Source organism: Elioraea thermophila (ex Habib et al. 2022), from assembly GCF_003336755.1.
GTDB lineage: Bacteria > Pseudomonadota > Alphaproteobacteria > Acetobacterales > Acetobacteraceae > Elioraea > Elioraea thermophila.
Window position 1 is genome coordinate 55,738 of the sequence record NZ_QMDI01000003.1, and the last position, 56,524, is coordinate 112,261.

The following is a 56,524-nucleotide window of genomic DNA, read 5'->3' on the forward strand; positions in this document are numbered from 1 at the left end:
CGAATCGCGCGAGCCGCACGATGGCCCAGGCGAGCAACGGCGCGCCGACCATCAGCCACACGACCAGCCACAGCACGAGTTTGGGCCGGCGCAGATAGCCGAACACGGCTGCGAAATCGACGCGCAGCAGCACGAGCGTCATCAGCCCCACCACGGTCGGCGTGATGATGAAGCGCATCGCGCGCGCCAGCGGCGGGGCGAAGAGGCCGAGGAAGATCGAGACCGCGAGCAGGGCGGAGCCGTGCCAGGCGCAGGCTTCGAGAATGCGGCGGAGAAGCAAGGCGGATCGGGCCTTTGCGGAGCGGGGGCCCTGTTCTATATGCCCCCCCATGCCCGCGCTACCCGCCCTCGTCGCGGCGCTGCTCCTCGCCGGCGCCGTGCCAGCCTTCGCGTCCTGTTCCGACCCCGCCGCCCCAGGTGTGGACTGGCGGCGCTGCCTGCTCGATCGGCGCGATTTCACGGGCGCCGACCTCACCCGGGCCATCCTGCGCGACGCCTCGCTGCAGCGGGCTGAACTCGCAGGCGCCAAGCTCGTCGAAGTGGACGGGTCGGACGCGCGTTTCGTCTCCGCCAATCTGCGTGAGGCGGATCTCTCGCGCGCGACGTTCCGCAGTGCGGATTTCACGCGCGCCGACCTGCGCGGGGCGATCCTGCGCGAGGCCGATCTGCGCCGCGCCCGTTTCTTCCGCGCCGATCTGCGCGGCGCCGACCTCACCGGGGCGAACCTCGCCGGGGTCGATCTCAACGGGGCGGAGCTCGGTGGCGCTCGCTGGATCGACGGTACCCGCACCTGTGCGGAAGGCTCGGTCGGGGTCTGTCAGTAACGCGGCCGTATCTGTCGTGCGCCGCGCCGTCGCGGCAGAGTGGAACCATGACGGCTCGAGCGGCGATCCCTGAGCCCTACGACTACCTCGCGCGGCTGAACCCGGAACAGCGCGAGGCGGTGGAGACGCTGGACGGCCCCCTGCTGGTGCTGGCGGGGGCCGGCACCGGCAAGACGCGCGTGCTCACCACGCGCTTCGCCCATCTCCTGCTCACCGGCCGCGCCGCTCCCGGCCAGGTGCTCGCCGTCACCTTCACCAACAAGGCGGCGCGCGAGATGCGCGAGCGAATCGCCGCCCTCATCGGCCGCCCTGTCGAGGGGCTCTGGCTCGGCACCTTCCACGCCCTGTGCGCGCGTCTCCTTCGTCGCCACGCCGAGCGCATCGGCCTCACCCCGTCCTTCACCATCCTCGACACCGACGATCAGCTCCGGCTGCTCAGGCAGGTGATGGAGGCCGAGAAGGCGGACACCAAGCGCTGCCCGCCTGCGCATCTGATGGCCGAGATCCAGCGCTGGAAGGATCGCGGTCTTTCGCCCGATGCCGTCTCGGCAGAGGACGATCGCGGGCTCGCCGATGGCCGTGCGCGTGCGCTCTATGCCGCCTATCAGGCCCGGCTGAAGGCGTTGAACGCGGTCGATTTCGGCGACCTGTTGCTGCACGTGGTCGACCTGTGGCGCCGCGACGGCGAGGTGCTCGCCGAGGCGCATCGCCGCTTCCGCTGGATCATGGTCGACGAGTACCAGGACACCAACCTGGTGCAGTACCTGTGGCTGAGGCTGCTCGCGCAAGCTCATCGCAACATCTGCTGTGTGGGCGACGACGACCAGTCGATCTACTCCTGGCGCGGGGCGGAGATCGAGAACATCCTCCGCTTCGAGCGCGACTTTCCGGGTGCCAAGGTGGTGCGGCTCGAGCGCAACTACCGCTCCACCGCTCCCATTCTCGCCGCCGCCTCGGCTCTGATCACCCACAACGAGGGCCGGCTCGGCAAGACGTTGCGCGCTGCCGCCAAGGGGGCCGAGGTCGGCGAGCCGGTCGAGGTGCACGCGCTGTGGGACTCGGAGGAGGAGGCGCGCCTGGTGGGGGCGCGCATCGAGGCGCTGCGCGCCGAGGGACACGCGCTGGCCGAGATCGCGATCCTGGTTCGCGCCGGGTTCCAGACGAGGTCCTTCGAGGAACGGCTGATCGTGCTCGGCATACCGTACCGCATCGTCGGCGGGATTCGTTTCTACGAGCGGCAGGAGATCCGCGACGCGCTCGCCTACATGCGCCTCCTCGTGCAACCCGCCGACGATCTCGCCTTCGAGCGGATCGTCAACGTGCCGAAACGGGGCTTGGGCGAGGCTGCGCTGCGGGCGATGCACGAGCGGGCGCGCGCCGATCGCGTCCCCCTTTCGCGTGCCGCCGCCGACCTCGCGCGTTCCGATCTCCTCAAGGGCAAACCGCGCGCCGCGCTGGTGCAGTTCCTCAACGATCTCGATCGCTGGCGCGCCATGCTCTCGCGCGAAGGCCATGCCGTGACGGTCGCGGCCATGCTCGACGAATCGGGCTACACCGAGATGTGGCGCAAGGACAGCTCGCCCGATGCGCCCGGGCGTCTCGAGAACCTGCGCGAGCTCGTCCGGGCGCTCGCGGAGTTCGAAACCCTCGAGGGCTTCCTCGAGCATGTGGCACTCGTCACCGAGAACGACGAGGCCGCCGAAGGCGACCGGGTGAACCTGATGACGCTGCACGCGGCGAAGGGGCTGGAGTTCGACACCGTGTTCCTGCCCGGCTGGGAGGAGGGGCTGTTCCCCAACCAGCGCGCGCTCGACGACGGCGGGGCCAAGGCTTTGGAGGAGGAACGGCGCCTCGCCTATGTTGGGCTCACGCGCGCGCGCCGTCGCGCCATCATCTCCTGGGCGGCGAACCGGCGCATCTACAACGCGTGGCAGTCCGCCATCCCGTCGCGCTTCCTCGACGAACTGCCCGAAGCACACTTGCGACGCGCGACGACGCCGCTCGTCGCGCAACGACGTTTCGACGCCGCGTCGTCCGTCTTTCCGGCCGTCGCCTACGGCGGAGCGGGGCGGGGGCGGGTGTTCGAGGTGGGCGCGTGGGAGGTGGCGGAACGGCCGCCGTCGTCGGAGCGGTACGCGCCCGGCGATCGCGTCTTCCACGACAAGTTCGGCTACGGAACGGTGCGCGCGGTGGAGGAGGATCGTCTCGACATCGAGTTCGGCACGGGGGTGAAGCGCGTGCTCGATCGCTTCGTTCGCCGCGCATGAGACGGTTCGCGCGCCTTTCCGTCAGCGTGCCGGAGGCGGCGGTTCCCGCCTTTGTCGCCGCCTTCGAGAGCGTGTGCGACAGCGTTGAGTTCGTGCGCGAGGACGAGAGCTGCGCGCGCTGGGCCGTCTCGGGGCTGTTGCGCGAGGCGTCGCGGCGTGCCGAGCTCGACGCCGCACTGGCGCTCGCCGCCGCCGCCGCCGGCGTCGCGGTGCCCGAGGTCGCCGAGGGCGAGGTGGAGGCAGACGGCTGGCTCGCGCGCAGTCTTGCCTCCTTTCCGCCGTTGCCGATCGGGCGGCGTTTCCTCATCCGCGGCACGCACGACGCGCACGTCACCAGCCCCGGCCGCCTCGCGCTCACCATCGACGCCGGCCTCGCCTTCGGCTCCGGCGAACACGCGACCACGCGCGGCTGCCTGATCGCGCTCGAGCGGCTGCGTCGCCCCCAAGGGCCCGTCGCCGACATCGGCACTGGCTCTGGCGTGCTCGCGCTCGCGGCCGCCGGGCTTTGGCGGGTGCCTGTGGTCGGCGTCGAGCTCGAGCCGTGGGCGGCGCACACCGCAGCACAAAACGCGAAGGCGAACGGGCTTGCCCGCTTCGTGCGCGTGGTGCGGGGCGACGGTTGGCATGCGCCGGCGATCCGCCGTCGTGCGCCCTACGCCGTGGCCTTCGCCAACATCCTTGCCCGGCCGCTTTGCGCCATGGCGCGCCACGCCGCGCGACGGGTTGCCCGCTGCGGGCGACTGATCCTGTCAGGGTTTCATCCCGCACAGGCGCGGATGGTCGTCGCCGCGCATCGACGGGTCGGGTTCGTGCTCGTCCGCCGTTACGAGGTCGAGACGTGGACGACTCTCGTGCTTGCCAAACGCTGAGGGCGGCGCCGGTGTCGACGCCGCCCTCGTGCTTCTTGCGGGAGAAGGCCGCTCCGTCAGGCCGCGCGCGCGGCCGCGACGTTGCTGTTCGCCGGTTCCGGTGTGGCCATCCGCTCGCCGCTCGCGGTGCCGAGTTGCGGGGTGGCGAAATCGGGGTCGAACACCCGGGCCAAGTCGCCGCGGGTCAGCCCGATGTCGCGCAACTCGCGATCGGACATCGCGTTCAGCTGGTCATACAGGGCGCGGCGGCGGGGATAGGTGGCGAGGAACGTCACCGTCCCCCGCACCGCGTTCCACAGCCAGCGCGCGGCGGCGGCGATGGCCCGGCCGATCGCCTCGTCGCGGGCACGGATGGCGGCCAGCCGGATCTCCTCGATTTCCATCGCGCGTCGCGATGGCGTGAGGGTCGGGAAGAGATCGGCCTCATCCCTGGGCGTGCGGGCATCCATCGTTCAGCATCCTTGCTCGTCGGGCGGGGCACTCTCGGCCGCCGGCCTCTGCCGGAAGGCTGCGCCCCGCCTTTTCGCACCCGCAAAATAGGCTTTCATCGGTTGTGGGAAATGCGAGAACATTCCCGGTCCGCCATGCAATGAACGCATGACTAAGCAGGGAGGTATGTCATCGTCTTGACTCAAAGGAACCACCTCGGCGCCCTGCGCGCCGCCCTTGCCGAACGGGGCCTCGACGGCTTCCTGATCCCCCGCGCCGACGAGCATCTCGGCGAATACATCCCCGCCAGCGCGGAACGCCTGCGCTGGCTCACGGGTTTCACGGGGTCGGCGGGGCTGGCCGTCGTGCTGCGCGACCGCGCCGCCTTCTTCACCGACGGCCGCTACCAGACCCAAGCGCGCGCCGAGGTCGACCTCGGCGCCTTCGAACTCCGCCACCTGATCGACGAGCCGCCCGAGACGTGGCTCGCCGCCTCGGTGCGGGCGGGAGCAGCGATCGGCTACGACCCCTGGCTTCATTCGGCCGAGGCGGTGGATCGCCTTCGGCGCGCGGTCGAGCGGGCGGGCGGGCGGTTCGTCGCGGTCGAGCCGAACCCGATCGACGCCCTGTGGACCGATCGCCCGCCGCCGCCCGCCTCACCGGTGAAGCCCCACTCGGCCCAGTTCGCGGGCGAGGAGGCGGCGGCGAAGCGGGCTCGCATCGGTGCCGCAATCGCCGCCGCAGGTGCCAAAGCCGCCGTGTTGACCGCGCCGGACAGCATCGCCTGGCTCTTCAACATCCGCGCCGACGACGTGCCCTTCACGCCGGTGGCGCTGGCTTACGCCCTGCTGGAGGCGGACGGGCGCGCCACCTTGTTCCTGGACCCCGCCCGCGTCGATCCCGCAGCGCGCGCGCATCTCGGCAACGAGGTCGCCGTCGAACCCCGCTCCGCCTTTCCGCTCGCGCTGGCGCGGCTCGGCGCCGAACGGGCGACGGTGCTCGTCGACCCGCGTACGACCCCGGCCCGCGTGGCGCAGCGTCTCGAGGAGGCGGGGGCGACGATCCTCGCCGAGCCCGATCCGGTCGCACTGCCGAAGGCATGCAAGAACAGCGTCGAACAGGTGGGCGCGCGCGCCGCACACCGGCGCGATGCGGTCGCCCTGATCCGCTTCCTTGCCTGGCTCGACCGCACCGCGCCGGTCGAACCGGTCAGCGAACTCGCGGCGGCCAAGCGCCTGCTCGCCCTGCGTGCCGAGGGCGACCGCTTCCGCGGCGAGAGCTTCCCCGCCATCAGCGCGGCCGGGCCGAACGGCGCCATCATCCACTACCGCGTGAGCGAGGCCACCAACCGCATGCTGGCCTCGGGCGATCTCTACCTGATCGACAGCGGCGGGCAGTACCTCGACGGGACGACGGACGTCACGCGCACGGTGCTGATCGGCGAGCCGAGCGAGGAGATCGCCGAACAGCGCGACCGTTACACGCGCGTGCTGAAGGGCCTGATCGCGATCGCCACACTGCGCTGGCCGAAGGGGGTCGCGGGGCCGCATCTCGAGGCCTTCGCCCGCCGTGCGCTGTGGCAGCAGGGGCTCGATTACGACCACGGCACCGGCCACGGGGTCGGCTCTTATCTCGGTGTGCATGAAGGGCCGACGGGGCTGTCGCGCGCCGCTCGCCCGATCCCGCTCGCCCCGGGCATGATCCTTTCCGACGAACCGGGCTTCTACCTGCCCGGCCGTTGGGGAATCAGGCTCGAGAACCTGGTGATGGTGCGCGAGGAGCCGATCGAGGGTGCGATCAAACCCTTCCTCGGTTTCGAGACGCTGACCCTCGCCCCGTTCGATCGCCGCCTCATCGAACCGGCTTTGCTCTCGGAGTGGGAACGATCCTGGCTCGATTCCTACCATGCGCGCGTCGCAGCCGAGATCGGGCCTCTGCTCGATCGGTTGGATCGCGCCTGGCTCGAGCAGGCCTGCGCCCCACTTTGAGCCTCAGGCCCGGGGCACGCCGGCGGCGGCGAGCACGCGGGCGAGCAGGCGCTGCGTCATCGGGACCTTCGGGTTGAGCGCCTGGCGGAGCGCGAGCATGCGCTGCGCCTGGGCCAGCCGGCCCGTGCGCAGCAGGGAGGCGATCAGGATCTGCTCGAACAGGTCGCGCTGGGCGTGGCTGCCGCCGATCTCGTGCAGGCGCGGCAGCACGGGCGAGAGGTCGCGCACGCACGCTTCGTGATCGCCGCGCCCGAAGCCCGCGAGCGCGCGGGCGGCCGGCAACGCCACCTCGGCCCAGGCGGCGCGCGTCGCCTCATGCGCGGTCGCGGTACGGTCGGCGATGCCGGCGAGCACGGTCTCCGCTTCCGGGTGCCCGGCGCGGGCGAGACCGAGCACGAGGTGAAGGTCGATGAAGGGCTCGACATGGCGCTGGTCAGGCGTCGCGAGTCGGGGGGCGAGACGCTGCCAGCGGTCGCCGACATCCACCCCGTGCAGCTCGAGCCGGATCAGCAACGACACCGCCCCGGCCTGGATCTGCCCCCAGGAGGGTTCGAGCGCGAAGACGCGCGTGTCGTAGAGGGCGAGCGCTTCGTCGGTTCGGTCGCGATCGAGCAGGAACAGCGTCTGATGCCACCAGTTGTGCGTGACGACGAAGGGGTTGCGCCCCTCCCAGGTGTCGGCGACCGTGGCGAGAAAGTCGATGCCTTCCTCGGCCCGATCCTGCGTGAGCAGGACGTGGGCGAGCGCATGGTGCGCCCAAGGCTCGTCGCGACGGAGCTCGATGGCGTGCCGGGCCTCGTGCTCCGCCTCCTCGAGCAGGTGGCACTCCTCGTAGCCGAAGGCGAGCATGCCGTGCACCCAGGGCACGTGCTCGTTCGCAGCCGCCGCCAGCAAGGGAAGGCGAAGCAAGGAGGGTGCGTCGCCGCGGTTGAGCGCGTGGTATTGGCCGAGCTTCACCGCGACGAGGTCGCGCGGAAACCGCACCGCACTCTCGGCGCAGAGGGCGAGCGCCGTCGCCGTGTCGCCCGCGTGCCAGGCCCGGATCGAGGCAACGGCGAGACGCTCCCGCTCGGTCGCCGCGGCGGCCGAGGCGCGATCGAGGAAGCGTGCGGCACGGGCGTGGCCCTTGCGCGTCTCGGTGAGCAGCCAGAGGGCCGCCGCCCAGGCATTGGCGAGCGCGCAGGACGGGTCGGCCTCGGCGGCCTTGACGATGCGGCCGATTTCGGCGCGGTAGCCGAGAAGATCCTCGGCGAAGGCATCGAGTGCGGCCATCGATGCCACCTCGCCGCTCGCCGCGTAGCCGGTCGCGTCACGGTTCATGGCCGCCTCTCCCCCTCTACGCCAGGCCGGCGAGCCTGCGCCATTCCTCTTCCGTCAGCATGCGCACGCCGAGCGCCTTCGCCTTCTCCGCCTTCGAACCCGCCTCCTCGCCGACGACGACGAAATCGGTCTTCTTCGACACCGTGTCCGTCACCTTCGCGCCCAGCGCCTCGGCGCGGGCCTTCGCCTCCGCGCGCGTCATGGTGGCGAGCGTGCCGGTAAAGACGATCGTCTTGCCGGCCAATGCCCCGCCCGCCTCCGGCGCGGAAGCGGGCTCGATCGTCACCTCGTGCGCGAGCGCCTCCAGCACCGCGAGGTTGTGCGGTTCGTCGAAGAAATCGGCGAGTTCCTGCGCGATCGCGGGGCCGATGCCGACGATCGCCTCGAGTTCGGCCCGCGCCTCGCTTGTCGGGTCGCGCGCGGCGAGCATCGCCCGTCGCCAGGCGTCGAACGTGCCGTAGTGGCGGGCGAGGAGGCGCGCATTGGCCTCGCCGATGCGGCGGATCCCCAAGGCGTAGATGAAGCGATCGAGCGGGATGCGGCGTCGCGCCTCGATCGCGCGGACGAGGTTGCGTGCGGAAACGGTGCCGAAGCCTTCGCGCGCGGCGATCTCCGCTTCGCGGGCGGGGAGCTTGAACAGATCGACCGGGCTCGTGAGCCACCCGTCGGCGTGGAAGGCCTCGATGGTCTTCTCGCCCAGGCCCTCGATGTCGAAGGCCGCGCGCGAGACGAAGTGCTTCAAGCGTTCCACCACCTGGGCGGGGCAGGTGAGGCCACCGGTGCAGCGTCGCACGGCCTCGCCGGGCGGGCGTACGGCGTGCGACCCACAGACGGGACAGCGGTCGGGAAAGACGAAGGGCTTGGCATCGGGCGGACGCTTCTCCGGCACCACGCCGAGGATTTGCGGGATCACGTCGCCCGCGCGCTGCACGATCACCGTATCGCCGACGCGGATGTCCTTGCGCGCGATCTCGTCCTCGTTGTGCAACGTGGCGTGGCGCACGATCACGCCGCCCACGTTCACCGGCTCCATCACCGCCCGCGGCGTGAGCGCGCCGGTTCGGCCGACCTGGATCTCGATCGCGACCAGCCTGGTGGTCGCCTTTTCGGCGGGAAATTTCCATGCCACCGCCCAGCGCGGCGCACGGCCGACGAAACCGAGCCGTTCCTGCCAGTCGAGCCGATCGACCTTGTAGACCACGCCGTCGATGTCGTAGGGCAAGGAGGAACGAGCAAGCCCGATCTCGTCCTGGAACGATTCGGCCTCGGGCCAATCCTGCAGCGGCCGCGAGAGGGGATTGACCGCGAAGCCCCAGGCGCGCAGCCGCGCGAGCAGGCCCTGGTGGGTGTCGGCGATCGGTTCCGAGCATTCGCCGATCGCGTAGGCGAACAGCGCGAGCGGGCGCGACGCGGTGACCGCCGGATCCTTCTGGCGGAGCGAGCCGGCGGCGGCGTTGCGCGGATTGGCGAAGGGTTCTTCCCCTTCGGCCTCCATGCGCTCGTTGAGCGCGAGGAAGGCCTCCTTCGCCATGTACACCTCGCCGCGGATCTCGATCAGCTCCGGACAGGGCGGCGGCAGGGAGAGCGGCAGATCCCTGAGCGTGCGCAGGTTCGCCGTCACGTCCTCGCCTTCCGTGCCGTCGCCGCGTGTGGCCCCGACCACGAAGCGGCCCCTGCGGTAGGTGAGGCTGATCGAAGCGCCGTCGATCTTCGGTTCGGCGACGAGGGCGATGCGCTCGCCGGCAGCGAGGCCGAGGAAGCGGCGCACGCGATCGATCCAGGCGGCGAACTCGGCCCGGTCGAACACGTTGTCGAGCGAGAGCATCGGCTTGAGGTGCCGGTGCTTGGCGAAACCGCGCGCCGGGGCGGCACCGACGCGGAACGAGGGGCTGTCGGGTCGGATCAGATGGGGGAAGCGGGCCTCGATCGCGGCGTTGCGGCGCTTCAGCGCATCGTATTCCGCATCGGTGATGATGGGGCGGTCGCGTTCGTAATAGGCGCGGTCGTGCTCGGCGATCTCGGCGGCAAGGGCGGCGAGTTCGGCGCGCGCCTCCTCCTCCGAGAGTTTTTCGACGGGGATGTCACGCAGACGCTTCACGACACCCCCGCGAGCAGGTCGGCGGCCGCCGCACGCGCGGCGTCGGTGATCCGTTCGCCCGCCAGCATGCGCGCGATCTCCTCTCGCCGTGCGGCCGCATCCAGCACCTCGAGCCCGGTCCGCGTCATGCCATGCTCCGCCCTCTTGCTCACCCGCCAATGCCGCGATGCCTTGGCCGCCACCTGCGGCGAGTGGGTGACGACGAGCACCTGCAGGCTCTCGGCAAGCCGCGACAGCCGCTCGCCCACCGCCGCCGCGGTCGCACCGCCGATGCCGGCATCGACCTCGTCGAACACCAAGGTGGTGACGGGCGTGCTGCGCGCGAGCACCACCTTGAGCGCCAGCATCAGGCGCGAGAGTTCGCCGCCGGAGGCGCATTTCGCGAGCGGTGCGGGGGCTTGGCCCGGGTTCATCGCGACCAGGAACTGCACGCGGTCCGCACCTTCGGGCCCCCAGGTGTCCTCCTCAAGGCGGGTGAGTTCGACGACGAAACGAGCGCGCTCGAGCTTGAGGGGCGCGAGTTCCTTCGCCACCGCCTGCGCCAGCGCCTCCGCCGCCTCTCGTCGCGCCGCCGAAAGATGTTCCGCTGCCGTCCGATAGGCCTCGCGCGCCGCACGCGCGGCATCGGCCAGAGCCGCGATCCGCTCCTCGCCGAGATCGAGCTCGCGCATCCGTTCGCACAGGTTGTCACGCAGCGCCGGCAGCTCCGCCACCGTCACCTGGTGCTTGCGCGCCACCGCCCGCAGCGCGAACAGACGCTCCTCGGCGGCTTCAAGGGCGCGCGGATCGGGTGCGGAGTCGGCGAGCAGCCGCTCAAGCAGCGTCTCGGCCTCGGCGACTGCGTCCTGTGCGGCGGAGAGGGCGGCGAGAACGGGAGCGACCGCGGCATCCTCGCCAAGGCGTTCAAGGCTGCGCGCGGCGGAGCGCAGCGCCTGCGCAACACCACGGTTGCGCGCGAGCTCGTCGCGGGCGGAGGCCAGTGCCTCCGCCCGCTTCTCCGCTCCCTGCAGGCTACGGCGAAGTCGATCGAGCCGTTCCTCCTCCTCCGCTTTGGGGGCGAGACGATCGAGTTCGGCCACCGCATGCCGAAGCCATTCCTCGTCGCGCCGCGCGGCGGCGATCGCCGCTTCCGCGTCGGCCCGCGCGCGCTCCGCCGCACGCCAGGCGGCGAAGGCACCGCGCACGCGCTCCGCTTCCCCTTCCAGCCCGCCGAAGGCATCGAGCAGAGAGGCATGGGTGCCGGCATCCGCCAGCCCGACCTGGGCGAATTGGCCTTCGATCTCCACCAGGCTCTCGCCGAGCCGTTTCAGCAGCGACACGCTCACCGGCTCGTCGTTGACGAAGGCGCGCGAGCGTCCATCCGTCTGCACGACGCGACGGAGCGTGAGCGCCGTCTCGTCCGGCAGTCCGTGCTCGGCGAGCAGGCGGCGCGCCGGATGATCGGCGGGCGGCTCGAACACGGCCGACACCACCGCTTGCGTCGCACCGGCGCGAACGAGCCCCGCTTCCGAGCGCGCACCGAGGGCGAGGCCGAGGCTGTCGAGCAGGATCGACTTGCCGGCCCCCGTCTCGCCGGTGAGCGCGGTCAGCCCTGGTCCAAGCGCGAGGTCGAGGCGGTCGATCAGGACGACGTCGCGAATGGAGAGTGCGACGAGCATCGACGCACTCGCTGCCGAGGGCTCAGAAGATGGACGACCACCAGCGGGCGAGCATGCCGGTGCGACGCGGCTCGGCAGGTTCGGCGCCGGGGACGAGCAGGGCGTAGCTGTCCTGGTACCAGGGAGAACCCGGGAAATTGTGGCCGAGCACGGCCGCGGTTCGCCGGGCCTCCTCGGTGAGGCCGAGTGCGAGATAGGACTCGGTCAATCGGTGCAGCGCCTCGGCGACATGATTCGTCGTCTGGTAGAGCTCGACCACGCGGCGGAAGCGATTGATCGCCGCCAGATGGAGGTTCTGGCGCTGGTAGTAGCGGCCGATCATCATCTCGTGGCCGGCCAGATGGTCGCGGGCGAGGTCGATCTTGAGCCGCGCGTCACGCGCATATGGCGTGTCGGGAAAGCGGTTCACCACCTCGGTCAGCGCGCCCAACGCCTGTTCCGTCACCCGCTGGTCGCGGGTCACGTCGGCGATCTGCTCGTAATAGGAGAGGGCGCGCAGATAGTAGGCATAGGCGATGTTCGGGTTGGCGGGATGCAGGCGAATGAACCGATCGAGGGCGGCAATTGCCTCCGTGTACTGGTTCCGCATGTAGTGGGCATAGGCCGCCATCAACTTCGCCGTCACCGCCCAGGACGAGTATGGATGTTGCCGTTCGACCTCGTCGAACAAGGTGGCGGCGCGCGCATACTGTCCTGCCTCGAGGGCGTCGGCCGCGTCGTTGTAGATGTCCTCCACGGGGCGTTCCCGTGTGAGCTGAGTGTCGACGTCGTCGCGGCCGCTGCAGGCGGCGAGCGCGATGACGAGCACAAACAGGGCGGCGATGCGAAGGAGAGCCATCGCGCGGCTCTATAGCACGCGGCCAGGCGCGGCGAGAGCAGGCGCGGCGGTCAGACCGGCGCGGCGGCGGCGGCGGCGAGGGGAGTGCTCACACCGTCGCGCACCGAGGTGGCGGCCAGCAGCGGGACGACGCGCCAAGCGCGCGGGTCGGCGAACAGGGCCCGCAGTGCGAGATTGTTCAGGCGATGACCGGCACGCCGCGCGACGACGCGGCCACGCAGCGGTAGCCCGGCGAGGGCAAGGTCGCCGACCAGATCGAGCAGCTTGTGGCGGACGAACTCGTCCGTGTAGCGCAGCCCGCCGGCGTTCAGCACCGTCGCCCCGCGCAGCACCACCGCGTTGTCGAGGCTGCCGCCGCGGGCGAGGCCGGCGTCGCGCAAGGCCTCGATCTCCTCGACGAAGCCGAAGGTGCGCGCGCGTGCCAGATCACGCTTGAAGGCGCCGGCAGCCAGCCGAACCACGCGATGTTGGCGACGGATCGCGCTGGAGGCGAACTCGATCTCCATTTCGTAGGTCGGCACGACGCCGGGATCGGGCAGCAGGGTCAGGCTGGCGCCACCTTCCTCAACCGTCACGGGGCGGAGGATTTCGAGCATGTGCCGCGCAGCCGTTTGCGTCGTCAGCCCCGCGCACTCGATCAGGAACACGAATGGCGCGGCAGACCCATCCATGATGGGCACCTCGGGACCGTCGAGGTCGACGATCGCATTGTCGACGCCGCTGCCGGCGAGAGCGGCGAGCAGGTGCTCGACCGTGCCCACACTGGCTTCAGGACGCCCGGGCAGGCCGAGCGTGGTGTTGCGCCGGGTGTCGATCACATGGTCCCAGCGGGCTGGGATCACCGGCTGGTCGGGGAGGTCGATGCGCCGAAAGGCGATGCCCGCGTTCTCCGCCGCCGGGCGAAGGGTGAGCGAAACCTTACGCCCGGAGTGGAGCCCAACCCCCGTGCAGCCGATCGGCGCCCGAAGCGTCCGCTGGAAGGGCTGAACGCTGCTCGCCAATTGATCGTCAGACGCCAACTGCACGTTCGACGGGTCTCCGACCGGAAGCTCCCGACGCGGCAACCGCTGCGGTTGAGCCGGGAGAGGATCGGTTCGGATGCCGCGAAAGGTTAAGGCCCCGCCCCGATCCGCCATTCTGCAATGCACCTTAGGAGCCACCGCCGCATCGCAGCAAGTCAAGCTTCTTTTCTCAATGTATCAGTTCACTGCCTTGATCTTTCCGCATTTTGGCTGAATTGGGGCAACGTCACCCGAGCCGCACAGGTGCGGCAGAAAAACGCACGCGACGACGGTCAGCGGGTGAGAAGCGTCGGCCTCAGTTACCCTGTCGGCGCAGGAAGGCCGGGATGTCGAGCCCGCTCTCCTCCAGGCCCGGCCGCGGCTGTGGCTTGGACGAAGCATGCCCGACCGGCGTGAGGATCGGTTCGGCCCGCGGCGAGACGGCGGGGCGCGACATGGGGGCGGTCGCCGGTGCCTCACCCCCGGCGATCAGACGCGTCATGCGCTGGAACAGGCTGCGCGCCGGCGAAGGGCCGGTTGCAGCCATGCCCGGAGCGGGCGCCGACGCGGCGACGGCGTCTTGGGGGACGGTCGGTTCGCGCGGCGCGAACAGCGGTGCCGGCGGCTCGCCCGCCACGATCGCCGGCTCGACCATGGTGGGCTGTCTGGCGGGCTCGGGCGGCTGCGGCTTTTCCGCCACCACCGGTTCGGCGGCGAGGGGGGCGGTCTGCAGCACGGTGTTGCCGACCACTTTGGTCGCTGTGGCCGTAACCGGGGCCGCCACGGGCGCGGTGGCCGCAGCGGCCGCGACGGGAGCGGCGGCCGGCCGGGCCACCGGCGCACCATCCACCGCCACCAGGGCGGGGCGCTGGCGTGCCTGGTTCGCCTCCATGCCGGTGGCGACCACGGACACGCGAATCCGCCCCGCCATGTCCTCGTCGATCGAGGAGCCGAAGATGATGTTCGCCTCCTCGTCGCCCACCTCCTTGCGGATCCGGTTCGCCGCCTCGTCGACCTCGAACAACGTCATGTCGGGCCCGCCGGTGATGTTGATCAGCACGCCCTTCGCCCCCTTCATCGAGGCGTCCTCGAGGAGCGGGTTGGAGATCGCGATCTCGGCCGCGCGCACCGCGCGGTCCTCCCCTTCGGCCTCGCCCGTGCCCATCATCGCCTTGCCCATCTCCGCCATCACTGCGCGGATGTCGGCGAAGTCGAGATTGACCAGACCCGGATGCACGATCAGGTCGGTCACGCCGCGCACCCCCATGTAGAGCACGTTGTCCGCCATCTTGAACGCTTCGGCGAAGGTGGTGCGATCGTTGGCTAGGCGGAACAGGTTCTGGTTCGGGATGACGATCAGCGTATCGACGTATTGCTGCAGCTCCTCGATGCCGGCCTCCGCCGCACGCTTGCGCTTCAGCCCCTCGAACTCGAACGGCTTGGTCACCACGCCGACGGTGAGGATGCCGCGTTCGCGCGCGACGCGCGCCACCACCGGTGCCGCCCCTGTGCCGGTGCCGCCGCCCATGCCGGCGGTGATGAACACCATGTGTGCGCCGGCGAGGTGGGAGGCGATCTCCTCCACCGCTTCCTCCGCCGCGCCACGCCCGACCTCGGGCCGTCCGCCCGCACCGAGCCCCTGGGTGAGGTGAGGCCCGAGCTGGATCTTGCGATCGGCCCGGCTCTTCATCAGCGACTGCGCGTCCGTGTTGGCGACGATGAACTCCACCCCGTCGAGCTGCGAGGCGATCATGTTGTTCACCGCGTTGCAGCCGCCGCCGCCGACACCGATGACGGTGATGCGCGGCTGGAAATCGTTCAGCGCCTGGGCGGGGACGGTCAGCGTGATGGCCATGGCGTGTCTCCTGAAGAGGCGTTCCGGTTCGGGGTTGGGGTGGGGGCCCGCATCGGCGTCACAGCCTTTCGCGAAGCCAGGTGAAGAGGCGGCGGAGGGGGCCGGGAATGCCGGCGAAGCCGACCGGGGCGAGGTCGCGTGCGACCTGGCCTTCCGTCGCGGCCCAGATCAGCAGCCCGACCGGCACGGCGAAGGCAGGACCCTGCGCGACGTCGGGCAAGCCGCGCAGGGCGGGCGGGCGACCCAGCCGCACCTGCTTGTCGAGCATCGCCGCCGCGAGATCACGCACGCCGATGAGTTGCGACGCCCCACCCGTCAGCACGACGCGCCGGCCGGCCGCACTGCCGAGCCCGGCCGCATCGAGACGAGCGCGCACCAGCTCGAAGGTCTCCTCGAGCCGGGGGCGGATGATGCCGATCAGCATCGACCGCGGCACCTTGGCGATCGCGTGGTCGTCCTCACCGACCAGCGGCACGGGAAGAAGGTCGCGCTCATCCCCGGGCGCCGCATCGGTCGAGCCGTGCAGCGTCTTCATCCGTTCCGCATGGGAGACGGTGGTGGAAAGCCCGCGCGCGATGTCGTTGGTGACGTGCTGGCCGCCGATCGGGATCACGTCGGTGTGCTGCAGTTGCCCGTCGGCGAACACGGCGAGGCTCGTCGTGCCGCCGCCCATGTCGATCACGACGACGCCGAGCTCGCGTTCGTCCTCGACCAGAGCGGCGAGGCCGGCGGCGAACGGCGCGGCGACCAAGGACTCGATCTCCAGGTCGCAGCGGCCGAGGCAGGCGGCGAGGTTGCGCAGCGTCCCCACCGAGGCATCGACCACGTGCAGCCGCGCGCCGAGCGACTCGCAGACCATCCCGCGCGGGTCGCGCACGCCCGATGTGCCATCCACCGCATAACCAAGAGGAATGGCGTGCACCACCTCGCGCCCCTCGGCGTAGGCGCGCATCCGGCCTTCGGCGACAATGCGGCGGAGATCGGCATCCGTCACCGCATCGCCGTGCATCGCCATGCGCACGTCGAAGTGGCGACTCTGCGGCTGGCCACAGGAGAGATTGACCACCAGCTCGCGCACCGGCTGGTCAGCCTGCTCCTCGGCCTGCGCCACGGTGGCGCGAATCGCGGCCTCCGCCTGGTCGAGATCGACGATCGAGCCCGCGCGAACGCCGCGCGAGCGCTGGTGGCCGACCGACAGCACGCGGATCGAGCCATCGCTGTCCACGCGCCCGATCAGGCAGGTCATCTTGGTCGAGCCGATGTCGAGCACCGCGATCGGGCCCGACCGGCCGCGCGGCCGACCGCGCGTTGGGGTGGAGCGCATCGCGAGGGCTTCCGGGGCCGGCGAGGGCCGGTTCGGCATCTCGTTCATCCGCGGCGCCCTCTGTCCGCCGGTGTCGCCGCCGGGGCCGGAGCCACATCCGCCGCGGGCCGCAGCACGAGGCGATCGGCGAGCCTGAGATCGACCACCTTCAGCGCGCGATCCAGCACCGCCGTGTCACGATGCAACTCCGCGAGCCGCGCCAGCGCCGCCGCCTCATGCCCCTCCGGCAGCAGGACATCCGCCCCCGAAACGAGCCGCAGGTTCCACCGCCGTTGATTGACACGCACGACGGCGGCGACACGCTGCTTCACCTCGGGGTGGCGGTCGAGCAGGTCGAGAAACGCCGCCGCCGTCTCCGCTGCTCCCTCGCCGACGACGTGCGGCAGATGGGCGAAACGCTCGACACCGTCGCGGGTGATGACGCGCCCCTCACGGTCGATGACGGCGAAGACACCGCGATTCTGCCAGACCGCGAAGGGCGTGCGCTCGACGATCGCGAGATGGACATGGCCGGGCAGGCGCCGATGCACCGAGGCCTGCTCGACCCAGGGCAGCTCCTCAAGCCGCCGGCGCACCGTTTCCGGCGAAACGGCGAGCATCGGCTGACCGAGCCGAAGCCCCGTCGCGGCCAGGATCGCGTCACGGTCCTCGTGCACGCGGCCTTCCACGGTGACGGTGGCGACGACGAGCCCGGCATCGGCGGCGGCGTCCTCGATCGCGCGCGTGGCGTCGGCGATGAGGCGCTGCGGCGTGCCGGTGACAGCGAGGCCCCCCACGAATGCGCCGAGCACGACGACGACGAGACCGACGCCCACCGCGGGCCGGACAAGGCGGCGCCAACGGCGCAAGAACAGCCGCAGGCGCCCCGGCCGTTGCGGACGGCGATCGTTGCTCACGCGCCGCATCGCGCCTCCTCCACCATCCAGGCGCAAAGGGCGGCGAACGGCATGCCGCAGTGCGAGGCCTGCTCCGGCAGGAGCGAGGTCGGCGTCATGCCCGGCTGGGTGTTGACCTCGAGCAGCACAAGGCGCCCGGGCTCGCCGTCGCTGTCGTCGTAGCGCAGGTCGGCCCGGCTCGCGCCGCGGCAGCCGAGCGCGCGATGCGCTGCCGCCGCGATGCCAAGCGCGCGGTCATACGCCTCGGGATGGATCGGCGCGGGCAGGAGGTGCCGGCTCTCGCCCGGCCGGTACTTCGCCTCGTAGTCGTAGAAGCCGTGCGTGGTGGCGATCTCGGTCACCGCGAGCGGGCGATCGCCGAGCACGCCGACGGTCAGTTCCCGACCCGGAACATAAGCCTCGGCCATGGCGAAGGGGCCGTAGGTCCATTCGCGCACGATCTGCTCGCGGCGGTTGTCGCCCTCGCGCACGATCACCACGCCGACGGAGGAGCCCTCCGCGATCGGTTTCAGCACGTAGGGCGTGGGCATGGGGTGGCCGCGCGCGACGTCCTCGCGTGTCACCAGCCGGTGCGGGGCGACCGGCAGGCCTGCGGCGGCGAAACAGGCCTTGGCGGCGGCCTTGTCCATCGCGAGCGCCGAGGCCCGCACGCCCGAGTGCGTGTAGGGGATGCCGAGCCACTCGAGAATGCCCTGGATGCAGCCGTCCTCGCCGTAGCGACCGTGCAGGGCGTTGAACGCAACGTCGGGCCGCGTGGCGGTGAGGGCGGCGATCAGCGCGCCGAGATCGCGACCGACCTCGATCGCCACCACCTCGTAGCCCGCCTCCTTGAGCGCCTCCGCCACTTTCGCCCCCGAAACGAGGCTCACCTCGCGTTCGGCCGAGATCCCGCCGTAGAGGACCGCGACGCGCTTCATCGCCCGCCTTCCTCCTTGAGCGGGCGGCCGATGCGTCGGATCTCCCACTCGAGCGCGATGCCGGTGGCGGCACGAACGCGAGCGCGCACCTCCTCGCCGAGCGCCTCGAGATCGGTGGCGGTGGCCTCGCCGAGGTTGAGCAGGAAATTGCAGTGCTTCTCGCTCACCTGCGCGTCGCTGCGACGAAGGCCGCGACAGCCGGCCGCGTCGATCAGTTCCCAGGCCTTGGCGCCGGGCGGGTTCTTGAAGGTGGAGCCGCCGGTGCGGCCGCGCACCGGTTGGGTTGCCTCGCGCGCGGCCCGGATGCGCGCCATCTCCGCAGCGATCGTTGCGCGGTCGCCGGGTCGCGCGCGCAGCCGCACGCGGGTGACGATCGCACCCGCGGGCAGCCGAGCGTGGCGATAGGAGAGGGCGAGCTCGTGCGCGCCGAGACGAAGCGCGGCGCCGTCGCGCGTGACGATCTCGGCCCAGTCGAGGATGTCGGCGATCTCGGAGCCGTAGGCGCCAGCGTTCATCGCCACCGCGCCGCCGAGGCTGCCCGGGATGCCGGAGAGGAAGGCGAGCCCCGCGAGCCCCGCCTCGGCCGCGGCCTCCGCCACGGTGCGATCGAGCGCGGCCGCGCCGGCGACGATGCCGTCGGCCTCGAGCGTGATGCTGCCGAAGCCCGACGCGGGAAGGCGGACGACGACGCCCGCCACGCCACCGTCGCGCACCAATAGATTCGACCCCGCACCGATTACGGTGACGGGAATGCCGGGATCGAGAGCACGCAGGAAGGCGGCGAGATCCTCCGCATCCGCCGGCCGGAACAGGAACTCCGCCCTGCCGCCCGCGCGGAACCAGGTGAGCGCGCCGAGGGGCGCGTCGGCGACGAGGCGGCCGCGGGCGGAGGGCAGAGGGCCAAGACCGGCCATGGCAGCGGCGACGGCGCTCACGACGCCCCCCCGCCGGCGCGGCGCGGGATGGCGGCCTGCAGGGCCGCCAGCTCACGCGGCAGCGCGTGCGCCCATTGGGTGATCGATCCGGCACCGAGACAGACGACGTAGTCGCCGGGCCTGGCGATGGCGTGCACCATCTCGGCAAGATGCGAGGGATCGGGAAGGGCGACGACCGAGCGGTGCCCCCGCGCGATCAGGCCATCGACCAGCGCGTCGCGATCGATCCCCGGGATGGGTTGTTCGCCCGCCGGATAGATGTCGGCGACGATCACCGTCGAGGCGTCGTTCATGCAGGTGCAGAACTCCTCGAACAGCGCGGCGACGCGCGTGTAGCGGTGCGGCTGCACCACGGCGATCACTTCGCGCGCCCCGGCCTGACGCGCCGCCTTCAGCACGGCGGCGATTTCCACCGGATGGTGGCCGTAGTCGTCGATGATGGTGATGCCGCCCACCTCGCCCACGCGCGTGAAGCGCCGCTTCACTCCCTTGAAGCCGAGCAGGGCGGAGCGGATGACGTCCTCCGCGATGTCCATTTCCACGCCAACCGCGATCGCGGCGAGCGCGTTCTGCACGTTGTGCGCGCCGAGCATCGGCAGGCGGAACGGCTTGAGGCGGCGAGCGCGGCCGCCGTGCCGGTCCGACACCACGACCTCGAACGTCGCGCCGAGCCGATCCATCACCAGCTTCTCGGCCCGCACGTCGGCCTGCGGGGAGAAGCCGTAGGTGACGATGCGCCGATCAGCCAGGCGCGGGATCATCGCCTGCACCTCCGGGTGGTCGAGGCAGAGCACGGCGAAGCCGTAGAAGGGGATGTTGCCGACGAACTGGGCGTAGCCGTCCTTCATCGCCTCGGCCGTGCCCCAGTGGTCGAGGTGTTCGGGATCCATGTTGGTGACCACCGCGATCAGTGCCGGCAGGCGAAGGAAGGAACCGTCCGATTCGTCGGCCTCCACCACCATCCAGTCGCCGGACCCGAGACGCGTGTTCGACCCGTAGGCGTTGACGATGCCGCCGTTGATCACCGTCGGATCGAGATGCGCGGCCTCCAGCACGGCGGCGATCAGGCTCGTCGTCGTCGTCTTGCCGTGCGTGCCGCCGACCGCGATCGACCACTTGAGCCGCATCAGTTCGGCGAGCATTTCCGCCCGCCGCACCACGGGGATCAGGTGCTGGCGCGCGGCGACGACCTCGGGGTTGTCGCGCTTCACCGCCGAGGAGACGACGACGACCTGCGCCTCGCCCAGGTTCTCCGCCGCGTGGCCGATCGTGACGGGGATACCGAGGTCGCGCAGGCGCTTCACCGTGTAGCCCTCGGCGATGTCGCTGCCCTGCACGCGATAGCCGAGATTGTGCAGCACCTCGGCGATGCCCGACATGCCGATGCCGCCGATGCCGACGAAGTGGATGGTGCCGATGGAGAGCGGGAGCGCGCGCATCAATGGGTCTCCGCCGGCGCGAGCGCCAGCACGGCCTCGGCGAGGTCGCGCGCCGCCTGCGGGCGCGCCAGCCGGCGTGCGGCCTCGGCCATCGCCTGCAGACGGGCGGGATCGGCGAGGAGGGCGGTCAGGTGTTCCGCAAGCAGGGTCGGCGTCAGCGCCGACTGGGCGAAGGCTTCCGCCGCGCCGGCAGCGACGAGCGCGTGCGCGTTCGCCCTCTGGTGGTCGTCGGTCGCGTGCGGAAAGGGCACAAGAATGGCGGGGCGTCCCGCGCAGGCGAGTTCCGCCACGGTGGAGGCGCCGGCGCGGCAGACGACGAGATGGGCCTCCGCATAGAGCCGGGCGACGTCGTCGAAGAACGGTGCTAGGCGGAAGGCCAGGCCGAGCCGGCCGAGATGATCCTCCGTGCGCCCGACATCCTCGGCTCGGCATTGCATGGTCAGAACGAGCCGCTCACGCAACGCGTGGGGCAGCAGGGTCAGCGCCGACGGAATGAGATCGGCGAACACCCGCGCCCCCTGACTGCCGCCGAGCACCAGCAGCCTGACAGGCTCTCCTGCAGCCGGCGCGACGTAGGCCCGGCCGGCCAGTTCGGCGATCTCGGGTCGGATCGGCGTGCCGATCAGGGCCGTCCGCGTTCGCGCCGGCACGCCCACCGTCTCCGCGAAGGAAAGGGCGAGCAGGTCGGCGAAGCGAGCGAGCAGGCGGTTGGCGCGTCCAAGCACGGCGTTCTGCTCATGCAGGACGACACGCGGTCGGTCTCTTCGCGCGAGCGCGCGCGATGCAAGCACGGGCGCGACGGAAGCGTAGCCGCCGAAGGCGACGATCGCCGCCGGTGAAAGGCGCTCGAGGATGCCTCGTGCCTCGATCGCGCCGAGAGCAAGCGCGGCGAACGCCCTCGGTGCCCGCGCTAAGCCTCTCCCGGCGATCCCTTCGCCCCTGATGACGTGGATTTCGGCCGGGCCGAAGGCAGCAGCGGAGCGCTCCGCCGTCCGCCGATCCGTCAGCAAAACGACGCGCTCGCCACGCTCCGCCAATGCAGCGGCGGTGGCGATGGCAGGATAGAGGTGCCCGCCCGTCCCGCCGGCGGCAATCGCGATCGGGCGCATCCTCGCCCCTCTCATGGCGCGTCGCTCCGAGTGCGCTTGCGCGTCAGCGCGAGGAGCATCCCGAGCCCGAGCGCGATCGCGAAGACCGAAGACCCGCCGTAGGAAATGAACGGCAGCGTCATCCCCTTCGTCGGGATGAGGTGCAAGGTGGAGCCCATGTTGATGAAGGCCTGCAGCCCGAACTGAAAGGCAAGCCCCGAGCCGGCGATGACGACGAACGGATCGGTCTCGCCCATCAGCCGAATGAGCGCGCGCAGCACGATGAAGGCGAACAGCGCAATGATGAACAGGCAGACCAGCATGCCGAATTCCTCGCCGAGCACGGCGAAGACGAAGTCCGCGTGCGCGTCGGGCAGGACCGACTTCACGCGCCCCTCGCCGGGGCCGCGGCCGAGCAGCCCGCCATGGGCGAAGGCCTCGAGGGCGCGGTCGATCTGATAGGTGTCGCCGGAAGAGGGATCGAGGAAGCGGGCGACCCGGCTCTGCACATGCGGGAACAACAGATACGCCGCAACCGCGACCGTAGAGACCACGCCGCCGAGCAACGCGACCCAGACGATGCGCAGCCCGGCGACGAACCATTGCGCGAGAAAGACGGCGAGCACCACCGCGGCCATGCCGATGTCCGGTTGCAGCTTGAGCGCCACCAGCACGACGCCGAGCAGCAGACAGGCGATCGCCGCCCCCGGGAAACCCCGCGTCTGCAGGCCTTCGGCCAACAGCCAGCCGGTGACGACGGCGAAGCACGGCTTGAGGAATTCCGAGGGTTGCAGGGAAAGCCCGGGCAGCGAGATCCAGCGCCGCGCCCCCTTGATCTCGGGGCCGATGATCGGGGCGGCGAAGGTGAAGGCGAGCGAGACGAGGAAACCGACGACGGCGAGCCGGCGGATGCTGCGTGGGCCGAGCAGGCTGACCGCGAGCATCAACGCGGCGGCAAGCGGAAGGAACAGCATCTGCCGGCGCACGAAGGCGAAGGCATCGAGTCCGATCCGCTCCGCCACCGCCGGGCTTGCCGCGAGCGAACTCAGCATGCCGATGACGATCAAGAGTGCGATCGTCGCCAGCATCCAGCGATCGACGGAGAACCACCATCGGCCGAGGCGCGAGCCGTCGTTGCGCGCGAGCGCCGTCATGCCGAGGCCCTTGCGCGCAACGACGCGACGAGGCGACGGAACGCCTCGCCGCGCGCCTCGAACCCCGAGAATTGGTCAAACGAGGCGCAGGCGGGGGAGAGGAGCACGATTGCCGGGGCGTCCCGCCGCGCCGCGGCGAAGGCCGCCCGCACCGCGTTCTCCAGCGTGCCGCAGACCGTGTGCGGCACACCCGCTGCGGCCAACGTATGCGCGAAGTCTTCTGCCGCCTCGCCGATCAGGTAAGCTCTTGCCACACGCGGGAACAAGGCCGCGAGCGAGGCGATGCCGCCCGCCTTGGCACGCCCGCCGGCGATCCAATGGAAGCGGTCGTAGCACGCCATGGCGCGGGCGGCCGAGTCGGCGTTGGTCGCCTTGCTGTCGTTGATGAACACCACACCGTCGATCTCGGCCACTCGTTCCTGCCGGTGCGGAAGTCCCGCGAAGGTGGCGATGGCGGAGGCGATGTCCTCGCGCGCCACACCGAGTGCCAGGGCAAGGGCGGCTGCAGCGGCGGCATTTTGCGCATTGTGCGGCCCTGGCAAAGCACGATGCCCCATGAGGCTCGCGATGCGCAGCCGCAAGGCGTCGCGATCGTCGATCAGCCGTCCGTTCTCGACATAGACGCCACCCGGAACGGCCCCCTCGCCGCTGATCCGCACGAGCCGTGCCGGACCGCGCGCGAGGTCCTCGGCCATGGCGCGCGACCAGGCGTCATCGACACCGACCACGGCGGTGCAGGCGGCATCCTGGCGGTCGAAGATCCGCCGCTTCGCCGCCGCGTAGCCAGCCATGTCGCCGTGCCGGTCGAGATGATCCGGCGAAAGGTTCAACATCGCTGCGGCATCGAAGCGGATCGCCGCGAGTCGCTCCAAGGCGTAGGACGACATCTCGAGGACGTAGACCCCGTCGTCTCCCAAGATCTTGAGGGCGAGGGCCGGCGTGCCGAAGTTGCCGCCGACCTCCACCGGAGTGCCCGCGCGGGCGAGGATGATTGCGGTGAGCGCCGTCGTCGTGCTCTTGCCGTTGGTGCCCGTGATGCCGACGAAGCGCGCGCGCGAGCCCCTTCCGCGCACCGCGCGCCACAGGAGATCCGCCTCCGCGAGGATGGGCATCCCCGCCGCCAAGGCGCGTGCGGCCACCGGGTGCGGCGCGGGCAGACGGTGCGGGATGCCGGGGGACAGCACGAGGCCGTCGAAGCCCCGGAGTTCGACCGCACCGAGGTCGGCGAGTGGAACGCCGGCTTCCGCCGCGGCGCGCCGCGACGCTTCCGAATCGTCCCAGGCGACGACGTCCGCCCCGTAGGCGAGCAGGGCGCGCGCCACCGGCAGCCCGGACCGGCCGAGGCCCATCACGGCGTAACGCTCGCCGGCGAAGGGGGTGAAGGGCGCGCTCATCTGAGCTTCAGGGTGGAAAGGCCGATGAGGGCCAGGATCATCGAAATGATCCAGAAGCGGATGACGATGGTCGGTTCCGCCCAGCCCTTCTTCTCGAAGTGGTGGTGCAACGGCGCCATGCGGAAGACCCGGCGCCCGGTGAGCTTGTACGAGACGACCTGGACGATGACGGAAACGGTCTCCAGCACGAACAGGCCGCCGATGATGATCAGCACGATCTCGTGCTTGGTCGCGACCGCGATCGCACCGAGCGCCCCGCCCAAGGCGAGGCTTCCCGTGTCGCCCATGAACACCATCGCCGGTGGTGCGTTGAACCACAGGAAGCCCATTCCGGCGCCGATCAGCGCCGAGCAGAAGACGGCGAGCTCGCCCGCTCCCGAGACGAAATGGAGCTGCAGATAGTTGGCGAACACCGCGTTGCCGACGAGGTAGGCGATGAGCGCGAAACACGCGGCGGCGATCATCACCGGCACGATGGCGAGCCCATCGAGACCGTCCGTCAGGTTCACCGCGTTCGACGTCCCCATCATCACGAGCGCGCCGAAGGGGAGGAAGAACCAGCCGAGCTCGATCAGAACGTCCTTGAAGAACGGCACGGCGAGAGCGGATTCGAGCGGCGGGCGGGCGACGATCATGATCCAGAGACTCGCCGCGAGGCCGATTCCGCCCTGCACGGCGAGCTTGACCAGGCCCGACACGCCCTTGGTGTTGCGTTTCGTCACTTTCAGGAAGTCATCGGCGAAACCGAGCAGCCCGTAGCCGAGGGTCACCATCAGCACCGCCCAGACATAGGCGTTGCGCCAATCCGCCCACAGCACGGTGGAGACGACGAGGGCGATCAGGATCAGCACGCCTCCCATGGTCGGCGTGCCGCGTTTGCCCAACAGATGCGCCTCCGTCATGTACTGCTCGCGCATCGGTTGGCCCTGCGCCTGCAGCCGCTTCAGCCGCCGGATGATCGGCCCACCCAGCAGGAAGGAGAGGAAGAGGGCGGTCATGCATGCCCCGCCCGAACGGAAGGTCAGGTAGCGGAACAGGTTGAACAGGATGAACTCGTCGGCGAGCGGGGCGAGCAGATTGAACAGCATCGCTCACCCTCCCGTCCGCGCGAGGGCGTCGACGATGCGGCCCATGCGGCTTCCGAGCGAGCCCTTGACCAGGATCACGTCGCCCGGCTGCAGCGTGCCCTGCAGGAGGGGCAGCAGCGCCTCCGAGTCGGCCGCGTGCGCGCCGCGCATGCGCATGGGCAGCGCCTCGTAGAGGTGCCTCATCAGCGGCCCGCAGCAGAAGACGAGGTCGATTCTCGCCTCGGCCGCGGCCTGGGCGAGCGCGCGGTGCTCGTCCTCCGCCCGCTCGCCGAGTTCCAGCATGTCGCCGAGCACGGCGACACGGCGTGCGGCCAGCGCGTCGGCCAGCACGGCGAAGGCGGCACGCATGGAGGGCGGCGAGGCATTGTAGGAGTCGTCGATCAGGATCGCCTCGCCGTCGCCCAGCCGGATGGCGAGCCGCTGCCCGCGCCCCGGAGCGGGCGGAAGGTCGGCGAGGTCTTCCGCGGCGCGGAACGGATCGGCTCCGGCCGCGAACACGGCGGCGAGCACGGCGAGCGCGTTGTGGGCGGCGTGCCGGCCGGGGGCGGCGAGACGGAACGCAATCTCCTGGCCGAGCAGGCTGGCGCGCGCCCGTCCGCCGAAACCTTCCGCGCGCCAATCGAGCAGGCGGACATCCGCGCGGGGATCGGCGCCGAAAGTCAGGATGCGCGCGATGCCGAGGTGTTGCGCGGCCGAAAGGAGGCGGGCGAAGTGGCGGTTGTCGCGATTCAGCACCACGGCACCGCCCTCGACCACGCCTTGCATGATCGAGGCCTTCTCGTCGGCGATCGCCTCCTCGTGTGGGAAGAACTCGATGTGCACCGCCTCGACGGTGGTGATGATCGCGACATGCGGCGCGGCAAGTCTCGCCAGCGGCGCGATCTCGCCCGGCCGGTTCATGCCGATCTCGACCGCGGCGTAGGGGATGTCGCGCGGCAGGCGGGCGAGGGTGAGGGGGACGCCGATCGCATTGTTGTGGCTCGCCGCCGCGGCGTGGCAGCCGCCCTGGCGGGCGAGCACGTGTCGCAGCGCCTCCTTCGTGCCCGTCTTGCCCACGCTGCCCGTGACCGCGATCAGCGTGGCGCGCGCGCGGCCGCGGCCCGCCCGGCCGAGAGCGGTGAGAGCGGCGAGCGTGTCCTCGACCCGAATGAGGCGCGGGTCGCCCGCGACCTCGGGCGGATCGCGCGAAACGAGAGCCCCCGTCGCTCCCTTGCGCAGCGCATCGGCGACGAAGTCGTGCCCGTCGCGCGTTCCCTTCAGGGCGACGAACAGGTCGCCGCGGGCAAGCGTGCGGGAATCGATCGACACGCCTGAGGCGACGAACGGAGCGCACGCGCGTCCGCCTACCGCGTCCGCAATCTCGGCCGAAGTCCAGAGCGCGCTCATCGCCGCCCGCCCAGCCGTTCCACCGCGTCGCGTGCGATCGCCGCATCGTCGAACGGGATGACGCGGTCGCCGACGATCTGGCCCTGCTCGTGGCCCTTGCCGGCGATCACCGCGACGTCGCCGGGGCCGAGCCCGGCGATCGCCGCCGCGATCGCGGCGGCGCGATCGCCGATCTCCTCCGACTGGGGGCAGCCCGCGCGAACTGCCGCGCGGATCGCCGCCGGGTCTTCGGAGCGCGGGTTGTCGTCGGTGACGATGATGCGATCCGCCGTACAGGCGGCCTCGCCCATCGGCGTGCGCTTGCCGGGATCGCGATCGCCGCCGGCACCGAAGACGAGCGTGAGGCGGCCCGCGCAATGCGGCCTCAGCGCGGCGAGCACGGCGGCGATCGCATCCGGCGTGTGCGCGTAGTCGACGTAGACGGCGGCACCGTTCGCCAGCGTGGCGACCCGCTCGATGCGGCCGCGCACGCCGGCAAGCCGCGGCAGAATCGCAAAGACGCGGGACGGTTCCGACCCCGTGACGATGGCGAGCGCGGCCGCGGTCAGCGCGTTCTCGGCCTGGAAGCCGACCAGTGGCAGGATGAGCTCGAACCGCTCGCCGCGGCAGTGCAGCGCAACGCGCGTGCCCTCGGCGAGGGGGACCAGGGTCTCGACCTCGATCAGCGACCCGCCCCGCCCGACCGTGTGCAGAACGAGGCCGCGCCGGGCGCAGACCTCGCGCAAAGCCGCCGTCGCCTCCGCCGCCAGCGTCGTCGGCGCCACCACCGGCCGTCCCGGCTCGAGCAGCGCCTCGAACAGACGGAGCTTGGCGGCGAGATAGGCCGCCATGGTGCCATGATAGTCGAGATGGTCGCGGGTGAAGGTGGTGAAGGCCGCCGCGGCGAGCCGCACGCCGTCGAGACGGCGCTGATCGAGCCCGTGCGAGGAGGCCTCCATCGCGGCATGCGCGATCCCCGCCCGCGCGAGCGCCGCGAGCGTCTCGTGCAGGCTCGCGGGGTCGGGCGTCGTCAGCGACGCGCCCGGGGCGAAGCCCGGCGCGATCAGTCCGAGCGTGCCGAGCGAGGCGGCCTTGCCGTCATGCAGGGCGGCGAAGATCTGGCGCAGGAAATCGACGGTCGAGGTCTTGCCGTTCGTCCCGGTCACCGCGACCACCGTGGCCGGCTGGGCACCGTGGAACGCCGCGCACATCAGCGCGAAGCGCCGCCGCGGGTCGGGATCGAGGATGAGGGGGCGGGGGGGGACGCCCGGCGGCCAAGCGGTGCCTTCGGGGGCGAGCACGGCGACCGCGCCCTTCGCCACCGCCTCGGCGATGAAGGCGCGGCCGTCGGCCTTCGTCCCCGGCAGGGCAGCGAACAGGTCGCCCGGCCTGATGCGGCGGCTGTCGGCGGTGAGTCCGGTCACCTCGAAGGCGGCCAGTCGCGCGGCCTCCAGCGCGCGGCCTTCCAGCGTGGCGGGGAGTGCCGAGCCGTGCATGAGGTCAGCGAGCCGCATCGGTCGCGGGCGCGCTACCGATCGCCTGGGCGAGCGCGGCCTGGCGAGCGGGCTGAGGGGTCGGGGCCGGCGCGGCGGGGCCGGCGCGCTGCGGTTCGGCCGGCCGCGGGGCGGGGCGGGCGGGGCGCGGCGGCTGCATCGGCATCGCCAGCGCCTCGCGGATCACCGGCGTCTCCGGCTGCGGCAGGTAGCCGAGCAGGGGGCCGATGCGCTCGATCACCTCGCGCGCGGCCGGTGCCGCCACCCACCCACCCGTGGCGAAGCCGTGCGTGTCCCGCCGGGGCTTCGGCTCGTCGATCATCACGTAGACGACGTAGCGGGGGTCGTAGGAGGGGAACATGCCGGTGAAGGAACTGATGCGCGCATTGGCGAGGTAGCGCCCGCCCGGGCCGACCTTCTGCGCGGTGCCCGTCTTGCCGCCGACGAAGTAGCCGGGAACGTCGGCGCCCTTGCCCGACCCGTCCGTCACCGTCAACCGCATCAGGCGCCTGAGCGTGGCCGAGGTCTCCGGCCTGATCACCTGCGGCGTCAGCGGTGGGGGTTCGGTCGGGTCGCGGGCGAGGATGGTGGGACGGACGAGCCTCCCGCCATTGACCATGGCCGCGGCGGACATCGCGACATGCAGCGGGGTGACCGAGATGCCGTGCCCGTAGGAGATGGTCAGGGTGTTGATCTCGCGCCAGTTCGCCCCGTGCGGGAAGAGCGGCATCGCGGTCTCGGGCAGCTCGATCGGCACCCGACGCAGCACGCCCACCCGGTCGAGGAAGGCGCGGTGGCGGGCCACACCGATGTCGAGCGCCATGCGCGCGGTGCCGATGTTGGAGGAGTAGGCGAAGATCTCCGGCACCGTGAGCCAGCGGTTCTTGCCGCGGAAGTCGTTGATGGTGAAGCGGCCGTAGGTGATCGGGCGCGAGGCGTCGTAGCCGCCCCAGATCGGCACCGTGCCCAGATCGAGGGCGGCGGCGGTGGTGAGCAGCTTGAAGGTCGAGCCCGGTTCGTAGACCCCGACGGTGATGCGGTTGAAGCGCTCGGCCTCGCTTGCGGTGGCGACGTCCGCCGGGTCGTAGTCGGGCAGCGAAGCCATCGCCAACACCTCGCCGGAGCTGACGTCGAGCACCACGCCGGCCCCCCCGATCGCGTCGAAGCGCTCGATCGCGCGCGCGAGCGCCTCGCGCAGGACGTGCTGCACGCGCACGTCGATGGAAAGCCGCAGGGGCTCGGCCGGGTTCTCGCGCAGGCGATGGTCGAAGGACTTCTCCACGCCGGCGATGCCGTTGCCGTCGACGTCGGTGCCGCCGAGCACATGCACGGCCGCGCGGCCCTGCGGGTAAACCCGGCGTTCGGCGCGTTGGAAATGCAGCCCCGGCAGACCGAGCGCGATCACCGCCTGCTGTTCGCGCGGACTGAGGTGGCGGCGGATCCAGACGAACTGGCGCTCGCCGGTGAGCCGCGGAGCGAGGGCCGCCGGGTCGAGCCCCGGCAGCACCGTGGCGAGCCGGCGCGCCGTCTCCTCAGGGTCGATGATTTCGCGCGGGTTGGCGTAGAGCCCAGCCGAGGGAAGGCTCATCGCCAGCACCACGCCGTTGCGATCGACGATCGCTGCGCGGTCGACGCGCGGTTCGGCGGCGACGAGCGCGGTCGGCGCGGCCTGAGCGCGGATCTTGCCCGGTTCGGCGGTGGCGGCGTCGATCAGCCGGGCGGCGAGCGCGACGTAGAGCAAGGCGAAAACGCCGGCGCCGAAGGCGAGGCGGGCGCGCGCGACCTCGAGCGGATGTCGCTTCGGCCGGTCGCGACCGAGCGGCACCAGCGGCCGGCCGTGGGAGACGGCGACCGGCGGCAGGGCATGTCGCGGCGCGGCCTTCGCTTCGCTCACCGTGGCGGTCCTGCGACGGGCGGCGGCAGGCTGCCGGCGGGGGTGCCGAGGGCGGAGGCGAGGGCCGGCCTAGGCAGAACCGGGGTCGCCGGCGCAGCGGGTGTCGTGGCCGGCGAGGGCTGCGGCGGCGCGGCGACCGGACCTGCGGGCCCAGTTGCGGGGGAAACGGGCGCGGCAGCCGGCCGAGGGGCGGGGCGCGGCGCCGGGACCTCGGGTGCAGAGAGGGGGCGGGCCTGCGGCAGGGCGGAGGACGGGGCCGGCGTGGCGATACTGCGACGCTCCGCCGCCTGGGGCGGCGGCGCGCTCCGCGGCACGGTGTCGGGGAAGACCGGCGGCAGGGGTAGCGATGCGACGACGGTGGGTGCGAGGGGCGGCTCCGCGGCGGGTGCCGACTGCGCGACGGGTGGGGGCGGCTCGGCGGCGGGCAGGGCGCGGGCGGGCGCGAGCGCGAGACGTGGCACCGCTTCGGAAGCACGGGCCAGCTGATCGGCGCGCAAGGGGCCTAGCGCGAGATGGCGGGTCGCGAGGTCACGCAGCCGCTCCGGCTCATTGAGCAGGGACCATTCCGCTTCCAGAACGTGGATGCGGTCGCGCCGCTCCTGGATCGCGCGGTTGAGGCCCGCGAGCTCCGCCTCGAGCTCGCGAACGTCGTGCTTCACCTTGTAGAGCAGCAGCCCCGCGGCGACGACGAGCGCGGCCCAGAGCAGGAGGCCCGGGCGGATCATGCGGCCTCCGCCAGTTTCTCGGCCGCGCGCAGCCGGGCCGAGCGCGCGCGCGGGTTGGCGGCGATCTCGTCCGCTGCCGGAACCACAGGCTTGGTGGTGAGCAGGCGCAAACGCGGGTGCGCGGGCGAGAGAAGGCCGCGGGGGTCGTGCCGCGAGGGGGAGGGACTGCGTCCGGCGGCGTCGGCGAAGAGACGCTTCACGATGCGATCCTCCAGGGAATGGAACGAAACAGCGACGATTCGTCCACCCGGAGAAAGAAGATCGATGGCGCCGGCAAGCCCGCGCGCGATCTCGTCGAGCTCCTCGTTCACCGCGATCCTGAGCGCCTGAAAGCTGCGCGTGGCGGGGTCGATGCCGTCCGCCGCACGCGGCACGACCGAACGCACGATGTCGGCGAGGCGGGCGGTGGTGGTGATCGGCGCCTCCGCGCGCGTACGCACGATGGCGCGGGCGATGCGCCGCGCGTGCCGTTCCTCGCCGTAATCACGGATCAGGGCGGCGAGCTCCACCTCGTCGAGCGTGTTGACGAGATCGGCCGCGGTGCGCCCGGACCGCCCCATCCGCATGTCGAGCGGGCCTTCCGCGCGGAAGGAGAAGCCGCGCGCGGGGTCGTCGAGCTGGAAGGAGGAGAGACCGAAGTCGAACACCGCGCCGTCGAGGGAAGCGACACCATGCGCGGCGAGAAGATCGACGAGATCGCCGAAACGTCCTTCGATCAAGGTGAGGCGGCCCGGGTAGCGCGCGAGCAGGGCGGCACCGCGCGCGATCGCATCCGGGTCGCGATCGATCGCGAACACGGTGCACTCTGTGGCTTCGAGAATGGCGCGCGTGTAGCCGCCGCCGCCGAAGGTCGCATCGAGATAGATGCCGCCCCGTTTCGGCGCGAGGAAGGAGACCGCCTCCCGCAGCATGACGGGAACGTGCCCGCTCACGCCGTCCCTCCGCCCGGCAGGGTGAGGCCGCGCTCGCGTGCCGCCTGCACCGCACTCCGCGTCATCCGTTCCGCTTCCTCCGGCGTCCAGATCTGAAACAGCCGCCCGAGCCCGACGAAGGCGACCGTCTCGCCGAGCCCCGCATGCGCGATCAGCGCCTCGGGCAGCACGATCCGCCCTTCCGCGTCCGGAATGGCCGAGTGGGCGGAGGCGAAGAGCGCGAAGGCGAGCGCATCGTGGTCGTCGGAAAACGAGTCGAGCGTGTCGAGGCGTGCGGCGAGGCGGCGGAACTCCGGTTCCGGGCGAGCCTCGATGCAGGCCGACTTGTGGTGCGGGCGCAGGATCAACTCGGTGGTCTCGAACCGTGCGAGTGCGGCGCGAAAGGGTGCGGGGACCGAGACCCGGCCCTTGCGGTCCAGCCTGTTCACGTGGGTGCCCAGGAACTGGCCCATCCCTCGTCCGCCGTGCCCGCCCTTCTCTCTCGCGCCCCGCCTTCGGCCGACGCGCGGGCAGCGGGGCGCGGGACGAAGGCGGGCGGCGCTGCCGCCTCATGGTCAGATATGGGATAGCATGGGAAATCCTGGGCAGTCAACGCGAAACCATGGAAAAACCTGGTTCAGCGCGGTTTTTGACGCCGTTCTGCCAATCGTGAAGAAAGGATTGAGGGCAAGCCCCCGGCAGGATTCAGCGCCTGGCCAGGACCGCCGGCAGTATTCGCGTTTTGTTCACGCACGATCGTTACGGGCGCGCGGGTCAGGCGGCCTGTAAGCCGGGTTCTGTCCGGGGTGTCGCCACCCCTGGACGGCCATTCATCTGGGACGCCCGTCGCCGGACGCCTTGCGCGACCAACCCGGGCGGGATGCGCGGGAACGCGCCTGCGGCCGGGGAACCCGCCGCCGCCCGCCCCTATTCGGTCTTGCTCCCGGTGGGGTTTGCCGTGCCGTCCCCGTTGCCGGGGCCGCGGTGCGCTCTTGCCGCACCGTTTCACCCTTGCCGGCGGGCGAGGTTTCCCTCGCGCGTCGGCGGTCTGTTCTCTGTGGCACTGTCCCTGGGGTTGCCCCCGCCGGGTGTTACCCGGCACCGTGTTCCCGTGGAGCCCGGACTTTCCTCACCGCCGGAGCGTTCGCCCCGGCCGGCGCGGCCGTCCGGCCGCCTGACCCGCACGACGAATGTGGGACGTCCGGGTCAGTCGGTTCAAGGGCCTGCGCCACGGCCCTCGGCGAGGGCGGCGACCCGCCCCGCCGCCCAGCGCGTGCGCCCATCCGCCACCCCATCGGTGCGGTGCGGCGCCCAGTGCCGCTGGAAGGCGGTCAGCACCGTGGTCAGCGCCTCGTCCACTGGGCCCTCAGGCGCCACCCGGTAGCCGATCCGCCGCAAGGTGGCGCGCAGCGCCCGTACGCCGTCGCCCGTCTCACCGGGCGTGAGCGGCGGCACCTCATCCACGGCTCTGGGTGCCTCGCCCGGCCACAGCCCGACCCCGGCTGCGGCGAGCCGCGCCCAGGGAAAGAGCTCGCCGGGGTCCCGCTTGCGGTCGGGGGCGATGTCGCTGTGCGCAACGACGTCGATCGGCCGAACCGGGTGCCGGGCGAGGATGTCGCGGCAGAGCGCGATCACGGCGGCGATCTGCGGTTCCGGGAACGGGCGGTAGCCCCAGTCGTGGCCGGGGTTCACGATCTCGATGCCGATCGAGCGGTCGTTCAGCAACACCCGCCCGCGCCAGAAGGAAACGCCGGCATGCCAAGCTCGCCGCTCCTCGGGCACGAGCGCGAACACCCGCCCGTCCTCCTCGACCAGCCAGTGCGACGAGACCTTCGCCGTCGGATCGCGCAGCCGCGCCAGCGCCTCCTCGCCCGTGCGCATGCCCGTGTAGTGCAGGACGAGCACGTCGATCGGCACGCCCGGCGGACGCGCGTCGTGGTTCGGCGAGGGGGTGTCGATGATCGGGATCACCGTCCCCTGGGCACCGCCGTCGCGCGGCTCACAGCCCGCGCTCGCGCTTGATCCGGTTCCAGGCGGCGTTGATTTCCGCCACGCGTCGCGTCGCGTGCTCGACGAAACGCGGGGGAACGTTCCGCGAGGCCAGCGTATCCGGATGGTGCTCGCGCATCAGCTGGCGCCAGGCGGCGCGAATCTCCTCGTCCGACGCGCTTCGGGACACACCGAGCACCTCGTAGGGGTCGGGTTCGTTCGGCGCTGGCCGAGCACCGCCGCCGGAACGCGCCCGCTCGCGTTCGCGTTCGGAAAGCTTCATCCGCCGCGCCACCTCGTCGATGAAGCGACGCTCGGCGTCGTTGATCGGGCCATCCGCCAGCGCGATCTGGTGCAGGGCCGCCACCACGTCCTCGAGCACGGTGCGGTTGTCGGCGAAGGCTTCCGCCAGTTTCTCGGCGAAAGGCTCGAAGCCATGGGGGTTCTCCCGCGCCTGGTCCCACAGCCGCGCGATGTCCTTCGCCGCCTCCGGCGGGAAGCGGAACATCCGCTTGAAGGCGTCGATCTCCGCCCGCTTCACCGGCCCGTCCGCCTTGGCGAGCTTGGCCGCGAGCACGACCATGGCGATCGAGAACACCGTGTCGCGGTTGCCGAGCAGACGCGCGGCGTCGACCAGGCGCAGCGGGTCGGGGCGCAGCAGGGCGTCCATCGGGTTGGGGATGGCCCCGCCGGTGGCCGTGGCACGCTGATCCGCAGCGTGGCCAAGGGCGGCGCCGATCACCGCTCCCATCGGCCCGCCCATCGCGAAGCCGGCCATGCCGCCGAGGACCTTGCCCCAGAACCCCACGTCGTCACCCGTTCCCCGATCCGCCCCTCTAGCACGCGACCGGCGTGCCGTCAGCGCGAGGCGAATTCGTGCCTCGCTCCGGTCACCGATTGATGAACGCCGATGTCGTTCAGGCGCGGGCCTCGCGCGCCTCCGCCCGTGCCGCTTGCCAGACCTCGCGCGCGGCATCGGCGTTGAGCGCCGCGATGCCGAGACCGACGATCACGTCCGGCCAGGCGCTGCGCCAGACGGTGGCGGTGACGATGCCCGCGACGATGATCGCGACATTGGCGATGGCGTCGTTGCGGGCGGAAAGATAGGCGCCGCGGATCAGCGACCCCCCACCCGCGCGGAAGCGGGCGAGCATGAGCGCGCAGGCGACGTTGACCACGAGGGCGCCGGCGCCCGCGAGCGACAGCGGCAAGGCCGCGGGGGCGACGGGGTCGAGGATCTTCCGCCACGCCATCCACAGCGCGGCGATGGTCGGCACCAGGAGCAGCAGGGCGAGAACGTGCCCGACTCGCGCCCTGTTCGCCGCACTCCACCCAACCGCGGCCCAGATCAGCAGGTTGACCGAGGCGTCCTCGAGGAAGTCGATCGAGTCGGCGAGCAGCGCGACCGAGCCGATGAGCAGCGCGACCGTGGCCTCGATGCCGAAATAGCCGAGGTTGAGGGCGGCCACACGGGCGACCGTGCGACGGAAGCCGTCGGGATAGGCGGAAGGAGCGGGCATGGGCGGTTCCTCTGGCCAAGCGGCCCGGCTCGGGCATGATGCCGGCTCTGTCCCGAAACGTCAGCGAGCGAAGCCGTGAGCTGCCATGCCCCTGTCGTGACCCTGGCCCGCCCCGACTGCCCGGATGGTGCCGCCGCCCGTCGCGCCGCGCGCGAAGGCTATGCCGGCCACACCGCAGGCCTCGCCCCGGGCTTCGTGCAGGGCAACCTCGTCGTGCTGCCGGCGGCGGACGCGGCCGACTTCCTCCGCTTCTGTGTGGCCAATCCCAAGCCCTGCCCGCTGCTCGCCGTCTCCGAACCGGGCGACCCGCACCTTCCCGCCCTGGGCGCCGATCTCGACCTGCGCACCGACCTGCCGCGCTATCGCGTCTGGCGGGCGGGCGAACTCGTCGCGGAGCCGACCGACATCCTGGCGCACTGGCGCACCGACCTCGTCGCCTTCGTGCTCGGCTGCTCCTTCTCCTTCGAGGAGGCGCTGATCGCCGACGGAATCCCCCTCAAGCACCTCGCGATGGGGCGCAACGTGGCGATGTGGCGCACGAGCATTCCCTGCACACCGGCGGGCCGGTTCGCGGGGCCCCTCGTCGTCTCCATGCGCCCGTTCCGCCCGGCGGACGCGATCCGCGCCATCGCCATCACGTCCCGGTTTCCCGCCGTGCACGGGGCCCCCGTGCACATCGGCCACCCGCACCTGATCGGCATCGAGGATCTCTCCGCGCCGCACTACGGCGAGCCGGTGCCGGTCGAGGACGACGAGCTGCCGCTGTTCTGGGCCTGCGGTGTCACCCCGCAGGCGGTGATCGTCGCCGCGCGCGTGCCCTTCGCCATCACCCACGCGCCCGGCTGCATGCTGGTGACCGATCTGCGCAACAGCCGTCTCGCCGCGCTCTGAGCGGCGTTCACCCCCTCGCTCGCCCTTCTCCCCGGACGCATCGCATGGCCTGGCAGTTCTGGATCGACCGCGGCGGCACCTTCACGGACATCGTCGCCCGCCACCCCGACGGCACCCTCACCACGCACAAGCTCCTCTCGGAGAACCCCGAGCGCTACCGCGACGCGGCGGTGGCCGGGATCCGCGCCGTGCTGGGGCTTCCTTCCGACGCGCCGATCCCGCGGGGGCTGATCGCGGCGGTGAAGATGGGCACCACGGTGGCCACCAATGCGCTGCTCGAACGCAAGGGCGAGCGTGTCCTGTTGCTGGTGAACCGCGGCTTTGCCGACCAGTTGCGCATCGGCTACCAGGCCCGCCCCCGCCTGTTCGATCTCGAGATCAAGCTGCCCGAACTCCTCTACGAGCGCGTGGTGGAGGTCCCGGGCCGCGTGACGGTGGAGGGCGAGGAGATCGAACCCCTCGGCGAGGAGGAGGCGCGCGCCGCCCTGCGCGCCGCCTTTGCCGACGGCATCCGCGCCGTCGCCATCGTGCTGATGCACGCCTGGAAGTTCCCCGACCACGAACGCCGCCTCGCCGCGATCGCGCTCGAGGAGGGGTTCACCCAGGTCTCGGCCAGCCACGCAGTCAGCCCGCTCATCAAGTGGGTCGGTCGCGGCGACACCACGGTGGTCGATGCCTATCTCTCGCCGATCCTCCGCCGCTACGTCCGCCAGGTGGAGGAGGAACTCGGCGACACGCCCCTCTACTTCATGCAGTCGAACGGGGGGTTGGCGCGCGCGGACGCCTTCCAGGGCAAGGACGCCATCCTCTCCGGCCCCGCCGGCGGCATCGTCGGCGCGGCGCGCACCGCCGCCATGGCGGGCTTCGCGCGCATCATCGGCTTCGACATGGGCGGCACCTCGACCGACGTCGCCCTCTACGACGGCGAGTTCGAGCGCACCTACGAGACGGTGGTGGCGGGGGTGCGCATCCGTGCGCCGATGATGGCGATCAACACCGTGGCGGCGGGCGGCGGGTCGATCCTGCATTTCGACGGCGCGCGCTACCGGGTGGGGCCGGACAGTGCGGGCGCCAACCCGGGTCCCGCGTCCTATCGCCGCGGCGGTCCGCTCACCGTGACGGATGCGAACGTGTGTCTCGGCAAGATCCAGCCGGCCCATTTCCCGGCGATCTTCGGCCCCTCCGGCGACCGCCCGCTCGATGCCGCCACCGTGCGCGAGGCCTTCCTGGCACTCGCCGCCCGCATCGCGCGCGCCACCGCCACACCGCTCAAGGACCCGCGCGAGGTGGCGGAAGGGTTCCTGAAGATCGCGGTCGCCAATATGGCGAACGCGATCAAGGAGGTGTCGATCCGCAAGGGGCGCGATCCGGCGCGCTTCGTGCTCGTCTGCTTCGGCGGCGCGGGCGGCCAGCATGCCTGCCTGGTGGCGGACGAGCTCGGCATGGACACGGTATTCATCCACCCCTTCGCCGGCGTGCTGTCGGCCTACGGGATGGGGCTTGCCGACCAGAGCGTGATCCGCGAGGGGGCAGTGGAGATGCGGCTCGCGCCCGAAACGATCCCCGCGCTCGAGGCGCGGCTTGGCTCCCTCGCCGAGGAGGCGACCGCGGCCCTGATCGCGCAGGGGGCCGAACGCGACGCCATCCGGCTCGTGCGAACCGCGCACATCCGCTACGAGGGCACCGACACGCCGCTGCCCGTTCCCTTCGCCGACCACGAGGCGATGGTCGAGGCCTTCACCGCGGCGCATCGCGCGCGCTTCGGCTTCGCCACCCCGGATCGCGCGCTGATCGTGGAGGCGGTGGCGGTGGAAGCCATCCAGCCCGGCGAGCCCGTGCGCGAGGCGGCCCATGCGCGCCGCACGGAGGGTGCGCCAGCCCCCATCGATCGCGTCGAGATGTTCACGGGCGGCACGGCGCACGACACGCCCGTGTTCGACCGCGACACCTTGCTCGCCGGCGACGTGATCGACGGCCCGGCGCTGATCCGTGAGGCCAACGCCACCACGGTGGTGGAGCCCGGCTGGCGCGCCACCGTGACGGAGGCGAACCATCTGATCCTCCGCCGCATCGCCGCCCGCCCCGCGCGCATTGCCATCGGCACCGACCGCGAGGGCGAAGGGGCAGACCCGGTGATGCTCGAACTCTTCAACAACCTGTTCATGTCGATCGCCGAGCAGACCGGGGCGGTGCTGCAGAACACCGCGCAGTCGGTGAACATCAAGGAGCGGCTCGACTTCTCCTGCGCCCTGTTCGACGGCGAGGGGCGGCTCGTTGCCAATGCGCCGCACATTCCGGTGCACCTGGGCGCGATGGGCGAGTCCGTGCGCACGGTGATCCGCTCGCGCGGCAAGACCTTGCGCCCCGGCGACGTGGTGGCGCTGAACAACCCGTACAACGGCGGCACGCATCTGCCCGACGTCACCGTCATCACCCCCGTGTTCGACGACGCGGGGCGAGAGATCCTGTTCTTCGTCGGCTCGCGCGGCCATCACGCCGACATCGGCGGCATCACCCCGGGCTCGATGCCGCCGGCTTCGCGCACGCTGGAGGAGGAGGGCGTGCTCATCGACGACTTCCTGCTCGTCGAAGGCGGCCGCTTCCGCGAGGCGGAGTTCCGCGCCCTCCTCGCCGCAGCGCGCTATCCCGCGCGCAACCCGGACATGAACGTGGCCGACATCCGCGCCCAGATCGCCGCCAACGAGAAGGGGGTGATCGAACTCAAACGCGCCATCGCCACCTTCGGGCTTGCCACGGTGCGGCGTTACATGCGGCACGTGATGGAGAACGCGGAGGAATCCGTCCGGCGCGTGATCGATCGCATCGGCGACGGTTCGTTCGACTACCGGATGGATAACGGCGACCTCTTGCGTGTGGCCGTGCGGGTGGATCGGACCGCCCGCCGGGCGGTGGTCGATTTCACTGGCACTGCCCCCCAGAGGGCGGACAACTTCAACGCACCTCCCGCCGTCACCCGCGCCGCCGTGCTGTATTGCTTCCGCTGCCTCGTCGGCGAGGACATCCCGCTGAACGACGGCTGCCTCGCGCCGATCGACATCGTGCTGCCCGAGGGATCCTTCCTCGCGCCGAAGGCCCCGGCGGCGGTGGTCGCCGGCAACGTCGAGGTGAGCCAGGCGGTGACCAACGCCCTGTTCGGCGCGCTCGGCGCCATCGCCTGTTCGGCGGCGACGATGAACAACGTCACCTTCGGCGATGGGCGGTTCCAGTACTACGAGACGATCTGCGGCGGCTCCGGCGCGGGTCCGGGGTTCCACGGCACCTCGGCGGTGCAGACGCACATGACCAACACGCGCATGACCGACCCCGAGATCCTCGAGCTGCGCTACCCCGTGCTGCTCGAGACCTTCGCCATCCGCTGCGGCTCGGGCGGGGCGGGGCGTTGGCGCGGCGGGGACGGGGCGATCCGGCGCATCCGCTTCCGCGCGCCGATGCAGGCGGCGATCCTCGCCTCCTGCCGCACCGTCCCCCCGTTTGGCCTTGCCGGCGGGGCGGACGGCGCGCCCGGCCGGCAGTGGGTCGAGCGGGCGGATGGCCGCATCGAGCCTCTCTCAGGCACCGACTCGCGCGACCTCTTCCCGGGCGACGTGTTCGTGATCGAAACCCCCGGCGGAGGAGGTTACGGCGCCCCCGCCTGACGCGGGCTTCGCTTGTTCCGCCGGGGGCTCTCTGGCAATCCCGCCGCCGTGGGCTCCGTTCTGCGCTCGCTTGCCTGGCTTCTCGCCTTTGTCGCCGCCTTCGGCGTGCTCGCGGCTTGGCTGCTGCCGCGGCACGTCGATTGGTCCGACTATCGCGCCGAGGTGGAGAGGGTCGGGTCGGCCCGGCTGGGACGGGAGGTTCGGATCGACGGCGCCTTCGCCCTCGAGCTCCTGCCGCAGCCGCGGCTGACGGCGCGCGGCGTCAGCATCGGTGACGCGGGGGATGGGTTTTCGGGCTCGGCAGAGGAGCTTCGGCTGGGGCTCGCCTTGGCGCCGCTGCTGCGCGGCGAGGTCGTGGTCACGGATCTGACCCTGGTTGCGCCGCGGCTCCGCGTGGCCGCCCTCACCGCGCCGCTGTGGGAGGTCGTCGGCCGGCCGGCGATCGTTCTCGCCGGCGCCGAGGTGCGGCTCGAGCGCGGCGAGGTCGAGGTCGGCGGCGCGCGCTTGGGCGGGGTGTTCGCGCGCCTCTCGGCCGAGGGCGTGGTCGGTGCCTACACCGCCCAGGGGCGGTTCGAGGTCGCCGGCGAGCCGGCGGAGTTTTCCGTCGCCCTCGGTCAGGGCGGTTACGAAGGGGCGGCCCCGCTCGAACTCAGGCTCGCCTGGCGAGGGGCGGCCATGCGCGCCTCCGGCATCTCCTGGTACGGCGGCTTCGCCTTCGCGGGCTCGGTCCAGGTCGAAGGGACCGACTTTTCGGCGCTCCTGCCGGGCCCCGCCCTGCCGTTCCGCGCCGAAGCGAGGCTTTCCATCGAAGGGGCGGCGGCGACGGCCGATCAGCTCCAGCTGGAGATCGGCGGCAGCCGCTTCGCCGGTGCGCTCTCCTTGCGCCTCGACACCGCGCCGCGGGCCGATCTCGCGCTCGCCGCCGTCCGTCTTGATCTCGACCCTTGGGTGGCGCCGGCGCCGCGGCTGATCGCCGCACCGCCCTTTCCGATCGGGCTCGACCTCTCCGTCGAGGCGGCGTCCTTGCGCGGGGGCTTGCTGCGGTCGCTGCGGGTCGCAGCCCAGATCGAGGCCGACCAGATCGCGATCAACGAGGCCGCCGCGTTCCTGCCTGGTGGGGCGATCCTGGCGATCGGCGGCAGCGTCTCGCGCTCGGCGGATGGGCCCCGCTTCGACGGGCTCGTCGAACTCGACGCGCCCGACCTGCCCGCACTTCTCTCTTGGCTCGGCTTCTCCCCGCCGGCCGGCTCGGTGCTCCGTCAGGCGGTGTTGTCGGGCGGCGTGGTCGCTTCGGCGACCGCGATCCGGCTGGACGCGGGCGAGCGGACGGCGATCGACGGCACCCCGCTCACCGGTACGCTCGTGCTGGAAGGCCGCGATCCACCGTCGGTCTCGGCCGCGCTGCGCACCACCCACCTCGATCCCCTCCCCTGGCTGGAGCTCGCGCGTGGCGATCCGCGCGCGGCGTTCGCCCTGCCGGTCGCGGGCGCCCTGCGTCTCGAGGTGGGGGCGATGCCGATCGGCGATTTCGTCGCCCGCGACGTCGTCCTCGAAGCCTCCCGTCCGCCCGGCGGCGGCGAGGGCGTGATCCGCTTGGCGATCGCCGACATCGCCGGCGGTCGCCTGTCGCTGTCGGCGGTGGGGACGCTCGCGCCGGAGGCGCGGCTCGGCGCCTTCGATGTCGCCTTCGAGGGCGGCGATGTCGCCGGGCTGGTGCCCCTGTTGCCGTGGCATGTGGTGGAAGCCGTCCGTCCGCTCTGGCAGGGCGGCTACACGCTGCGGGTTGCGGGGCGGCCGGAGGGGGCGGGGCTGGTCGTGACCTCGGCGATCGAGGCCCTCGACGCCCGCTTCGAGGCGGCGGGCCGGGCGTCCGCCGATCTCGCGCGCTTCGAGGGCAGGCTTGCCCTGCGCCACCCCGGGGCGTCGCGCCTGCTCGCCGCCCTCGGTTTGCCGGAGACGGAAACCTGGCTCGGGCAAGGCTCGCTCGCGGTGATCGCGGATCTTGCGCGCGACGGTGAGCGGCTCGCCCTGCGCACGGTGGAGGTCGGCATCGGCGAGATGCGTGGGCGCCTCTCAGGCGAGCTCGTGCTCGGTGCCGCCGGCCGTCGCGCCGCCCTCTCCGTCGAGGCGGAGAGCCTTCGCCTGCCCGGGTTCGATCCGCGCTCCAGCGCACCGTTGCCGCCCGATCCGTTCGCTGGCTGGACGGCGGCGATCCTGCTGCGGGCACGCGAGGTGCACGCGGCCGGCGAGAGGTTGCTCGAGTCGGCGGAGGGTGCTCTCGAAGTGGCGGACGGCGCGCTGACGCTGTCGCGCCTCGTCGCCGCCCGCGGCGATGGAACGATTTCGCTGCGCGGCCGCTACGACCCGCCCCAGGGTCGGCTCGAGCTGGAGGCCGAGGCCGACCGGCTGCCCTTCGATGGACCGCTCTTCGGCCTTGCCATCGACGTCGCAGGCGGCCGCCTGAGCGGCCTGGCGCGGCTTTCGGCCGCTGGACGAAGTGCGGTCTCCTTGCTGGGCGCGGTGGAGGGTGAGGCAGCGGTCACGGTGGCGGAGGGGACCCTGATCGGGATCGATCTCGGCCGCGTGACGAGGGCGTTGGCCGGGGTCGAGCCGCCCGACCGTGCGCTCGATGAGGTGCGCGCGGGCCTCGCCGGCGGGACAACGCCCCTCTCGCGGGCGGAAAGCGCATTGCGCGTCGTGGCGGGAACGGTGTTGCTCGAGCGGGTGGAGATCGCTTCCGAGGAAGGGGCGATCTCGCTCGCGGGTGAAATCGATGTGCGCACGCGCTCGCTCGACCTCTCGGCCCGAATCGTCCCCGCTGCGGTCGGACCGCCACCCCGCTTGGGGCTGAGGCTGACGGGGGCCTGGGAGAGGCCGGCGCGTGTGCCGGAACTGGCCGAGGTCGCCCGCTTCCTCGCCGAACGGGCTCAGCGTCGCTGAGCTTCGGCAAGCGCGAACAGCCGCAGCGCGGAGGCGAGCGGCAGGGCGGGGTCGGAGCGGGCGGCATCGATCTCGGCGACCAGTGCGGCGAGCGGCAGGCGGCGGCGCCGCGCCGCCTCGTCCAGCACCGCCCAGAAGGCGGGTTCGAGGGCGACCGAGGTGCGATGGCCGGCGAGGCTGAGCGAGCGCTTCTCCAGGTGGCGCGGGCGCGTCACGCGTAGGTGGCGATCTCGATCAGGTTGCCGTCCGGATCGCGGCAGTAGACCGAAGTGATGGGGCCGAGCGCCCCGTCGCGCTTCACGGGACCGAGTTCGATGGCCACACCGAGATCGTGCAGGTGCGCGATCACCTCCTCGATCGTCACCGTGACGACGAAGCAGAGGTCCTGCGTGCCCGGGGCCGCGTTGACGCCGGTCCACCATTCCTGCTGGGTGGAATCGGCCGGCCGGAGATTGATCTTCTGCCCGCCGAAGAAGAGGGCAGTGCGCAGGTGCGGCCCGTAGGTCTCCACCTCCATGCCCAGCACGCGAGCATACCAGGCGGCGGCGATCTCGACGTCGCGCACGGTGACGACGAGGTGATCCAGGCGGTCGACGGCGAAGCGCATCAGGCGGAGCGAGTCAGGCGGGCGGTGACTTCGATCTCGATCCGCATCGCGTCTTCCTGCAGGGCGGCGTGGATGAGGGTGGAGGTGGGGCGGGCGCGGCCCAAGTGGCGCCTGATCACCGGCCAGCAGGGCGGCCAGTCCTCCCGCCGCGGCACGATGAACAGGGCGCGCACCACGTCATCCAGCGTGCAGCCGGCTTCCGCCAGCGCGGCGGCGATGTTGCGGAAGGCCTGCTCCGCCTGGGCGGCGACGTCGTCGGCGATGGTCATGGTCGCGTAGTCGTAGCCGGTGGTGCCGGAGACCCAGACGTAGTCGCCGTCGACCACCGCGCGGGAGTAGCCGATCTCGGCCTCGAAGCGGGAGCCGGAGGAGATGTGGCGGCGGGTCACGGCCATCGATCAGCCTTCCGATCCAACAAGCGTGCGTTCGACCACCGTACCGCTTTCCCTTGGGCCCTGACACAGCCAGAGACGCTTTCCAACCCGACCGCACGCGATTCGTCCGTGCCACGTGAAGCGAATCTCGTCACCGTCGTCTGCAACCGAGGCAAGCTCGACAGTGGCTGACGCGCGGCGACCGTTGATTTCAGGCTGCGGGACGACGCGCACTCGAGACATCGCGGCTCAATTCCGCCGCAGCTCTGCGCTCACTCGAGCCCGTCGTAGAAGTCGTTGCCCTTGTCGTCGATGACGATGAAGGCCGGGAAGTTCTCGACCTCGATCCGCCACACCGCCTCCATGCCGAGCTCGGGGTACTCGAGCACCTCCACCTTCCGGATGCAGTCCTGGGCGAGCCGTGCGGCCGGCCCGCCGATGGAGGCGAGGTAGAAGCCGCCGTATTTGCGGCAGGCCTCGCGCACCGCGCGCGAGCGGTTGCCCTTGGCGAGCATGACCAAGGACCCCCCCTTGGCCTGGAACTCCTCGACGTAGGAGTCCATGCGCCCCGCCGTGGTCGGCCCGAACGAGCCGGTGGCGTAGCCGGCGGGCGTTTTCGCCGGTCCGGCGTAATAGACGGGGTGGTTCTTCAGGTACTCCGGCATCGGCTCGCCGCGATCGAGCCGCTCCTTGATCTTGGCGTGCGCGATGTCGCGCGCGACCACCATCGGGCCCGAGAGCATCACGCGGGTCTTCACCGGGTAGCGGGAGAGGGTGGCGCGGATCTCGTCCATCGGCCGGGTGAGGTCGATGCGCACCACCTCGCCACCGAGCTCGGCCTCCGTCGTCTCCGGCAGGTATTTCGCGGGATCGATCTCAAGCTGTTCGAGGAACACGCCCTCGGGGGTGATCTTGGCGAGGATCTGGCGGTCGGCCGAGCAGGAGACGCCGATGCCGACGGGCAGCGAGGCGCCGTGGCGCGGCAGGCGGATCACCCGCACGTCATGGCAGAAATACTTGCCGCCGAATTGGGCGCCGATGCCGAGGCGGCGGGTGATCTCAAGCACTTTCATCTCGGCCTCGAGGTCGCGGAAGGCATGGCCGGCGAGCGAGCCTCGGGTGGGCAAGCCATCGAGGTAACGGCAGGAGGCGAGCTTGACGGTCTTCAGGGTCGTCTCGGCCGAGGTGCCGCCGATGACGATGGCGAGGTGGTAGGGCGGGCAGGCCGAGGTGCCGAGGGTCTTCAGCTTCGTCTCGATGAAGGCATAGAGCCGCTCGGGGTTCAGAAGCGCCCGCGTCTCCTGAAAGAGGAAGGTCTTGTTCGCGCTGCCCCCGCCCTTGGCGACGAACATCAGCTGGAATTCCTCCGCATGCTCCTCCCCGGGGGCGGCGTAAATGTCGAACTGGACGGGAAGGTTGTTGCCGGTGTTCACCTCCTCGAACAGCGAGAGGGGCGCCATCTGCGAATAGCGGAGGTTGGTCTCCGTGTAGGTGCGGAAGACGCCGCGGCTGATCGCCTCCTCCTCGTTCCCGTCCACCCACACGCGCTGGCCCTTCTTGCCGAACACGATTGCGGTGCCGGTGTCCTGGCACATCGGCAGCACGCCGCCGGCGGCGATGTTGGCGTTCTTCAGGAACTCGAGCGCGACGTAGCGGTCGTTGGGCGACGCCTCGGGGTCGTCGAGGATGGCGCGCAGTTGCGCGAGGTGGGAGGGGCGCAGCAGGTGCGAGACGTCGCGGAAGGCGCGGAAGGCGAGTTCCGTCAGCGTCTCGGGGGCGACGAGCAGCACCCGCCGCCCACCCACCTCGATGGTGCGCACGCCGCCAAGGTCGAGCTTGGTCCACGGCACTTCGGCCTGGCTGAGGGGGAACATCGGGCTGTAGAGGAACTCGCCCGCGCGGGGGGCGAGCGGAAAGGGCGCGTTCATCCTCGGGGCGCTCCTCGCTCTCGCGTCGCTTTGCGCCGCTTATGGCACGACCAGGGGGGGCGGGCCACCCGTGCCAGGAACGGGGCGCGCGGCGGGATCAGGGTTTGGGGGGGCGTTTGCGGAAGGCGTCCAGGCTCACCACCTGAGCCGGGCGGTCGGCGTCTTCCGGGGCATCCGCCGCCTGGGCCGACGTCTCTTCCCCCACCTCCCCGTGCGGCTCGTCCTGCCGCCCGACCGACGGCTCGAAGCGCAGACCGAACCGCACGGAGGGGTCGGCGAACTGGGTGATCGCCCCCCAGGGAATGCGCAGCCGTGCCGGCACGCCGCCGAAATAGAGCGTGACCGAGAAGCCGGCTTGGTCGGTCTCCAGGGCATCGAACTGGTGTTGGAGCACGATCGTCATCTCGTGCGGATACTGCGCCCGCAGACGCGCCGGCAGCTCCACCTCCGGGTGATCGGTGCGGAACGTCAGGTAGAAGTGATGGTCGCCGGGCAGGCCGTCGCGGGCCACCGAGCCGAGCGCGGCGCGCACGACATGGCGCAGGCTCTCCTGGATCCAGGCTTCATAGGGGAGAAGGCTGTCCTTCAGTCCCGGCTCTTCGGCGCCCATGCGGTCGCGGCCCGCGTCCCCTCTTCTCCAATCTGCGCCCCGGGGCCGCGACGGCGGCCCCTGGCGGATGAGTGGGGGGCTTCTGTTGCCCGGTGCCCCCCGGACCGCGCTTGCCTAAGTCAGGTCAGGCAGCGAGCGCCAGACGGCTGTTGTCGTTGGCACTTATGGATCGGCCCGATGACGGCGGTACCATGCCGGGCGAAAAGCGAACCTTTACTGCGCGCGTCGAGCCTGTTTCGCCCCCGTCGAGCCGCCACAGCCGAGGCGGAAACTTGGTGGAGGCGCCGGGCACTGCCCCCGGGTCCGCTACGCTTATTCCGTTCGCCGTTTATCGCCATAGCCGGGTTGCCCCGGCGGTCCGGAATATAGGAAACGCAGGCGTCATACGGAAGGCCGGCGCGAGTCGGCGCAAGGAAGGCACCGCATGGAACTGACGGAGGGCCAGGCACGCGAGATCGAGGAGGCGCGCTCCGCCGCGCAGCCGACCCTTCGCCCGACCGTGCCGGCGATGGAGGCGCTGCTGCATCGGCCCATCCCGGTGCTCGATCACGGCTTCATCCGCGTCGTCGACTACATGGGAGACGACTCCGCGGTGGTGCAGGCGGCGCGCGTGTCCTACGGGCGCGGCACGAAGCGCGTGCAGGACGACGAGGGGCTGATCCGCTACCTGATGCGGCACTGGCACACCACGCCGTTCGAGATGGCGGAGATCAAGCTGCACGTGAAGCTGCCGATCTTCGTCGCCCGGCAATGGATCCGCCACCGCACGGCGAGCGTGAATGAGTATTCGGCCCGCTACTCGGTGCTCGATCGCGAGTTCTACCTGCCGGCGCCGGAACACTTGGCCGAGCAGAGTGCGTCGAACCGCCAGGGCAGGGGCGCGACCCTGCCGGCGGACCGGGCCGAGGCCGTGCTTCGGCTGCTGCGCGAGGACGCCGCCCGCTGCTACCAGCATTACCTGTGGTTGTTGAACGAGAGCGAGGACGGCACCCCGCTCGACCCGGACCGGCCCGGCATCGCGCGGGAACTGGCGCGGATGAACCTGACGCTCAACGTCTATACGCAGTGGTATTGGAAGACGAACCTTCACAATCTCATGCACTTCCTGCGCCTGCGCGCCGACCCTCACGCGCAATACGAGATTCGCGCCTACGCGGAGGCGATGCTCGGCGTGCTCGAGGCCTGGGTGCCGATCACCGCGCGCGCCTTCCGCGACTATCGGCTGTCGGCGGTGACGTTCTCGGGTCCCATGCTCGCCTGCCTCAAGCGCATGCTCGCCGGCGAGGCGGTGACGGCGGAGACGAGCGGGCTCGGGCGGCGCGAGTGGCGGGAGTTCCGCTCAGCCCTCGGTCTGCCGGAGTAGCTGCGTGCCGCCATGCACGGTTCGCCGCGGCTCAGCGTCCGGCGCGCGGCAGGCAGAGTTCGGCGGCGATGCGGCGCAACAGCCGTTGCGCGGCCCAGATGTCGGCGGCAAGCCGCGTATGCCGGTCACTGACGGGGATGCCGCAGCGGCGCGCCTCGCGCAGGCTCCGGTCCATCGTGGCCAGGGCCCCGCTCAATTCGGCGAGGCGGATCTGCAGGAACAACGGGTCGTCCTCCCCGTCCGCGCCAGGCTCTGCCGGTGGGCCGTGTCCCGCCCCGATCGCGGTCCAGTCGGCAGCGCGGCCACAGATGGCGGTCGTTTGCCCCGACGCGGCGCTGGTTGCCATGGCGTGCCCATCGTTCATTGACGCCTCCTCCCGCTGCCCGCGGACAAACCCATCGCGAGAGTGTGGATATGATGGTTCATCGAGCATGCGTGAGGCAAGCGGGTTCCGCCTTGCGCCAGCGCAATCGGATCCCCCCGCATGAGCGTCATCGTGTTCGGCTCGATCAACCTCGATCTGGTGTTTCCCGTCTCCCACCTGCCCGCGCCGGGAGAGACGGTGGTCGGGCCCCTCCTCCGGTTCGAGCCTGGCGGCAAGGGCGCGAACCAGGCGGTGGCGGCGGCGCGCGACGGGGCGCGCGTCGCCTTGGCCGGGGCCGTTGGGCGTGACCCCTTGGCCGAGCATGCCCTGTCCGGGCTCCGCTCCGCCGGGGTCGATCTCGCACGCTTGGCCTTCGTGGACGCTCCGACGGGCTGCGCGGCGATCGGCGTCGATGCGGAGGGACGCAACCAGATCCTGGTCGCGGCGGGCGCCAACCGAGCCGCACGGGCATCGCAAGTGGCGGATCAGGATCTGGGCCCCCGCACGGTGCTGCTGCTGCAGGGCGAATGCGACCTCGGGGAGACGGCCGCCCTGGCGCAGCGGGCGTGCGATCGGGGCGCCCGCGTGGTGCTGAATCTCGCTCCCTTCATCGCCCTGCCGCGCGAGACGCTCGCGGCGGCTTCGGTCCTGGTGGTGAACGAAACGGAGGCGGCAGCACTCGCGGCGCAGCTCGGCCTTGCGGCCGAGGCACTGGCGATCGCGCGCACGCTCGGTACGGCCGTCGTCGTCACCCTCGGCGCCGAGGGGGCGGTGCTCGTCGATGCCGGCGCCGAGGTCAGGGTTCCGGCCCTGCCGGTCCCGGTCGTGGACACGACGGGGGCGGGCGATGCGCTCTGCGGCGTGCTGGCGGCCGGGCTTGCCCGAGGCCTTGCGCTGCCGGCGGCGCTGCGGCGCGCGGTCGTTGCCGCCTCGCTCGCCTGCACGCGGCCTGGCGCGCAGGCCGGCCTGCCGTCGGCGGCGGAGATCGACGCCGCCCTCACCGGTGCGTTCACTGCCCGCTAACGGCGGCCGGCTAGGCTTCCTTGCATGCGCGCGTTCGACCGCCTGTTCGCCACCGGTCTGATGGTCGCCCATGCCGCGACGGCAACGGGTCTCGTCTGGCTCGCGCTCGCCCCGGCCCTCGCCGCCGGCGCCTCGGCCGCCCTGGTGAAGGCGGCCGTTCAGGCAGGTTCGTGCTGACGGGCCGCTATTCGACGACGATGCGCGGCAGAGCCGTCGCGCGTTCCGCCAGCACCGCCTCGCACTTCTCCCACACCCGCCGCGCGATCGCGCGATAACGCCGGGCCTCCTCGCCATCGGGCAGGGTGGCGGTGATCGGCGTTCCCTCGTCGGAGGTGGTGCGGATGTCGAGCGCGATCGGGATCTCGCCGAGGAACTCCGTGCCCAGCCGCTCGGCCTCCCGCCTCGCTCCGCCATGGCCGAAGATGTCGCTGCGGTGCCCGCAGTTGGGGCAGCAGAAGAAGCTCATGTTCTCGATCAGGCCCAGCACCGGCACGTTGGTGCGGGCGAACATCGCGATTCCCCGCCGCGCATCGATCAGCGCCACGTCCTGCGGCGTGGAGACGATCACCGCTCCCGTCAGCGGCACGCGCTGCGCCATGGTGAGCTGCGCATCCCCGGTGCCCGGCGGCATGTCGACGATCATGATGTCGAGCGGGCCCCAGGCGACCTGCCCCATCATCTGCTCGAGCGCGCCCATCACCATCGGCCCCCGCCAGATCATCGGAGTCTCCTCCTCGACCAGGAAGCCGATCGACATCACTTTCAGCCCCCACTTCTCCATCGGCTGGATCAGGTTGCCCGCGGCGAGCGGGCGGCCACGGATGCCGAGCATGCGGGGAAGCGAAGGCCCGTAGATGTCGGCATCCAGCAGGCCGACCTTGAGCCCTTCCTGGGCGAGCCCGATCGCCAGATTGACCGCCGTGGTCGATTTGCCGACCCCGCCCTTGCCGGAAGCGACGGCGACGATGGCCCGCGCGTTGCTCAGCAACTGGGCCGGCCGCTGTGGTTGCGCCGCGCCGGCCGCGGGGCCGGTGGCAGGGGCGGCGGCTGCGCGGTGGGCGGTCAGCACGGCGGCGGCGTTCAGCACGCCGGGCAGGGCCTGCACCGCCGCTTCGGCGGCGCGGCGAACCGGTTCGAGGGAGGCGGCGCGCTCGCGCGGCACCTCGAGCGTGAGGCGCACCAGGCCGTCGCGAATCTCCACCCCGCCGACCCAGCCGAGAGAGACGAGGTCACGCCCCGTCGAGGGATCGCGCACAGAGGCGAGAGCGGCGCGCACCGCGGCCTCGGTCACCTTCGCCATCGCTTGAAACTCCCCGAGAACCTGTCCATATGCCGCGCACGTGCCGGGGGCGAGCCCAAGCGGCCGCCGCGCGCTCCTCCGTTCCAGTGACGATGGCGGAAGATGGGGTGTGGTCCGGCGACTTCCAACGGAGACCGGGGAAGGGCGACGAATGCCTTGGACCAACAACACCGGTGGCGGCCCCTGGGGAGGTCGGCCAGGCGGACCGTGGGGTGGCGGTGGCGGCGGCATGCCGCAGCCCCCCAACCTCGATGAGCTCCTGCGCAAGGGGCAGGATTTCGCGCGCCGCTTCCTGCCGCGGGGCTTCGGCGGCGGCCGCGCGATCGCCATCGTCGCCGCGATCCTGGTCGGCGGCTGGCTCCTCTCCGGCTTCTACCGCGTCCAGCCCGACGAGCAGGGCGTGGTGCTTCGCTTCGGCGCCTTCCACCGCACCACCCCGCCTGGCCTGAACTACGCGCTGCCCTGGCCGATCGAGAGCGTCACCACGCCGCGCGTGACCCGCATCAACCGCATCGATGTCGGCTTCCGCAGCGAGGTGGAGGGCGCGCGCCCGGTGCCCACCCGCGTCGTACCGGAGGAGAGCCTGATGCTCACGGGCGACGAGAACATCATCGACATCAACTTCGCCGTATTCTGGCGCATTCGCGACGCCGGCGACTTCCTGTTCAACATCCGCAACCCCGAACAGGCGGTGAAGAGCGCGGCCGAATCGGTGATGCGCGAAGTGATCGGCAAGACGCCGATCCAGCCCGCACTGACCGAGGCGCGCGCACAGATCGAACAGGCGGTGCGCGCCGGCACGCAGGCGATGCTCGACCAGTATCGCTCCGGCATCGAGGTCGCTCAGGTGCAGCTGCAGAAGGTGGACCCGCCGGCCGCAGTGATCGACGCCTTCCGCGACGTGCAGCGCGCCAATGCCGACCGCGAACGCCTGCGCAACGAGGCCGAAGCCTTCCGCAACGACATCATTCCCCGCGCGCGCGGTGAGGCCGAGCGGCTGGTGCAGGAGGCGCAGGGCGATCGCGAGGCCCGCATCGCCCGCGCCCGCGGCGAGGCGCAGCGCTTCATCCAGGTGTTCGAGGCCTATAACCAGGCGCGCGACGTCACCCGGCTCCGGCTCTATCTCGAGACGATGGAGGACATCCTTCGCATCTCGCCGACCGTCGTCGTCGACGAGCGGGTGCAGAACCTGGTGCCGTTCCTGCCGCTCGGCGATCTCAACCGCGCTGGCGCTCCCGCGCAGCAGCGCCCGGCGCCGGGGATCGACCGTCCGATGCCGCTGCCCTCGGCCCCGGCGGCGCCCCCGCCCGGCGGCCCCGCCGCCCGGGTGAGCGGCACCGGTGCGACCATCCGCTGAGCGCGACGCGAGGAGAATCCGGATCATGAACCAGAAGGCACTCATCGGCGCCGCAATCGGTGTCGTCGTCGCCGGCGCGGTCACGCTCTCCACCCTGTTCACCGTCCATCAGACGGAGCAGGTGCTGGTCGTGCAGTTCGGCAAGCCGGTGCGGGTGATCACGGAGCCCGGCCTGCACGCCAAGATCCCGTTCATCCAGAACACGATCAGCTTCGATCGTCGCCTGCTCGACTTCGAGGGGCGGAGCGAGGAGGTGATCCTCGGCGACCAGCGCCGACTCATCGTCGACACCTTCACCCGCTTCCGCATCGTCGATCCACTGCAGTACTTCCAGACGGTGGGCTTCGGCGAAGCCGCGATCCGCGCGCGGCTCTCCTCCATCGTGCCCTCGGCGCTGCGCCGCGTGCTCGGCAACGAGCCACTGCTGTCGGTGCTGTCGGAGGATCGCGCGCGTATCATGGCGGAGATCCGCCAGCAGGTGAACGCCGAGGCGCGTCGCTTCGGCATTCAGGTCGAGGACGTGCGCATCCGTCGCGCCGACCTGCCGGAGGAGAACACCCAGGCCATCCTGTCGCGGATGCAGACCGAGCGTGAACGTGTGGCCCGCGAGGCGCGCGCCGAGGGTGCCGAGGTCGCCGCCCGCATCCGGGCGGCGGCGGAACGCGAGCGCACCGTCATCCTCGCCGAGGCGCAGGCGCAGGCCGACATCATCCGCGGTGCGGGCGAGCAGGAGGCGATCCGAATCTTCGCCGACGCCTTCAACCGCGACCGCGAGTTCTTCGCCTTCTGGCGCTCCATGCAGGCCTATCGCGAGGCCTTCGGCGAGGAGGCGCAGGCGCGGCTCGTGCTCACCCCGGACAGCGAGTTCTTCCGCTTCTTCCGCGAGATCCCGAAGGACGTGCGGGCGGCGGAGGCGCGCTGACGGAAGCGAGAGGCGGGGTTGAAGGCAGGGGCGGGCGACGCCTGGGCGGCATGAGCCTCGCCGGGCTGCTCGCCGGCCTCGGCTTGGTGCTGGCCTTGGAAGGGCTCGTCTACGCCGCGTTTCCCGACGCGGTGCGGCGGGCCCTCGCCACTCTGGTCTCGCTGCCGGACACGACACTGCGCGGCCTCGGCCTTGTCGTCGCGGCAACGGGCGCCGCCCTCGTGCTGGTCGCGGGCGCGCTTTGACCGCACGCGCGTTGGGCAGCCCGTCACCGGCGAGGCGATCAGAACCGCGGGAGCCGAGGGCGGACCGTCTTTCGGCGACGAAACCGTTGCCCGAAGATCGGGGACTGAAGATCGAGGCGGGGTCCCGTTCCCCCCCCTCCCGAGAGGACGCGACACGACATGATCCGCACTGTCCGTATCCTTGCCGCCGCCGTCGCGATCGGGCTCGCCGCACCGTTCGCCACTGCACCGGTGGTCGCGCGCGCCGTTCCCGAAAGCTTCGCCGACCTTGCCGAACGGTTGCTGCCGTCGGTGGTGAACATCTCCACCACCCAGACCGTGGTGGCGGGGCGCGAGCGCCAGGGGCCGGAAACGCCGCAGTTCCCGCCGGGCTCGCCCTTCGAGGAGTTCTTCCGCGAGTTCTTCGACCGCCAGCAGCGCCAGGGCCAGGGCCCGCAGCAGAGGCCTCGCCGCGCCCAATCCCTCGGCTCGGGGTTCATCATCGCCTATGAGAACGGCGAAGGCTTCATCGTCACCAACAATCACGTCATCGACGGCGCGGACGAGGTGAACGTCATCCTGCACGACAACACCACGCTGCGCGCCGAGGTGGCGGGGCGCGATCCGCGCACCGACCTTGCCCTCCTCAAGGTGCGCACCGACAAGCCGCTGATCCCGGTGAAGTTCGGCAACTCCGATGCCCTGCGGATCGGCGACTGGGTGCTCGCCATCGGCAACCCCTTCGGCCTCGGCGGCACGGTGACCGCCGGCATCGTCTCCGCGCGAGGGCGCGACATCCGCATCGGTCCCTACGACGACTTCATCCAGACCGACGCCGCGATCAACCGCGGCAACTCGGGCGGGCCGCTGTTCAACATGGCGGGCGAGGTGGTGGGGGTGAACACCGCCATCTTCTCGCCCACGGGAGGCTCGATCGGCATCGGCTTCGCCATCCCCTCGGCGATCGCGCAGAACGTGGTGAGCCAGCTGCGCGAGCACGGCCGCATCCGTCGCGGCTGGCTCGGCGTGCGCATCCAGCAGGTCACGGACGAGATCGCGGAGAGCGTGGGCCTGCCGGGAGGGGCGCGCGGCGCGCTCGTCGCCGGCGTCAACGAGGGGGGGCCTGCCGACAAGGCGCGGCTGCAGAACGGCGACATCATCCTCGAGTTCAACAACCAGGAAATCCGCGAGATGCGCGTCCTGCCGCGCGTCGTCGCCGATACGCCGATCGGCCGCGAGGTACCGGTGGTCATCTGGCGCAACGGGCGTCGCGAGACGGTGCGCGTCACGGTGGGGGAACTGCCGGACGATGCGCAGCTCGCCGCGGCCACCCCGGGCCCGCAGGATCGCGGCGGCCGGCCGGTGGAGGTGCCGGGAACGGGGCTTCGCCTCTCCACCATCACCCCGGAACTGCGGGAGCGCTTCGGCCTGCCGCAGGACGCGCGCGGCGTGCTCGTGGTCGAGGTCGACCCGAACAGCCCCGCCGCCGAGCGTGGCGTTCGCCCCGGCGACCTCATTCTCGAGGTGCAGCAGGAGACCGTGTCCAACCCCGCCGAGGTGCGCGAGCGGTTCGACCGCGCGCGTCAGACGGGCCGGCGGAACGTGCTGGTGCTGATCGAGAGCCAGGGTGGGCAAGGCCCGCGCTGGGTGGCGATCCCGGTCGGCCGCGGCTGACGCGCCGACCGGCGGGGGGAGGGTGGCCGGGCGCGCGCCGCCTCAGGGGCGGCGAACCTCCTCCGCCCGGTAGCCCTGCAGCCACAGCAGCGCCCGCAGGTCGGCATGGGTGATGCGCACCCGTGCCGCCGCCGCCACCGCCGGCTTGGCGCGGAACGCGACGCCGAGCCCGGCCGCGAGCAGCATCGGCAAGTCGTTCGCCCCGTCCCCGACCGCGAGCGTGGCTCCGAGCGGCACGCCGTGCTCCTCGGCGAGCGCGCGCAGGGTCGCCGCCTTGCTGGCGCGATCGAGGATCGGCTCCGCGACGCGCCCGGCGAGCCTGCCCCCCTCGATGATCAGCTCGTTCGCACGGTCGAGATGGAACCCCAAGATGTCGCGCACGCGGGCAGTGAAGAAGCGGAAGCCCCCGGACACCAGGGCGCAGACCGCACCATGCGCGCGCATGGTGGCGACGAGCTCCGCAGCACCCGGCATGATGGCGACCCGCTCCCAGGTCCTCTCCAGCGCCTCGGCCGAGAGCCCCTTCAGCATGGCCACCCGTTCGCGCAAGGCGCCCGCGAAATCGAGCTCCCCCGCCATCGCACGGGCGGTGATGGCGGCGATGCGCTCCTTCAGTCCCGCGAAGTCGGCGAGCTCGTCGAGTGTTTCGCCGACGACGATGGTGCTGTCCATGTCGGCGACCAGGATCCGCTTGCGCCGGCCTTCGGCGGGCAGCACGGCGAGGTCGAGCGATTCGCCGTCGAGCGCGGCGCGGGCAGCGGCCTCGGCCGCTTCGGGAGCGAGGCCGGAGAACGGCAGGTCGGCCGCCTCGCCAGGGCCGAGCCAGGTCGGCGAACCGAGGCTCGCTCCGGCCGCGCGCAGTGCTGCGGCTGCCTCGCGCAGGTGGGCATCGGCAAGCGTCGGTCCGGCGGCCGGCGCGATCAGGGTCAGGACCTGGTCCATGGCCGGGTGGTGCGATGGCCGAGGCTGAGATGCAAGCCGCCGCCGGCGAGGGCTTGCCGCGCGCGCTGATCGTTTCGGGGCCGACCGCCTCGGGCAAGTCCGCCCTCGCGCTTGCGCTCGCCGAACGCTACCGCGGCGCGGTGATCAACGCGGACTCGATGCAGGTCTATCGTGACCTCCGCGTGCTGACGGCGCGGCCTTCGGCCGAGGACGAGGCGCGTGCGCCGCACCTCCTTTACGGTGTGCGCGATGCGGCGGAGGCGGCCGATGCGGCCTGGTTCCGGCAAGCGGCCCTGGCGGCCATGGAGGAGGCGAGGGGGATGGGGCGGGTTCCCATCCTTTGCGGCGGCACGGGGCTCTGGCTCGAGGCGCTGGTGCGGGGGATCGGCGAGATCCCATCCGTCTCGGCCGCCATCCGGGCCGAGGCGCGGCGTCTTGCGGCCGAACTGGGAGCGCCCGCCCTGCACGCGCGTCTCGCCGAACGCGACCCGGAGACGGCCGCCGCCGTTCGCCCGTCCGACACCCAGCGCGTGATCCGGGCCTGGGAGGTGCTGCAGGCGACGGGGCGGGGCCTTGCCGCGTGGTGGCGGGGGGCGGTGCATCCACCGGCGCCGTGGCTGTTCGCCCACATCCTGCTCGACCCGCCGCGCGAACGCGTGCGTGCCGCGATCGACGCCCGGTTCCTCGCCATGCTGGAGCGCGGCGCGCTGGAGGAGGTTCGGGCGCTCCTCGCGCAGGGGCTCGATCCTGCCCTGCCGGCGATGCGCGCGCACGGCGTGCCGCCGCTCGCGGCCGCCATCCGCGGCGAGCTCCCGCTTGCCGAGGCGGTGGCCAGGGCCCAGGCCCAGGTCCGCCAGTACGCCAAGCGTCAGGCGACCTGGTTCCGGCACCGCAAGCTGGCGCCACCCGAGCGGACCTTCATCATTCGATCCTGGATGGGCTCCGATGCGCAATTTTCGGAAATCAACATGGCTGCCTTGTTTTCGTTTGTTGACGCTTTCCTGTTGACGCCTCGCGGCACGGTCGGGATAACCCCCTCGTCCCCAGCACCTGCCGGGCCGGGGCCAGCG

49 protein-coding genes and 2 other RNA genes (2 of these 51 running past the window's edge) are annotated in these 56,524 nt (G+C 71.5%); 15 read left to right on the forward strand and 36 right to left on the reverse strand.

The window, feature by feature from the left end; genetic code table 11:
- Window positions 1-280, reverse strand: the beginning of a protein-coding gene (locus DWB05_RS07780) for a hypothetical protein (RefSeq protein ID WP_232818459.1). It extends 653 nt beyond the left edge of the window; only the first 280 of its 933 coding nucleotides appear in the window; its start codon is at window positions 278-280; its stop codon lies beyond the left edge, outside the window.
- A gap of 49 nt (window positions 281-329) precedes the next feature.
- On the opposite strand from DWB05_RS07780, the gene DWB05_RS07785 reads away from it, so the two are divergent.
- Genes DWB05_RS07785 through DWB05_RS07795 form a run of 3 tightly spaced genes read left to right on the forward strand, consistent with a single transcriptional unit; the run spans window position 330 to window position 3,960 of the window.
- Window positions 330-824 carry a pentapeptide repeat-containing protein gene (locus DWB05_RS07785; RefSeq protein ID WP_114376661.1) on the forward strand — a complete coding sequence of 165 codons (495 nt, stop codon included), beginning with the start codon at window positions 330-332 and terminating at the stop codon, window positions 822-824.
- 47 nt (window positions 825-871) lie between these two features.
- Window positions 872-3,091, forward strand: coding sequence for an ATP-dependent helicase (locus DWB05_RS07790; protein WP_114376662.1), 2,220 nt, complete (start codon window positions 872-874; stop codon window positions 3,089-3,091).
- Window positions 3,088-3,960 (forward strand): 50S ribosomal protein L11 methyltransferase, encoded by an 873-nt coding sequence (locus DWB05_RS07795; RefSeq protein ID WP_114376663.1) that lies wholly within the window; start codon window positions 3,088-3,090, stop codon window positions 3,958-3,960. Before DWB05_RS07790 ends, DWB05_RS07795 begins: the two co-directional genes overlap by 4 nt.
- A gap of 56 nt (window positions 3,961-4,016) precedes the next feature.
- Here DWB05_RS07795 and DWB05_RS07800 read toward each other — a convergent pair whose 3' ends face one another.
- A complete protein-coding gene (locus DWB05_RS07800; protein WP_198669104.1) occupies window positions 4,017-4,409 on the reverse strand; it encodes a DUF1127 domain-containing protein in 393 nt (130 codons plus the stop codon).
- A 177-nt stretch (window positions 4,410-4,586) separates the two neighbouring features.
- Here DWB05_RS07800 and DWB05_RS07805 point away from each other — a divergent pair, with 177 nt between their 5' ends.
- Window positions 4,587-6,377, forward strand: coding sequence for an aminopeptidase P family protein (locus tag DWB05_RS07805; RefSeq protein WP_114376664.1), 1,791 nt, complete (start codon window positions 4,587-4,589; stop codon window positions 6,375-6,377).
- 3 nt (window positions 6,378-6,380) lie between these two features.
- Here DWB05_RS07805 and DWB05_RS07810 read toward each other — a convergent pair whose 3' ends face one another.
- From DWB05_RS07810 to DWB05_RS07930, 25 genes are all read right to left on the reverse strand, one after another.
- Window positions 6,381-7,697: a tetratricopeptide repeat protein gene (locus DWB05_RS07810; RefSeq protein ID WP_114376665.1), complete on the reverse strand. Its 1,317-nt coding sequence runs from the start codon at window positions 7,695-7,697 to the stop codon at window positions 6,381-6,383.
- Window positions 7,698-7,713: 16 nt separating this feature from the next.
- A complete protein-coding gene (ligA, locus tag DWB05_RS07815) occupies window positions 7,714-9,786 on the reverse strand; it encodes an NAD-dependent DNA ligase LigA (protein WP_232818465.1) in 2,073 nt (690 codons plus the stop codon).
- Window positions 9,787-9,791: 5 nt separating this feature from the next.
- Window positions 9,792-11,453, reverse strand: coding sequence for a DNA repair protein RecN (gene recN / locus DWB05_RS15035; RefSeq protein ID WP_114376667.1), 1,662 nt, complete (start codon window positions 11,451-11,453; stop codon window positions 9,792-9,794).
- A 22-nt stretch (window positions 11,454-11,475) separates the two neighbouring features.
- On the reverse strand, window positions 11,476-12,291 hold the full coding sequence (locus DWB05_RS07825; protein ID WP_114376668.1) for an outer membrane protein assembly factor BamD: 816 nt from the start codon (window positions 12,289-12,291) through the stop codon (window positions 11,476-11,478).
- A 50-nt stretch (window positions 12,292-12,341) separates the two neighbouring features.
- Window positions 12,342-13,292: a UDP-3-O-acyl-N-acetylglucosamine deacetylase gene (lpxC, locus tag DWB05_RS07830; protein WP_114376669.1), complete on the reverse strand. Its 951-nt coding sequence runs from the start codon at window positions 13,290-13,292 to the stop codon at window positions 12,342-12,344.
- A gap of 316 nt (window positions 13,293-13,608) precedes the next feature.
- Complete coding sequence (ftsZ, locus tag DWB05_RS07835) at window positions 13,609-15,147, reverse strand: cell division protein FtsZ (protein WP_114376670.1); 1,539 nt, start codon at window positions 15,145-15,147, stop codon at window positions 13,609-13,611.
- Window positions 15,148-15,205: 58 nt separating this feature from the next.
- Entirely contained in the window at window positions 15,206-16,519 is a 1,314-nt protein-coding gene (gene ftsA / locus DWB05_RS07840) for a cell division protein FtsA (RefSeq protein WP_114376671.1), read from the reverse strand.
- The gene (locus tag DWB05_RS07845; protein ID WP_114376672.1) at window positions 16,516-17,376 is read right to left on the reverse strand and encodes a cell division protein FtsQ/DivIB; all 861 of its coding nucleotides are present in this window, start codon (window positions 17,374-17,376) and stop codon (window positions 16,516-16,518) included. The genes ftsA and DWB05_RS07845 overlap by 4 nt, the downstream gene beginning before the upstream one ends.
- Window positions 17,364-18,284: a D-alanine--D-alanine ligase gene (locus DWB05_RS07850; RefSeq protein WP_114376673.1), complete on the reverse strand. Its 921-nt coding sequence runs from the start codon at window positions 18,282-18,284 to the stop codon at window positions 17,364-17,366. The genes DWB05_RS07845 and DWB05_RS07850 overlap by 13 nt, the downstream gene beginning before the upstream one ends.
- Window positions 18,281-19,198 (reverse strand): UDP-N-acetylmuramate dehydrogenase, encoded by a 918-nt coding sequence (gene murB, locus DWB05_RS07855; protein ID WP_114376674.1) that lies wholly within the window; start codon window positions 19,196-19,198, stop codon window positions 18,281-18,283. Before murB ends, DWB05_RS07850 begins: the two co-directional genes overlap by 4 nt.
- Window positions 19,199-19,215: 17 nt before the next feature.
- Window positions 19,216-20,658 carry a UDP-N-acetylmuramate--L-alanine ligase gene (gene murC, locus DWB05_RS07860; RefSeq protein WP_114376675.1) on the reverse strand — a complete coding sequence of 481 codons (1,443 nt, stop codon included), beginning with the start codon at window positions 20,656-20,658 and terminating at the stop codon, window positions 19,216-19,218.
- Window positions 20,658-21,767 carry an undecaprenyldiphospho-muramoylpentapeptide beta-N-acetylglucosaminyltransferase gene (gene murG / locus DWB05_RS07865; protein WP_232818461.1) on the reverse strand — a complete coding sequence of 370 codons (1,110 nt, stop codon included), beginning with the start codon at window positions 21,765-21,767 and terminating at the stop codon, window positions 20,658-20,660. Before murG ends, murC begins: the two co-directional genes overlap by 1 nt.
- A gap of 11 nt (window positions 21,768-21,778) precedes the next feature.
- The gene (locus tag DWB05_RS07870) at window positions 21,779-22,900 is read right to left on the reverse strand and encodes an FtsW/RodA/SpoVE family cell cycle protein (RefSeq protein WP_114376677.1); all 1,122 of its coding nucleotides are present in this window, start codon (window positions 22,898-22,900) and stop codon (window positions 21,779-21,781) included.
- Window positions 22,897-24,294: a UDP-N-acetylmuramoyl-L-alanine--D-glutamate ligase gene (gene murD / locus DWB05_RS07875; RefSeq protein WP_114376678.1), complete on the reverse strand. Its 1,398-nt coding sequence runs from the start codon at window positions 24,292-24,294 to the stop codon at window positions 22,897-22,899. The genes DWB05_RS07870 and murD overlap by 4 nt, the downstream gene beginning before the upstream one ends.
- Window positions 24,291-25,382 carry a phospho-N-acetylmuramoyl-pentapeptide-transferase gene (mraY, locus tag DWB05_RS07880; protein WP_114376679.1) on the reverse strand — a complete coding sequence of 364 codons (1,092 nt, stop codon included), beginning with the start codon at window positions 25,380-25,382 and terminating at the stop codon, window positions 24,291-24,293. Before mraY ends, murD begins: the two co-directional genes overlap by 4 nt.
- A 3-nt stretch (window positions 25,383-25,385) precedes the next feature.
- Window positions 25,386-26,768 carry a UDP-N-acetylmuramoylalanyl-D-glutamyl-2,6-diaminopimelate--D-alanyl-D-alanine ligase gene (locus tag DWB05_RS07885; protein WP_114376680.1) on the reverse strand — a complete coding sequence of 461 codons (1,383 nt, stop codon included), beginning with the start codon at window positions 26,766-26,768 and terminating at the stop codon, window positions 25,386-25,388.
- Window positions 26,765-28,261, reverse strand: coding sequence for a UDP-N-acetylmuramoyl-L-alanyl-D-glutamate--2,6-diaminopimelate ligase (locus DWB05_RS07890; RefSeq protein WP_114376681.1), 1,497 nt, complete (start codon window positions 28,259-28,261; stop codon window positions 26,765-26,767). Before DWB05_RS07890 ends, DWB05_RS07885 begins: the two co-directional genes overlap by 4 nt.
- Complete coding sequence (locus DWB05_RS07895; protein WP_114376682.1) at window positions 28,248-30,134, reverse strand: peptidoglycan D,D-transpeptidase FtsI family protein; 1,887 nt, start codon at window positions 30,132-30,134, stop codon at window positions 28,248-28,250. Before DWB05_RS07895 ends, DWB05_RS07890 begins: the two co-directional genes overlap by 14 nt.
- Entirely contained in the window at window positions 30,131-30,859 is a 729-nt protein-coding gene (gene ftsL, locus DWB05_RS07900) for a cell division protein FtsL (RefSeq protein ID WP_114376683.1), read from the reverse strand. Before ftsL ends, DWB05_RS07895 begins: the two co-directional genes overlap by 4 nt.
- Window positions 30,856-31,791, reverse strand: a complete 936-nt coding sequence (gene rsmH / locus DWB05_RS07905; RefSeq protein ID WP_269815563.1) for a 16S rRNA (cytosine(1402)-N(4))-methyltransferase RsmH — start codon at window positions 31,789-31,791, stop codon at window positions 30,856-30,858. Before rsmH ends, ftsL begins: the two co-directional genes overlap by 4 nt.
- Window positions 31,788-32,243, reverse strand: coding sequence for a division/cell wall cluster transcriptional repressor MraZ (locus DWB05_RS07910; protein ID WP_114376685.1), 456 nt, complete (start codon window positions 32,241-32,243; stop codon window positions 31,788-31,790). Before DWB05_RS07910 ends, rsmH begins: the two co-directional genes overlap by 4 nt.
- A 297-nt stretch (window positions 32,244-32,540) precedes the next feature.
- An RNA gene (gene rnpB, locus DWB05_RS07915) (RNase P RNA component class A) lies at window positions 32,541-32,948 on the reverse strand.
- A 37-nt stretch (window positions 32,949-32,985) separates the two neighbouring features.
- Window positions 32,986-33,741 (reverse strand): N-acetylmuramoyl-L-alanine amidase, encoded by a 756-nt coding sequence (locus tag DWB05_RS07920; protein WP_114376686.1) that lies wholly within the window; start codon window positions 33,739-33,741, stop codon window positions 32,986-32,988.
- Window positions 33,742-33,769: 28 nt separating this feature from the next.
- Window positions 33,770-34,537, reverse strand: coding sequence for a TerB family tellurite resistance protein (locus DWB05_RS15215; protein ID WP_332871715.1), 768 nt, complete (start codon window positions 34,535-34,537; stop codon window positions 33,770-33,772).
- 139 nt (window positions 34,538-34,676) lie between these two features.
- Window positions 34,677-35,279: a cation efflux transmembrane domain-containing protein gene (locus DWB05_RS07930; RefSeq protein WP_114376688.1), complete on the reverse strand. Its 603-nt coding sequence runs from the start codon at window positions 35,277-35,279 to the stop codon at window positions 34,677-34,679.
- 96 nt (window positions 35,280-35,375) lie between these two features.
- Between DWB05_RS07930 and DWB05_RS07935 the strand changes: the two genes are divergently transcribed.
- Genes DWB05_RS07935 through DWB05_RS07945 form a run of 3 tightly spaced genes read left to right on the forward strand, consistent with a single transcriptional unit; the run spans window position 35,376 to window position 42,766 of the window.
- The gene (locus DWB05_RS07935) at window positions 35,376-36,170 is read left to right on the forward strand and encodes a putative hydro-lyase (RefSeq protein WP_198669105.1); all 795 of its coding nucleotides are present in this window, start codon (window positions 35,376-35,378) and stop codon (window positions 36,168-36,170) included.
- 44 nt (window positions 36,171-36,214) lie between these two features.
- On the forward strand, window positions 36,215-39,826 hold the full coding sequence (locus DWB05_RS07940; protein ID WP_114376690.1) for a hydantoinase B/oxoprolinase family protein: 3,612 nt from the start codon (window positions 36,215-36,217) through the stop codon (window positions 39,824-39,826).
- Window positions 39,827-39,874: 48 nt separating this feature from the next.
- Window positions 39,875-42,766: an AsmA family protein gene (locus tag DWB05_RS07945; protein ID WP_198669106.1), complete on the forward strand. Its 2,892-nt coding sequence runs from the start codon at window positions 39,875-39,877 to the stop codon at window positions 42,764-42,766.
- Here DWB05_RS07945 and DWB05_RS07950 read toward each other — a convergent pair.
- From DWB05_RS07950 to ssrA, 6 genes are all read right to left on the reverse strand, one after another.
- The gene (locus DWB05_RS07950; protein ID WP_114376692.1) at window positions 42,754-42,981 is read right to left on the reverse strand and encodes a ribbon-helix-helix domain-containing protein; all 228 of its coding nucleotides are present in this window, start codon (window positions 42,979-42,981) and stop codon (window positions 42,754-42,756) included. The two genes, DWB05_RS07945 and DWB05_RS07950, sit on opposite strands and share 13 nt — an antisense overlap.
- Complete coding sequence (locus DWB05_RS07955) at window positions 42,978-43,373, reverse strand: VOC family protein (RefSeq protein WP_114376693.1); 396 nt, start codon at window positions 43,371-43,373, stop codon at window positions 42,978-42,980. Before DWB05_RS07955 ends, DWB05_RS07950 begins: the two co-directional genes overlap by 4 nt.
- Window positions 43,373-43,768, reverse strand: a complete 396-nt coding sequence (locus DWB05_RS07960) for a RidA family protein (protein WP_114376694.1) — start codon at window positions 43,766-43,768, stop codon at window positions 43,373-43,375. The genes DWB05_RS07955 and DWB05_RS07960 overlap by 1 nt, the downstream gene beginning before the upstream one ends.
- 251 nt (window positions 43,769-44,019) lie before the next feature.
- The gene (locus DWB05_RS07965; RefSeq protein ID WP_114376695.1) at window positions 44,020-45,675 is read right to left on the reverse strand and encodes a fumarate hydratase; all 1,656 of its coding nucleotides are present in this window, start codon (window positions 45,673-45,675) and stop codon (window positions 44,020-44,022) included.
- A 97-nt stretch (window positions 45,676-45,772) separates the two neighbouring features.
- Entirely contained in the window at window positions 45,773-46,285 is a 513-nt protein-coding gene (locus DWB05_RS07970) for an SspB family protein (protein ID WP_114376696.1), read from the reverse strand.
- Window positions 46,286-46,355: 70 nt separating this feature from the next.
- Window positions 46,356-46,680: a transfer-messenger RNA gene (ssrA, locus tag DWB05_RS07975) on the reverse strand.
- 29 nt (window positions 46,681-46,709) lie between these two features.
- Between ssrA and thyX the strand changes: the two genes are divergently transcribed.
- Window positions 46,710-47,648: an FAD-dependent thymidylate synthase gene (gene thyX / locus DWB05_RS07980; protein WP_114376697.1), complete on the forward strand. Its 939-nt coding sequence runs from the start codon at window positions 46,710-46,712 to the stop codon at window positions 47,646-47,648.
- A gap of 31 nt (window positions 47,649-47,679) precedes the next feature.
- On the opposite strand, the gene DWB05_RS07985 is transcribed toward thyX, so the two are convergent.
- A complete protein-coding gene (locus DWB05_RS07985) occupies window positions 47,680-47,994 on the reverse strand; it encodes a hypothetical protein (RefSeq protein WP_157967129.1) in 315 nt (104 codons plus the stop codon).
- A gap of 138 nt (window positions 47,995-48,132) precedes the next feature.
- Between DWB05_RS07985 and DWB05_RS07990 the strand changes: the two genes are divergently transcribed.
- Window positions 48,133-49,035 carry a ribokinase gene (locus DWB05_RS07990; RefSeq protein ID WP_114376699.1) on the forward strand — a complete coding sequence of 301 codons (903 nt, stop codon included), beginning with the start codon at window positions 48,133-48,135 and terminating at the stop codon, window positions 49,033-49,035.
- A 24-nt stretch (window positions 49,036-49,059) separates the two neighbouring features.
- Window positions 49,060-49,212, forward strand: coding sequence for a hypothetical protein (locus DWB05_RS14655; RefSeq protein ID WP_157967130.1), 153 nt, complete (start codon window positions 49,060-49,062; stop codon window positions 49,210-49,212).
- A gap of 7 nt (window positions 49,213-49,219) precedes the next feature.
- Here the strand turns inward: DWB05_RS14655 and DWB05_RS07995 are convergent, their stop codons facing one another.
- The gene (locus DWB05_RS07995; RefSeq protein ID WP_114376700.1) at window positions 49,220-50,335 is read right to left on the reverse strand and encodes an Mrp/NBP35 family ATP-binding protein; all 1,116 of its coding nucleotides are present in this window, start codon (window positions 50,333-50,335) and stop codon (window positions 49,220-49,222) included.
- A 229-nt stretch (window positions 50,336-50,564) separates the two neighbouring features.
- Here DWB05_RS07995 and hflK point away from each other — a divergent pair, with 229 nt between their 5' ends.
- From hflK to DWB05_RS08015, 4 genes are all read left to right on the forward strand, one after another.
- A complete protein-coding gene (gene hflK / locus DWB05_RS08000) occupies window positions 50,565-51,692 on the forward strand; it encodes an FtsH protease activity modulator HflK (protein ID WP_332871716.1) in 1,128 nt (375 codons plus the stop codon).
- Between the two features lie 25 nt (window positions 51,693-51,717).
- Window positions 51,718-52,614 (forward strand): protease modulator HflC, encoded by an 897-nt coding sequence (hflC, locus tag DWB05_RS08005; protein WP_114376702.1) that lies wholly within the window; start codon window positions 51,718-51,720, stop codon window positions 52,612-52,614.
- A gap of 50 nt (window positions 52,615-52,664) precedes the next feature.
- Window positions 52,665-52,859 (forward strand): DUF2065 family protein, encoded by a 195-nt coding sequence (locus DWB05_RS08010; RefSeq protein WP_114376703.1) that lies wholly within the window; start codon window positions 52,665-52,667, stop codon window positions 52,857-52,859.
- Between the two features lie 159 nt (window positions 52,860-53,018).
- Window positions 53,019-54,512: a DegQ family serine endoprotease gene (locus DWB05_RS08015; protein ID WP_114376704.1), complete on the forward strand. Its 1,494-nt coding sequence runs from the start codon at window positions 53,019-53,021 to the stop codon at window positions 54,510-54,512.
- Window positions 54,513-54,554: 42 nt separating this feature from the next.
- Here DWB05_RS08015 and serB read toward each other — a convergent pair whose 3' ends face one another.
- Complete coding sequence (serB, locus tag DWB05_RS08020) at window positions 54,555-55,454, reverse strand: phosphoserine phosphatase SerB (RefSeq protein WP_114376705.1); 900 nt, start codon at window positions 55,452-55,454, stop codon at window positions 54,555-54,557.
- A gap of 14 nt (window positions 55,455-55,468) precedes the next feature.
- On the opposite strand from serB, the gene miaA reads away from it, so the two are divergent.
- On the forward strand, window positions 55,469-56,524 hold the 5' portion of the coding sequence (gene miaA / locus DWB05_RS08025; RefSeq protein ID WP_232818462.1) for a tRNA (adenosine(37)-N6)-dimethylallyltransferase MiaA. It continues 18 nt past the right edge of the window; only the first 1,056 of its 1,074 coding nucleotides appear in the window; its start codon is at window positions 55,469-55,471; its stop codon lies off the right edge, out of view.

Coding starts and splice junctions, on each gene's coding strand:
- DWB05_RS07845 (WP_114376672.1), bottom strand. CDS start 17,376: ATGCGGCGCGTGAGCAACGATCGCCGTCCGCAACGGCCGGGGCGCCTG.
- hflK (WP_332871716.1), top strand. CDS start 50,565: ATGCCGCAGCCCCCCAACCTCGATGAGCTCCTGCGCAAGGGGCAGGAT.
- mraY (WP_114376679.1), bottom strand. CDS start 25,382: ATGCTGTTCAATCTGCTCGCCCCGCTCGCCGACGAGTTCATCCTGTTC.
- DWB05_RS07800 (WP_198669104.1), bottom strand. CDS start 4,409: ATGGATGCCCGCACGCCCAGGGATGAGGCCGATCTCTTCCCGACCCTC.
- ftsA (WP_114376671.1), bottom strand. CDS start 16,519: ATGAACGAGATGCCGAACCGGCCCTCGCCGGCCCCGGAAGCCCTCGCG.
- DWB05_RS07795 (WP_114376663.1), top strand. CDS start 3,088: ATGAGACGGTTCGCGCGCCTTTCCGTCAGCGTGCCGGAGGCGGCGGTT.
- DWB05_RS07995 (WP_114376700.1), bottom strand. CDS start 50,335: ATGGCGAAGGTGACCGAGGCCGCGGTGCGCGCCGCTCTCGCCTCTGTG.
- DWB05_RS07940 (WP_114376690.1), top strand. CDS start 36,215: ATGGCCTGGCAGTTCTGGATCGACCGCGGCGGCACCTTCACGGACATC.
- murG (WP_232818461.1), bottom strand. CDS start 21,767: ATGCGCCCGATCGCGATTGCCGCCGGCGGGACGGGCGGGCACCTCTAT.
- DWB05_RS07985 (WP_157967129.1), bottom strand. CDS start 47,994: ATGGCAACCAGCGCCGCGTCGGGGCAAACGACCGCCATCTGTGGCCGC.
- DWB05_RS07960 (WP_114376694.1), bottom strand. CDS start 43,768: ATGGCCGTGACCCGCCGCCACATCTCCTCCGGCTCCCGCTTCGAGGCC.
- DWB05_RS15215 (WP_332871715.1), bottom strand. CDS start 34,537: ATGGCCGGCTTCGCGATGGGCGGGCCGATGGGAGCGGTGATCGGCGCC.
- murD (WP_114376678.1), bottom strand. CDS start 24,294: ATGAGCGCGCCCTTCACCCCCTTCGCCGGCGAGCGTTACGCCGTGATG.
- serB (WP_114376705.1), bottom strand. CDS start 55,454: ATGGACCAGGTCCTGACCCTGATCGCGCCGGCCGCCGGACCGACGCTT.
- DWB05_RS07970 (WP_114376696.1), bottom strand. CDS start 46,285: ATGGGCGCCGAAGAGCCGGGACTGAAGGACAGCCTTCTCCCCTATGAA.
- murC (WP_114376675.1), bottom strand. CDS start 20,658: ATGCGCGCGCTCCCGCTCTCCATCGGCACCATCCACTTCGTCGGCATC.
- DWB05_RS14655 (WP_157967130.1), top strand. CDS start 49,060: ATGCGCGCGTTCGACCGCCTGTTCGCCACCGGTCTGATGGTCGCCCAT.
- DWB05_RS07990 (WP_114376699.1), top strand. CDS start 48,133: ATGAGCGTCATCGTGTTCGGCTCGATCAACCTCGATCTGGTGTTTCCC.
- DWB05_RS08015 (WP_114376704.1), top strand. CDS start 53,019: ATGATCCGCACTGTCCGTATCCTTGCCGCCGCCGTCGCGATCGGGCTC.
- murB (WP_114376674.1), bottom strand. CDS start 19,198: ATGGCCGGTCTTGGCCCTCTGCCCTCCGCCCGCGGCCGCCTCGTCGCC.
- recN (WP_114376667.1), bottom strand. CDS start 11,453: ATGCTCGTCGCACTCTCCATTCGCGACGTCGTCCTGATCGACCGCCTC.
- DWB05_RS07870 (WP_114376677.1), bottom strand. CDS start 22,900: ATGACGGCGCTCGCGCGCAACGACGGCTCGCGCCTCGGCCGATGGTGG.
- DWB05_RS07850 (WP_114376673.1), bottom strand. CDS start 18,284: ATGAAGCGCGTCGCGGTCCTCTACGGCGGGATCTCGGCCGAACGCGAG.
- DWB05_RS07885 (WP_114376680.1), bottom strand. CDS start 26,768: ATGAGCGCGCTCTGGACTTCGGCCGAGATTGCGGACGCGGTAGGCGGA.
- DWB05_RS07930 (WP_114376688.1), bottom strand. CDS start 35,279: ATGCCCGCTCCTTCCGCCTATCCCGACGGCTTCCGTCGCACGGTCGCC.
- DWB05_RS08010 (WP_114376703.1), top strand. CDS start 52,665: ATGAGCCTCGCCGGGCTGCTCGCCGGCCTCGGCTTGGTGCTGGCCTTG.
- DWB05_RS07790 (WP_114376662.1), top strand. CDS start 872: ATGACGGCTCGAGCGGCGATCCCTGAGCCCTACGACTACCTCGCGCGG.
- thyX (WP_114376697.1), top strand. CDS start 46,710: ATGGAACTGACGGAGGGCCAGGCACGCGAGATCGAGGAGGCGCGCTCC.
- DWB05_RS07955 (WP_114376693.1), bottom strand. CDS start 43,373: ATGCGCTTCGCCGTCGACCGCCTGGATCACCTCGTCGTCACCGTGCGC.
- DWB05_RS07890 (WP_114376681.1), bottom strand. CDS start 28,261: ATGCGGCTCGCTGACCTCATGCACGGCTCGGCACTCCCCGCCACGCTG.
- DWB05_RS07785 (WP_114376661.1), top strand. CDS start 330: ATGCCCGCGCTACCCGCCCTCGTCGCGGCGCTGCTCCTCGCCGGCGCC.
- DWB05_RS07965 (WP_114376695.1), bottom strand. CDS start 45,675: ATGAACGCGCCCTTTCCGCTCGCCCCCCGCGCGGGCGAGTTCCTCTAC.
- DWB05_RS07825 (WP_114376668.1), bottom strand. CDS start 12,291: ATGGCTCTCCTTCGCATCGCCGCCCTGTTTGTGCTCGTCATCGCGCTC.
- DWB05_RS07910 (WP_114376685.1), bottom strand. CDS start 32,243: ATGGGCCAGTTCCTGGGCACCCACGTGAACAGGCTGGACCGCAAGGGC.
- hflC (WP_114376702.1), top strand. CDS start 51,718: ATGAACCAGAAGGCACTCATCGGCGCCGCAATCGGTGTCGTCGTCGCC.
- ftsL (WP_114376683.1), bottom strand. CDS start 30,859: ATGATCCGCCCGGGCCTCCTGCTCTGGGCCGCGCTCGTCGTCGCCGCG.
- DWB05_RS07810 (WP_114376665.1), bottom strand. CDS start 7,697: ATGAACCGTGACGCGACCGGCTACGCGGCGAGCGGCGAGGTGGCATCG.
- ftsZ (WP_114376670.1), bottom strand. CDS start 15,147: ATGGCCATCACGCTGACCGTCCCCGCCCAGGCGCTGAACGATTTCCAG.